Genomic DNA, 53,276 nt, shown 5'->3' with positions numbered 1-53,276 from the left:
ACGTCGTCACCGTCGACCGGGCCGGCCAGGGCATGCGCCAGCCGCGCGACGTCACGCCAGTGGGCGTCGACGAGGTGCTGGAAGGGAGGCAGCGTCACGGTCATCCAACGGTGGGGCGGCAGACCGTGTGAGCCTAGTGCGCCGGCAGACTGGCCGGCCGGGCTGTCCCTCAGGCCACGACGTGCGCCCCCGGGATGACCAGGCCCCGGACCTCGAACTCGGTGGCGACGGGCCGCGGTCCGGCGTGCTCTGGGTCCATGGCGGTCATCATCGGCACCATCAGCTCGGTGGTGAACCGGTCGTAGGCCTCCCGGGACTCCCAGACCTCGATGACGCGGAAGCCCGACTCGGTCGCGTGGCCGACGTGCATCAGCAGCCCCTCGCTGGCCCGGGGACCCTGTGCCATCAGGTGGGCGTGGATCTGGTCGTAGACCTCCACCGGCGCGGCGACGTCGAGCACGATCCCGAACGGCATGGCGGTCCTCCCTCCTCCAGCGGGAGCCGACGAGGACGGGGTCCCGACCCTCGGCGTCCCGACCGTCCCTGCCTACACCCGGCCACCCCGGGGGGCCTCATGCATCAGGCACCGGCCTGACCCCGCCCGAACACGACCCTGACATCGAGGTGACCGTGCCGGGACCGCGCGCTGGCTACAGTGCGGCTGTGCCGACCGACGCCCCCGCCCGCGGCCTGGTCGTGGTCGTCGAGGACGAGCCGGCCATCGCCGAGGTGATCCGGATGAACCTCGCCCGAGCGGGCTACGGCGTGCACCTCGAGCGGGACGGCACCGAAGGCCTCGCCGCCATCCGCCGACTGCGTCCGGCCGCGGTCATCCTCGACGTCGGCCTGCCCGGCCTGGACGGCATCGAGGTGTGCCGCCGGCTGCGCGCCGCCGAGGACTGGGTGCCGGTGCTGTTCGTCACCGCCCGCGACGACGAGGTCGACCGCATCGTGGGGCTGGAGCTCGGCGCCGACGACTACGTCACCAAGCCGTTCTCGCCGAGGGAGCTGGTCGCCCGCGTGGGCACCGTGCTGCGCCGGGCCCGGGGTCCGCTGGCCGGCCCCGCGCCGCTGTCACTGGGCCGGGTGCGCCTCGACCTCGCCGACCACCGCTGCTTCGTCGACGACACCGAGGTGGCGCTCACCGCCACCGAGTTCGACCTGCTCGCCCACCTCATGCGCCGGCCCGGCCGGGTCCTCTCACGGGAGCAGCTGATCAGCGAGGTGTGGGGCTACAGCGCCCTGGCCGGCAACCGCACCGTGGACGTCCACGTCGCCCAGGTGCGCGCCAAGCTCGGCGACGCCAGCCCGATCCGCACCGTGCGCGGAGTCGGCTACGGGGTCGAGGTGGCGGCCGGGTGAGCCGCTCCCGCGGCAGCCTGGCCCGGCAGATCTCGCTGCTGGCGGTGGCCGTCGCCGTCGTCACCGCCGTGGTCGCCGGCGCCCTGGCCGTCGGGCTCGCACGCCAGTCCAACGAGCTCGCCGCCCGCGGCGTCCTGGCCCGTCTCGCCGACGCCGCGGACACCGCCGCCGACACCGGCGTCACCGCGCAGGCCGGGCAGGTGCGCGCCCGCCGGACCCTGTCCGCGCTGCACGTCGAGTTCGCCACCGTGAGCCGGGTCGGCCGGGTGGCCGGCACCTCCCGGCTGGCCGGCGACGCGCTCACCCCCCAGGACGTCAGCCGGTTGCTGGCCGGGGGGAGCGTGTCCGCGCGACGGCTCGTGGACGGCATACCGGTGCTGCTGGAGGCGCGCAGCACTCCGGCCGGCGGCATCGCGCTGGTCCAGCCGCGCGGCGCCGCGCTCGCGGCGGGTGAGCAGGCGATCCGGCGCACCTTGCTCGCGCTGGTCGTGGCCGCGGCGGCGGGGATCGCGCTCAGCGTCCTGCTGGCCCGGCGCCTGGCCCGCCCGCTGCGCCGCACCGCCGACGCCGCGCACCAGCTCGCCGGCGGCCGCCGCGACGTCGTGGTCGCCGCCGAGGGGCCGGCCGAGGTCGCCGAGGTGGCCGACGCGGTCACCACCCTGGCCCGCGCGCTGTCGCGCTCGGAGGCGCGGCAGCGGGAGTTCCTCCTGTCCGTCTCACACGAGCTGCGCACGCCCCTCACCGCCATCACCGGGTATGCCGAGTCGCTGGCCGAGGGGGTCGTCCCACCGGAGGAGGCACCCCAGGTCGGGGCCGTGATGCTCGGGGAGTCCGAACGGCTCGGCCGGCTGGTCCACGACCTGCTGGACCTGGCCCGCCTGGGCGCCGAGCAGTTCCGGGTGGAGCTGGTGCCGGCTGACCTGACCGCGATGGCCGGTGACGCGGCCGGCGTGTGGGACGCGCGGTGCGCCGCCGCGGGGGTGCGCTTCTCTGCCGAGCTGCCCGGCGCCCCGGTGGTCGCCGTCACCGACGCCGCCCGGGTGCGACAGGTCCTCGACGGCCTGCTGGAGAACGCCCTGCGGGTCACCCCTGCGGGGGCGCCGATCGTGCTGGCGGTGCGCCCCGAGCCCGGCCCCCACGGTGGCCTGGTCGTCGCCGAGGTGCGTGACGGCGGGCCGGGCCTGGCGCCGGAGGACCTGCCGGTGGCGTTCGAGCCCTCGGCGCTCTACGACCGCTACCGCGGGGTGCGTCAGGTCGGCACCGGCCTGGGCCTGGCGATCGTGCACGGGCTGGTGACCCGGCTCGGCGGGAGCGTCGAGGCCGGCCACGCGCCCGAGGGCGGTGCCAGGTTCACCGTCCGGCTGCCCACGGCGCCCGGCACACGTTCCGGGCACGGGTGACGGCGGGACCTCTCGGCCCCGCCGCCACGGTCCGGCTCAGCTGTCGGCGCCCGCCGCAGCCTTGCCCGTGCCGCCGTCGACCACGGCGGTGGCGGTGGGCGAGCCGGTCCCCGTGCCGATGACCAGGGCCTTGTCGCCGGTGTGCACCTGGCCGATCGAGGACGCGGTGCCCTTCTGGCGGCCGGAACCGATCGGGTGCGAGCGCACGACGGTGTCCTTGCCGACCGCGTAGGTCTGGCTCACCCCGTCGAGCGCCTTGACGGTGATCGAGGTCGGCGACACGGCTGTCACGTCGCCGCGGATCGCGTGGTGCGTGACGAAGCCGGTGCCTCCCTTCGGCGCGCGGGTCACCCACTCGGCGTGCAGGGTCCGCAGCAGCGCGAGGCGCACCCGCCGCCCGTCCTTGCCTGCCGGCAGTGCGCCCGGGGCGTCCGCGGCCGACGACCCCGGTGACGCGGTGCTGCTGGCCGGGGCCGGGCCGGACTGCGAGGAGGCCAGCGCGGCGCTGCCGCCGCCGAGGATGAGGGCCGCGGCGCCGGCCACGACGACTGCCTTGGTGATCATGGGTGCTCCCGATGTCAGAGGGGTCCTGCGGTCGGGTCCCACGCTGCCGCAGCCAGGTTCGGCCCCAGGCAAGGGAATGTCAGGATCGTGTTCGGGCTCTCAGCGTCACGGGCTGCCCCCACGGCGCCAGGTGCGGCAGCATGCCGTCGCATGGACGCCACCCCGCAGCCCACAGGTCCCCTCGCCGGTCTCAAGGTCGTCGAGATGGCCGGCATCGGGCCGGCCCCGTTCGTGGCCATGGTGCTGGCCGACCTCGGCGCCGACGTCATCCGGGTGGACCGCCCCGGCGGGCCGGGCCTGCAGGTGACGGCACCGGCGTACGACGTCCTCAACCGGGGCCGCCGCAACGTCTGCCTCGACCTCAAGCGGCCCGAGGCGCGCGAGGCCGTGCTGCAGCTGGTCGACCGGGCCGACGTGCTGCTCGAGGGCTTCCGCCCCGGCGTGATGGAACGCCTCGGCCTGGGGCCGCAGGAGTGCGCCGCCCGCAACGAGCGGCTCGTCTATGCCCGGATGACCGGGTGGGGGCAGGACGGCCCGCTGGCGCAGCGCGCCGGCCACGACATCGCCTACATCGCCCTCACCGGCGCCCTGCACGCCACCGGCCGGGCCGGCGGGCCGCCCCAGGTGCCGGCCAACCTGCTCGGGGACTTCGGCGGCGGCGCGATGACCTGCCTGGTCGGGATCCTCGCCGCGCTGCACGAGCGGACCCGCAGCGGGCTGGGTCAGACCGTCGACGCCGCGATCGTCGACGGCACCGCGCTGCTCACGGCCCAGCTCCAGGGCCTGGTCGGCGCCGGGGTGTGGGAGCCCAGCCGCGGGGTGAACCTGCTCGACACCGGCGCGCCGTTCTACGACGTCTACGAGACCGCCGACGGCGAGCACATGGCGGTGGGTGCGCTGGAGCCACGGTTCTACGCCGCGCTGCTGGAGGGGCTGGGGCTCGACCCCGCGCAGGTCCCCGACCGGAACGACCCGGCGCTGTGGCCGCGCCTGCGCACCACCCTCGCGGCCGCCTTCGCCGGCCGCACCCAGGCCGAGTGGGTGGAGACGTTCGCCGACTCCGACGCCTGCGTCGCGCCGGTCGTGCCGCTGCACCGCGCCCCGCAGCATCCGCACCTTGCCGCCCGAGCGGCATACACGCAGGTGGACGGGGTGACCCAGCCCGCGCCGGCGCCGCGCTTCGGGCGCACCCCGGGGGCGGTCGGGCGGGGCCCGGCGGCGACCGGGCAGCACACCCGCGAGGCGCTGGGCGACTGGGGCGTGGCCGACGTCGACGCGCTGATCGACACGGGGGTAGCCGTGCAGGCCTGAGCCCCGGATGTCACGATGGTTTCGTGCTTCCCGAGGTCGCGCCGACCGCTGTCCGCAAACCCCTGGTCATCGCCCACCGCGGTGCCAGCAAGGCCGAACCGGAGCACACGCTCAAGGCCTACAAGCGCGCGATCGCCGAGGGGGCCGACGCGCTCGAGTGCGACGTCCGCCTGACCGCCGACTCCCACCTCGTGTGCGTGCACGACCGGCGGGTCAACCGCACCTCCAACGGCAGCGGGCTGGTCTCCACCCTGGAGCTGGCCAAGCTCGAGGGGCTGGACTGGGGCTCCTGGCACGAGCTGCACGGCACCGACGACGAGCTGCCGGACCGCGACCGCAACCGGATCCTCACCCTGCGCTCGCTGCTGCGCACCGTCCTCGAGGCCGACCGCGAAGTCGGCCTCGCCATCGAGACCAAGCACCCCACCCGGTATGCCGGGCTGGTCGAGCGGGAGCTCGCGCGGGTGCTCACCGAGATGGGGCTGCACCGGGCCCACGTGCCCGGCCGCCCGCACGTGCGGGTCATGTCGTTCTCGCAGCTGGCCTGCCAGCGGATGCGCCAGCTGTGCCCCGAGCTCGACCTCGTCTACCTCATCGAGGGCTCGGTCCCGCTGCGGTTCCGGGACGGTTCGCTGCCCAAGGGCGTCCGGATCGCGGGGCTGGACATCAAGCTGGTGCGCCGGTGGCCGCAGACCGTCGCCCGGCAGCAGCGCCGCGGGCACCAGGTCTACGTCTGGACGGTCGACACCGCCGAGGACGTGGACCTGTGCCTCGAGCTCGGCGTCGACGCGATCATCACCAACCGCCCGCACTTCGTCCTCGACCACACCCGGGACACGCACTAACCTGTGGTCAAGAGCCGGGTGGGCAGCTTCGCGAGGACGGAGACGTGATGGGGGCGGCAGGGGGCGGTACTGCTTCTGACCCGGCGACTGCAGCACGGGCGCAGGGCCAGCAGGCTCCGCTGGTGGACGACTTCGGCGGCGAGGTGGGGGTCGGTCAGACCCGCACCATCCGCGTGCCGTGGGACGCCGCGTCGGTGACCAAGGTCCGGCGGGCGGTGGTGACCGACCTGCGCGCCCGCGGTGTCGGCTCCGAGGTGGTCGACGAGGCCGAGATCGTGGTGTCCGAGCTGGTCGCCAACGCGCTGCGGCACGCCAAGCCGCTCGGCGACGGTGCGGTCCGGGTGCACTGGAAGGTCAAGGACCCGGTGGTCGAGGTCGAGGTGACCGACGGTGGGGGGCCCACCAGCCCGCGCCCGGCGCCGCCCTCGGTCTGGGGCCAGGCCGGTCGCGGCCTGAGGATCGTGCGCAGCCTCGCCCACGAGTGGGGCGTGCAGGACGAGCGCTCCGGCTGCACGGTGTGGGTCGCCCTCGGCGGTCCGTCGCGGCGCCGCACCGGCTGAGCCGCCCGCCCACTAGGGTTGGCGACCATGGGCAAGGCTTCCCGACGCAGTCGTCAGTCCGCATCCGGCCAGCGCGCCGCGACCCCGGCACCGGCACCCTTCGTGTCGCGCCCCTTCGAGGGCCTGACCGGGGAGACCGACTGGGTGGCGCTGCGCGAGATCCTGCCCGCGGCCACCGCCACGGTGCGGGTCACCGGCGAGGCGGTCCCCGAGGGGGCTGCCGGCACCGCCACGATCGCCACCGTCCTGCCGCTGGCCTGGCCGGGCCTGCACCGCACCGACGGGCAGGTGCTCGTGGCCACCCAGTCCGGCAGCAGCACCGGCGACGCCAGCCGTGACCTGGCCCAGGTGCTGCTCGCGACGCTGGCCGCCGAGCCCGGCTCCCCGGTGACCTCCACCCCGCAGGCGACCGCCGAGACCCCGCGGCTGCAGGACGTGCTCGACCCGTCCGCGCCGTTCGAGGTGACGGTGCACGAGGGCTTCGACTTCTGGGTCGAGGACGTCGCCGACCTCGACGAGGAGGGCCGCGCCAGCCTCGAGCGAGCCAACGCGGTGGCCGTCCCGACCCGGCCGCTGTCCGGTGTGACCTCGGCCTACTGGTGCCGCATCGGTGAGCGCACCCACTTGCGCTGGGTGCTGCCGCAGGACGAGGACCGCGCCACGGACGCGCTGGCCAGGCTGCACGCCGGCCACGACAGCGGCCTGGGCGAGGGCACCCGCCTGCTCGGCGCGTTCCGCGCGTGCGGCCTGCTCGTGCCCGTGTGGGACCTGGACCCGACCCGCGAGGCGGCCGACTACGAGGGCGAGGCGGGGGCCTGGCTCAAGCGCTACGACCAGGCGCTGGCGGCGACCGAGCCGCTGACCGCGGAGGAGCGCCGTGCCCGGGCCGGCCTGCTCAGCCGCCAGGTCACCCTGCGCTGAGGCCGCCGGTGACCACACCCACCCCGCAGGCGGCCCCCGTCGGGGTCGCCGCCGTCATCCCCGCCAAGGACGAGGCCGAGCGGATCGCCGCGACCATCGCGGCGGTGCGGGCGATCCCCGGTGTCGACCTCGTCGTGGTCGTCGACGACGGCAGTGCCGACGCCACCGCCGACATCGCCCGCGAGGCGGGGGCGGTCGTGGAGCGGCACCCGCGCAACCGCGGCAAGGCAGCCGCCATGACCACCGGTGCCGCGCGGGTGGCCCGGGAGGACGCCGGGACCGCACGGCCGCTGCTGTTCGTCGACGCCGACCTCGAGGGCAGCGCGGCGAACCTGGGGGTCCTCGTGCCGCCGGTCGCCCGTGGCGAGGTGGACATGACCATCGCGATCCTGCCCCCGCAGAAGCAGGCCGGCGGGGGGCACGGCTTCGTGGTCCGCCTGGCGCGCAAGGGGATCCACGACCTGACCGGCTGGCAGGCCACCCAGCCGCTGTCCGGCATGCGGTGCCTGTCCCGGAAGGCCTTCGACGCGGCCACCCCGCTGGCCCGGGGCTGGGGCGTCGAGGTCGGGCTGACCGTCGACGTCCTCGCGCGTGGGCTGCGGGTGCGCGAGGTGTCCTGCGAGCTGCACCACCGGGTCAGCGGCCGCGACTGGAGGGGGCAGCTGCACCGGGCCCGGCAGTATCGCGACGTGTGGCTCGCGCTCGCCATGCGCCGGTTGCGCCGTGCCCGCCCCTGAGCCGCAGCTGAACGCCAGCCGGGGCCAGCAGCTGCTGCTGCTCGTCTCGGGCACCGGCCTGCTGCTCGTCGGCGTCGCCGGTCCGTCCGCGGCTCGCCCCGGGCTCGGCCCGCGCGGCTGGGCGCCGGGGGAGCTGCCGCTGCACCTGACCTCGGCGACGGTCACCGCGACCCTGTGGGCGGCATACCTGCTCGGGGCCCTGGCGGTCGCGCTCGGGCTGTGGCGGCGCACCGCACCGCGGCTGGGCTGGCCGCTGGTGCTGGCACTGGGCGGCCTCGCGCTGCTCACGTCGCCGTTCGGCTCGGCCGACCACACCAACTACGCCGCCTACGGCCGGATCGCCGCCCAGGGTGGCGACCCCTACCTCGTGCCGCCGGTGACGTGGGCCGGTGGCCACGACCCGGTCACCAGCGCGGTCGAGCCGCCGTGGACGCACACGCCGAGCATCTACGGCCCCGCCGCCACCGCCCTGCAGGCCCTTGCCTCGCTCGTCGGCGGCGCCAACCTGCGCCAGACGGTCTGGGTGTGGCAGGTCCTCGTGGTGCTGTCCTGGCTGGCCGTGCGCTGGCTGCTGCTGCGGGCCGGCACCGGGCCGCGATGGCAGGGGCGGGTCGACCTGCTGTGGACGGCGAACCCGGTGGTGTTCGGGGTGGTCGTGCTCGGCGCCCACGTCGACGTCATCGCCACCGCCCTGGCCCTGGCGGCGGTGCTGCTCGCGTCCCGGCACCCCGGCCTCGCCGGGATCGTCCTCGGGCTGTCCGTGAGCACCAAGGTCACCGACGCCGTCGTGGGCCTGGCCCTGCTGTGGTCCTGGCGGGCGCTGGGTCGCGCCGAGCTGGTCCGCCGGGCGCTGCTGGCCCTCGCCGGGTTCGTGGTGGTCGCGGTGCCGCTGCACGTGTGGGCCGGACCGCACGTGTTCTCCCAGCTGGAGAAGGCGCGCCGGTCGGTGTCCTTCGCGACGCCGTGGCGCCCGGTGCTGGAGTGGCTGACCGGCCCGCTGGGCGGGGGCGCCGCCCGGACCGTCGTCACGACCGCGGCCGTCGTGGTGGTCCTCGCGATGGTGCTGCTGCTCGGCGTGCTCGCCCGCGCCGCCGGGCCGGCGCCGGGGGCCGCCGACGCACTGACCACCTCGGCGCTGCTGGCCACCCTGGTGACCGGCACGGCATACGTCCTGGGCGCGCCGTACTCGCTGCCGTGGTACGACGCCCTGACCTGGGCGACGCTGCCGGCGCTCGCCGCCAGCGCGCTCGACGGGATCCTGTTGGCGCGCCTGCTGGTGCTCGTGCTGGCCTACGTGCCGGGGCGGGTCGTGGCCATGTCGCCCGCGGTCGAGTCGTTCAGCCTCGGCGTGAGGAGGAACCTCGCCCCGTACGCCGGGATCCTCGTGTGGCTTCTCCTTGCTGGCGCCGCTGGGCGCGCGTGGCGTAGGGGGGCGGGTCGGCCTGGTCGACCGGGGCGGCCACCGGGGCCGCGGCCTCCGGGGCCGGCGTCGCCACCGCCACCGCAGCAGTCGGTGCGCCAGGGCTGACCGGGCTGCGTCGTCCGCCCCGGCGGCTGCCGCGACGGGTGCCGCGCTCGTCGTCCTCGAGCGCCTGCACGCTCACCGCGATCACCAGCGGGATGGCCAGCGTCGCCGACACGGCGGGGATCGCGGTGCCGGAGTCGTTCATGGCAAAGCCGATCACCAGCGTGATGAGCAGCGCGATCAGGCCGGGGCGCAGCAGCGGTGCCCGCTCGTAGGAGCGTTGCAGCGCCCGCGACCCCCACGAGGTCGGCCGGGCGAGGATGTAGACCATGAACACGAGCCCGACCGGGACCAGCAGGGTGAGGCTGCTGCCGGTGAGGATGCTCAAGTTCTGCTGCGCCTTGCGCACCACGATGTCGGTCGCGCCGCCGTCGATCGCGGTCTGCACGAACCGGCCCAGGTGCGAGCGGGAGTCCGGCGGGCGCAGCCAGTCCAGGAAGCCGATGACGACGAGGAACAGCGCCGTGCCGCCGACGATCATGGCGGCCTTGCGCCACGTCAGCTTGATGCCCAGGACCGCGAGGATGAGGTAGGCCAGCCCCGGCAGCAGCGCCGGCGGTCCGCCGAAGTCGCTGCCCCAGGAGGGCGACCCGTCGACCACGACGCCGAACAGCCCGACCACGCCGACGCCGATGGCGGCCACCACCGGGCTGTGGTTGCGGCTCAGCCGGTCGGCGACCGCGACGGCCAGCAGCAGCGTGGCCGTGGCGAAGAGCGCGAACGTCACGTTGCCCATGCCGTAGAACCGGCCACCGACGACCGGCTGGAGCCCCATGAGGGAGGACAGCTGCAGCCGGGAGCCGGTCATGACGTCGGCGGCCAGCACGGCCATGGTGACCACCGAGATGACCACGAGGGGGCCGAACAGCGAGCGGCGCCACGGCCCGTTCATCGCCAAGGCCGAGATGATCGCCACGAACACCCCCACCGAGGCGACCACCGCCACCATCGGCCAGGGGAAGCGCCACCACGGGAAGAGGTTGGCCAGGAACGTCGAGACGGGCACGGTCGCCGCGATGAGGGCCACCCGGCGCACCACCCGCAGCAGCTGCAGGCGCGTCTGCTCCGAGCCCCACCGCCGCCGCCACACCACGGCGACGAACAGGTAGATCGCCAGCTGGGAGTAGACCAGCCCGGTGAAGAACGGCGGCACCAGCGAGTGCACCTCGTGGGAGGCCAGGTCGTAGTCGACGAAGGCCTGGAGGCGCTCGTGCGCGGAGTCCTCGGAGTTGTTCTCCGCCGGCTCGTTGCGCAGCGCCGTGCCGCCCAGGGTGCCCGGGACGGGGGCGCCGATGTGGCTGAGCACGGTGGGCGCGATGTCGGCGAGCTGGACCAGGCCCGGCTGCCGGGTGGAGGAGGAGTACAGCGTGCCCGCGCCGAAGTGCGGCCCCTTGGCAGCCAGCAGCCGCAGCCGCTCCGTCTGGCCGGCGTCGGCGAGGCTGACCAGCATGAGGTCGGCGCCGGCCGGCGCCTGCTGGACGACCTGCTGGATCCGGTTGTCGATCTGGTGGGCCTGCGCGACGCGGCTGTCCCGGGGGACCGGCTGCTCGGCCGGGTCGACGTCCGCGGGGTCGCGCACGACGCCGACGTCGACGAGGGTCAGGGGGCAGGCGACCAGGGCGCTGGTGAGCTGGCCCCCGAAGGGGCTGTAGTGGGCCACGGTGCCGTTGGACCGTGCCGCGCCGAGTGCGGCGCCGGGGCCGATCGCCTGCACGCAGCTGCCGCCGCTGGCCGCCTGGTCACCGAGCAGGCCGAGGTGGGCGTCGAAGTTCTTGTCGGCCGCTGCCTTGAGCCAGGTGTCCCAGTGCGGCACCTTCCCGTCCGCGCCCGGTCCCTGGTCGACCGTCCGGCACGGCGGCTTGCTGTTGTTGCCCTGGTCGACGTCCCCGGCCCGCTCGCCGGCGCCGAGGGTCAGCCAGCCGTCCACCGGGCAGGTGTTGGTGTGCACCGAGCGCACGGTGAGGGAGGCGGCGCCACCGTCGCGCAGGAACGACCACATCGCCGGGGTGTCCTTCTGTGACACGTCGCTCCACGTCAGGCCGCCGGTGCCGATCACGATGATCGGGCCGGTCGCCGAGCTCTGTGCGGGTGAGCTCGACGTGGCCGGTGCCTCGGCGGAGGCGCTGGCCGGGGACCCCGACGCGATGAACCGACCGGCGAGTGCGCCGAGCACCATCAGGACCGCGAGCACGGCGATGAGGGGACGTCGGGTCACGAGGACAGGCTACGGCCCCTCGCCGGCGCGGGTCCCGGGCAGTCGCGCCCCGCGCAGGTGGACCCGCCACAATGGCGCGGTGACCGTTCAGCGCCCCGCCCCCCGCTCGTCCGCGACCGGGCGGATGTGGCTGCTCGCAGTCCTGGTCATCATCGTCGGCTCCAGCCCGGTGTGGCTGCGCTACCTGGTGTTCTGGCCGCTGGACCAGTGGCAGGTCGACGTCGAGGTCTACCGCGAGGCCGGCGTGTCCATCCTGACCGGCCGTCCCATCTACGAGGCGATGACCGAGTCGCCGCAGCTGCTGCCGTTCACCTACCCGCCGTTCGCGGCGCTGTGGGCGCTCCCGCTGGCGCTCATCCCGTTCGGGGCGGTGGGCTGGCTGTGGACCGCGCTGCAGCTCGCGGCCACCACCGCGATCGTCTGGTATGCCGGGTGGCGGCTGATCCATCGGGCCGGCGCCCGCGCGCCGCTGGTCCTCGCACTGCTTGTCGTGCCGATGACCTGGCTGCACCCGGTCGCGGACGGCATCCGCTTCGGCCAGGTCAACGCGTTCATGGTGCTGGCTTGCCTGATGGACCTGCGCCGGCCCCGCCCCGGCCTGCTGCGCCGCATCCCGCCGGGGGTCCTCGTCGGCCTCGCCATGTCGATCAAGCTCACGCCCGGCGTCTTCGTCGTGCACTACCTGGTCAACAAGCGCTGGCGGGAGGCCGCGTGGGCGGTCGGCACCGCGGTGGGCGTCACGGTCGGCACGTGGCTGCTGATGCCGGAGGCGTCGTTCGCCTTCTGGGGCGGCGCCCTGCAGGACCCCAGCCGGCTCGGGCCCAACTCGGGCACGTCCAACCAGTCGCTGCGCGGGTTCCTGCTGCGGGTCGGCCCGCAGGGCCTGACCGGCACCGTGATCTGGCTGGTGTGCGTCGCCGTGGTCGGCGTCATCGGCTTCGCCCTGGCCCGGCGGGCCTACCGGCAGCACGACTCCATCGCCGAGGTCGCGGTCGTCGGGCTGATGGCCGTGCTCCTGTCGCCGGTGGCATGGATCCACCACCTGCACTGGGTGGTCGTCGTCATCTTCGCCATCCTCGGCGCGGACCCGCTGCGCGACCGGCGCCGGCTGGTGGCGGCGGCGGTGGTCACGGCGTGGTTCCTGTGCCGGATGCCCTGGTGGGGGATCACCTGGCTCAACGACCGGGTGGGGCCGGTGTTCTTCGGCCGGCTGCTGCAGAACGCCGACACCGCCGGCGCCCTCATCGCGCTGGCGATGCTGGCGTGGACGTTGCAGACCCGCGACGACCACGACCCCGGCATCTCTTCCGAGGCCGGTGTGCTCACTTCAGACCGCTCCGACGCCCCCGTGGGGGCCCCGGCGGCGGCCCTGGGTGAGCAGAGCCGCCTGGGCTGAGCAAGGACTCAGGCGAGGAGGTCCACGCCGGCGACCTGCAGGGCGGTCAGCCCGAACATCAGCAGGCACAGCCCGGCACCGACCCGGTGCAGGGTGCCGAGCCGGATCCGCTTGAGCAGGGTCCGGCCGAGCACGGCGCCGAGTGCGGACACCGTGGCCAGGGCCAGGAAGGCGCCGATACCGACGGGCACCGGGGCGTTGTAGCGCACCACGAGGCCGGCAGTCAGCAGCTGGCTCAGGTCGCCCCACTCGGCGACGAACAGCACGAGGAAGCTGGCGCCCACCGCGCGCCAGCCGTGCACGCCGGCGCGGGCCTTCGCGGCGAACTCGTGCTCGGTCTCGGCCTCCTCCGCCTCGGCGTGGGCGGCCCCGCGCCACAGGATGACCGCGCCCACGAGGAACAGCAGGCCGGCCACGACCTCCACCGGTGTGCGGGGCAGGTGCGCGAGCAGGCCACCCAGGGTGCAGGCGACGACGGTCTGCACGAGGAACGCCGCGGTGACGCCGACCCAGACCGCCAGCGGCTTGTATCGCGTCGCCAGCACGAGCGTGGCGATGAACGTCTTGTCCGGGAGCTCGATCGGGAAGATCAGCACGAAGGCGGTGGCGGCGATGGCAAGGGCACTCATGGTGCTCCAGACCCTAATCGGTCGTCGCTCCGTGGGACGTCCGGGCACGCACGCCGGGTGGGCAATACGCTGCCGGGCGTGAGCATGCGATACGGCTACTTCGGCCCCGCCGGGACGTTCACCGAGATGGCCCTGCTGCGCCTGCCCGGCGTCGAGGACGTCGAGCGGGTGCCGATCGCCTCGGTCGAGTCGGCGCTGGAGGCGGTGCGCGACGGGTCGGTCGACGCGGCGGTCGTGCCGATCGAGAACTCCGTCGAGGGCGGGGTCAGCGCCACGCTCGACGCGCTGTCCTCCGGGGCCGACCTGGTCGTGGTCCACGAGGTGCTCGTGCCGATCACCTTCGTCCTGGCCGCCCGTGCGGGCACCACGCTGGCGGACATCCGCGGCGTCGGCAGCCACCCCCACGCCTGGGCCCAGGTCCGCCACTGGATGGGCGCCCACCTGCCGGAGGCGACCTACGTGCCCTGCCTGTCCACCGCGGCAGCCGCGGCCGGGCTGGCGGGTGACGACACGGCATACGAGGCGGCGGTGTGTGCGCCGGTCGCGGCGCAGGCGCACGGGCTGCAGGTGCTAGCCGAGGACATCGGCGACAACCGCAGCGCGGTGACCCGGTTCGTGCTGGTTGCCCGTCCCGGCCGGCTGCCGGAGCCGACCGGGGCGGACAAGACGTCGGTGGTGCTGTTCCAGGCCGACGACCACCCCGGTGGCCTGCTCGAGCTGCTCGAGCAGTTCGCCGCCCGGGGGATCAACCTGACGCGGCTGGAGTCCCGCCCCACCGGCGACGCCCTGGGCCGCTACTGCTTCTCCATCGACTTCGAGGGCCACGTCAACGACGAGCGCGTCGGCGAGACGCTCATGGGCCTGCGCCGGGTGTGTGCCGACGTGCGCTTCCTCGGGTCCTACCCGCGTGCGGACGGCGCGGTCGTGGAGGTCCGCCCGGGCACCCGCGACACGGACTTCACCGCGGCGCGCGCCTGGCTGCAGGGCCTGCGCAACGCCTGAGGCTCACGCGGACAGGTGGGCGCGCAGGCCGCGTTCGCCGCCGCGCATCATCGCGGCGTGGTTGGCCCGCAGCACCGGTCGCAGCAGGAAGGACACCCGGCTCAGCACCGGGGCGTGCAGCTCCACCTCCTGCCGGTATGCCGCGTGCGTGCCTCCCGGCCCGGGACGCAGCTCCCAGCTGGACCAGCCGTGCAGGTGGCCGCGGACCGCGGCACGCAGCCGCAGGGCCGACTCGTCCTCCACCTCGCGGCGCAGGTGCAGGTGCAGCGTCCACGGCAGCACGCTGCGGATCTGCACGTCACCGGACTCGTCGTCCAGCCGGGTGATCCGCCGGACCTGCGGCCACCACCGGTCGTAACGCTCGATGTCTGCGAGCACGGCGTAGACCCGCTCGGGCTCGGCGGGCAGCCGCCACGTCGTCGCGAAGCGGTAGACCGGTGGGGCCACGGGGCTCAGACCGGCGCGGTGCGGCCGCCGTCGGCCTCGCGGATGCACCAGCGGGCGAGCAGGGCGCAGACGATGCCGTTGGCGAAGCCGACGAGCACGTCGGTCACGTGGTGCATGCCGCGGTAGAGGCGGGCATAGGCCACGAGGAGCGGGATGAGCGCGAAGACCGTGACGAGGGTGTTGCGCAGCCAGACCCGCTCGATCCGCGAGGCGAAGAAGATCAGGGACAGGTAGAGCGCGGTCGAGGCGCCCACGTGGCCGCTGGGGTAGCTCGAGGTCGGCGGGGCGGGGTCGAGGTGCGGCACGGTCGGGCGGTCACGGCCGACGACCAGCGTGGCGCCGACGAACGTCGAGGCCTGGAGTGCGATCGCGATCGCCGGGATGATCGCCAGCCACCAGCGCCGGGTCAGCGCCAGCAGCACGATGCAGGCGACGACGCAGACCCCGATGACGATCTCGGTGTTGCCGATGTGCGACCAGACCGCGGTGACCGAGTTCATCGTGGCCGTGCGGCCCTTGGCGAGCGCCTCGCTGACCGAGTTCTCGTTGTCCTCGATCGACTTCAGCGGACCGGCCAGCAGCAGCCCGATGCCGCAGATCGCGGCCCAGACCAGGATGCCCGGCAGGACGACGCGCAGCAGCAGGCTCTTGGCCACGGCCCCGGCGCCGGGGCGCTCCCGTTCGGTGGGCGGGGACCAGCGGGTGAGGACGGTCATGGGGAGGACCTTTCGATCGAGGGGGCGGCCTCGCGGGCAACCTGGCGCGGACGGCGGTACCCGGCCCACGACGCGGCGACGAGGGCCAGCGCAAGGATGACACCACCGACGACGTCGGAAGGAAAGTGGACGCCGAGGAAGACGCGGTCCAGGCAGGTCACGACGACCACCAGCGACCCGACCGCCGCCAGGGCCGCCTTCACGGCGCGGTGCGCCAGCGGCCACACCGCGACGGTGACGACGGTCAGGGCCAGCGCCGCGTTGAACGCGTGCCCCGAGGGAAAGCTGTATCCCGGGGAGTGCGACACGGGGTCGCTCACCACCGGGCGGGCCCGCTGCACGACCAGCTTGACGAGGAAGCCCAGGAACCAGCCGACGAGCATGGTCGCGGCGGCCCAGAGCGCCCTGGAGCGCAGGCCGCGCGCCCAGACCCAGGCGCACGTGGCGAACGCGACGAGGTAGACCCAGACCGGCTGCATGACCGCCTGCACCACGAGGAGGGCCCGGAGCAGGGCCGGGTGGGCCCGGGTGACGTCGGTGGCGGCGCTGATCGCGGCGTCGTCGACGTGGATGAGGGGCTGGAACCGCTCGCGCACCAGGACGGCGATCACGACGACCGGCACGAGCGCGAGGACCCCGACCAGCAGCCCCCGCCCGACCCGGCGCAGCACCTCAGACCCGGACGACGAGGGCGCCGGGCTCCACGCGGATGCCCAGCGCGAGGGCCTTGCCGATGGTGTCGCCGTCGAGCTGGACCTCCTCGGGGCGGTCGCTGCGGATGGACAGCTCCCGGCCGCGCAGGTGGTCGACCCGCTCGTGGCCCTTGCGGGTCTTGGCCAGCACCCGGGCGGCGACGGCCAGCCAGCCGAAGATGCCCTTGGGGGAGAGGGTGACCGCGTCGAGCCAACCGTCGTCGACCTCGGCCTTGGGCATCAGCACCAGGCCGCCGGTGAGCTTGCCGCAGTTGCCGACCACGACGGTGCGCACCCGACGGGAGATCTCCGGCTCGTCGTCGACCTTGAGGCGGACCTTGAACTGGGCGCCGCGCAAGTTGCGCACGCCGGCGACGCCGTAGGCCAGCCAGCCCACCCGCGCCTTGAGCGCCTCGGGGGCGCCGGCCATGATCGCCGCGTCGAAGCCGAGCCCGGCCATGACGAGGAAGACGTGCTCGGCCGGGCGCTCGTGCTCCCCGGATGCGTCGACCCGGATCCGGCCGACGTCGACCCGCTTGTTCTGCCCGGTCAGGGCCACCTTCAGCGCCTCGGACACGTCGTCGACGGGCAGGTCGAGGTTGCGGGCGAGCAGGTTGCCGGTGCCGCCGGGCAGCAGGCCCAGTGGGGTCTCGGTGCCGACCAGCACGCTGGCCACGGCGCGGACCGTGCCGTCGCCGCCGAGCGGGCAGACGACGGTGACGCCCTCCTCGAGCGCCTGCCGGGTCTGGCCCTCGCCGGTGTCCCCGGCCGTCGTCTCGATGAACAGCGGCTCGGCCCACCCGGCGTCGGCGCAGCCCTTGGCGATCTGGCGCCGGACCGCCGACTGGTCGTCGAACTTCGTGGGGTTGATGATGATCGCGGCGCGACGGGGCTTGTCCTCGGCCACGGCAGCTCCTTCCGGTCGGAAGTGCTGCCGGTGGGGGCGACGCCGGGCGAACCGGCGGGTCGCCTGCAACGCCTGGTCCACCCGCGCACGGGCGCCGCGGCTCGAGGCAGCCGTGACGGCCCCCGCGAGCAGCAGGACGAGGAGGATGGCCACCACGGCGATCCACCCGGCGTTGTCTTTCAGCACAGCGCGGACGTTACCCGAAAGTAGGCTGCGCCCCATGGCCCGTCCCACGGCACCGACCCCGCCGCCACCCGACGACAAGGACTGGACCTGGGTGCTGCGCGAGCCGTGCCCGGACTGCGGGTTCGACGCCGCCCACGTGGCCGGGACCCAGGTGCCCGACATCGTGCGGGACAGCGCAGCCCGGTGGGCCGCGGTGCTGGCCCGCCCGGACGCCCGGCTGCGCCCGGAGCCGCACGTGTGGTCGCCGCTGGAGTACGCCTGTCACGTGCGCGACGTGTGCCGGGTCTTCGCCGAACGGGTCCACCTCATGCTCGCCACGGACCACCCTCACTTCGCCAACTGGGACCAGGACGCCACCGCGCTGGCCGAGCGCTACTGGGAGCAGGACCCCGCCGCGGTGTCCGCCGAGCTCACCGGCGCCGCGGAGCTGGCCGCCGCCCGGTTCGACGAGGTCACCGAGGAGGAGTGGGACCGGACCGGCCTGCGCAGCAACGGTTCCGCCTTCACCGTCGAGACGCTGGGGCAGTACTTCGTCCACGACCTGGTGCACCACGGCCACGACGTGGGCGCGTGAGCCGGCCACGCGGCATACCCCTGCAGTTGGCAAACGGTTCGGAGTCGCGCAACGTGCGCCGATAGGCTCGGGCCCGTGATCGACATCCGACTTCTGCGTGAGGACCCTGAGGCGGTGCGCGCCTCGCAGCGCGCACGTGGCGAGGACGAGGGGATCGTCGACGCGATCCTGTCCGCCGACGAGCGCCGCCGGTCGTCCCTGACCGAGTTCGAGCAGCTGCGCGCGGAGCAGAAGTCCTTCGGCAAGAAGGTCGCCGCCGCCAAGGGCGAGGAGAAGGCCGCCCTGGTCGCCGAGGCGAAGAAGACCTCCGACCGGGTCAAGGAGCTGCAGGCCGCCGCCGACGAGGCCGAGGCCGAGCTCAACGCGCTCGTGCGCCGGGTGCCCAACGTCGTCATCGAGGGCATCCCCAGCGGCGGCGAGGACGACTACACCGTGCTGGAGACCCACGGCACGGCACGGGACTTCGCTGCCGAGGGCTTCGAGCCGCGGGATCACCTCGAGCTCGCCGAGGGCCTGGGCGCCCTCGACATGGAGCGCGGCGCCAAGGTCGGGGGGTCGCGCTTCTACTTCCTCACCGGGGTCGGCGCCCGCCTCGAGCTGGCGCTGCTCAACATGGCGGTCGCGCAGGCGGTCGAGCACGGGTTCACCCCGATGATCACGCCCACCCTGGTCAAGAACGACGTCATGGCCGGCGCCGGCTTCCTCGACGCCCACGCCGACGAGGTCTACCGCCTCGAGGCCGACGACCTCTACCTCACCGGCACCTCCGAGGTCGCCCTCGCCGGCTACCACGCCGACGAGATCCTGGACCTGTCCGGCGGCCCGAAGCGGTATGCCGGGTGGTCCACCTGCTACCGGAGGGAAGCCGGGTCCTACGGCAAGGACACCCGCGGCATCATCCGGGTGCACCAGTTCCAGAAGGTCGAGATGTTCAGCTACTGCCGGCCCGAGGACGCCGAGGCCGAGCACCAGCGGCTGCTGGACTTCGAGCGCGAGATGCTCGCCAAGATCGAGGTGCCCTACCGGATCATCGACACCGCCGCCGGTGACCTCGGCGGCCCCGCGGCGCGCAAGTTCGACTGCGAGGCGTGGGTGCCGACGCAGGGGCGCTACCGGGAGCTGACCTCCACGAGCAACTGCACGACGTACCAGGCCCGACGGCTCAACGTGCGCGAGCGCTCGGAGTCGGGTGCGACCCGCATCGTGGCCACGCTCAACGGCACCCTGGCCACGACCCGCTGGCTGGTGGCGATCCTGGAGAACCACCAGCAGCCCGACGGCTCGGTCGTCGTGCCGCGGGCGCTTCGGCCGTTCCTCGGGCTCGACATCCTGACCCCCCAGGGCTGAGGCGGGGCATGGCCGAGCGCCTGGTCGCCCTCGACCTCGACGGCACCACCGTCAACCACGCCGGGGAGCTCTCGCCCGTCGTGCGGGACGCGGTGCGCGCCGTCGCCGACGCCGGGGTGCACGTCGTCATCGCGACCGGCCGCTCGACGGTGGCCGCGATGCCGGTGATCGACGCGCTCGGCCTGTCCCACGGGTTCGCCGTCTGCTCCAACGGTGCGGTGACCCTCGAGCTGGACCCGTCCGAGAACGGCGGCTATCGCTTCCTCGACGTCGTCACCTTCGACCCGGCGCCGGCGCTGAACCTGCTGCGCGAGCGCATCCCCGACGCCGCGGTCGCGGTCGAGGAGCTGGGCGTCGGCTTCAAGCTGAGCAAGCCGTTCCCGGACGGCGAGCTCGTCGGGCAGCTGCGCGTCGTGGAGTGGGAGGAGCTGGTCTCCGCGCCCGCCACCCGTGTCACGCTGCGCAGCCCGGAGGCCACGGCCGAGGAGTTCATGCGCCTGGTCGGCGAGGCCGGACTGCACGAGGTGTCCTACGCCGTGGGCTGGACCGCGTGGCTGGACATCAACCCCGAGGGCGTGACCAAGGGCTCGGCGCTGGAGCAGGTGCGCCGCCACCTGTCGGTCGAGCCGGCCCACACGGTGGCGGTCGGCGACCAGCGCAACGACCTGGAGATGCTGCACTGGGCCGCCCGGGGCGTGGCGATGGGCAACGCCCCCGACGAGGTCAAGGCGGCGGCCGACGAGGTCACCGGCCACGTCGACGACGACGGCCTCGTGCCGGTCCTGCGCTCGCTGCTCGACTGACGGGCCTGGGCTCAGAGGCGGGACAGCGACTCGCGCAGGCCCTGCTCCGCGTCGTCGCCGAGTCTCTTCAGCGCGCCCATGAACAACGGCAGGAGGAGCTTCACCGCGCCCTGGAACTCGAAGTCGGCGGTGTAGAGCACGTCGCTGCCCGAGCCGTTGGGGCTGACCTCGATCGTGTCCGTGGCGGTGACCGTCTTGTTCTGGCCGCGCAGCTGCACCCGGCGGCCGGGGTCGACGTCCAGGACGGTGTAGGTCAGCTCGGTCTCGCGGCCGATGAACTTCGAGGTGTTGAGGTAGACGGTGCCGACCCCGCCGTCGCCGCTGGTGCGCACGCAACGCACCGTGCCCGGGTCCCACTCCTCGGTGGTCGTGAAGTCCGACAGGTAGGCGAAGACCTTCTCCGGTGAGGCGTCCACCGTCACGCTGCGCTGCAGTCTCATGCCCCCATCCTCACCCCGGTCCGGGCCGTCGGCATGCCGGTTCGGTTCCGGACCAGTCCGTGCGGCTGCCAGATCCGTGCGCGGGGGCGGTGCGCGCGCGTACGGTCGTGTCCCGTGAGGGTCGCGCTGATGGTCACCTGCCTGGGCGACGCGCTCTTCCCCGACGTGGGCCGGGCGACGGTCACGCTGCTGCGCCGCCTCGGGGTCGAGGTCGAGGTCCCCACGGGACAGACCTGCTGCGCCCAGCCGATGGTCAACACCGGCTACCTCGAGGAGGCGGTGCCGGTGGTGCGCACCTTCGTCGAGGCGTTCGCCGGGTATGACGCGGTGGTCGCGCCGTCGGGGTCGTGCGCCGGGTCGGTGCGCCACCAGCACGCGCTCGTGGCCCGGCGGGCTGGCGACCCGGCGCTGGCGGAGGCGGTCGCGCGGACCGCGCCGCGGGTGCACGAGCTGAGCGGGTTCCTCACCGACGTGCTCGGCGTCGAGGACGTCGGCGCCACCTTCGCGCACCGGGTGACCTACCACCCGACCTGCCACTCGTTGCGGCTGCTCGACGTCGGCGACCGGCCCACCCGGCTGCTGCGCGCGGTGCGCGGCCTGGAGCTGCTCGAGCTGCCCCACGCGCAGGAGTGCTGCGGCTTCGGCGGCACGTTCGCGGTGAAGAACGCCGACACCTCGGTCGCGATCGGGCAGGACAAGGCCCGGCACGTGCTGGACACCGGCGCCGAGGTGCTCGTCGCCAGCGACAGCTCCTGCCTCATGCACGTCGGCGGGATCCTGTCGCGCCAGCACGCCGGCGTGCGGGTCATGCACCTGGCCGAGGTCCTGGCCGCCACGGGGTCGCCGTGAGTGCCACGTTCGTCGGGATGCCGGCCTTCCCGAAGGCGGCCCGGGAGGCCCTCGGCAACGCCCAGCTGCGGGCCAACCTCGCCCACGCCACCGGCACCATCCGCGCCAAGCGGGCCGCGGTGGTCGCCGAGGTCGAGGACTGGGAGGAGCTGCGGCTCGCCGGCGCCGCCATCAAGGACGCGACCCTGCTCCGCCTGGACGAGCACCTGCTGCGGCTCGAGGCGGCCCTGCAGGCCCGGGGAGCCCGGGTGCACTGGGCCCGCGACGCGGCGGAGGCGTGCGCCGTCGTGGCGGAAGTGGCGCGGGCCCACGGCGTCGACGAGGTGGTCAAGGTCAAGTCCATGGCCACTCAGGAGATCGGGCTCAACGAGGCGCTCGCCGCCGAGGGCATCGCGGCGTGGGAGACCGACCTCGCCGAGCTCATCGTGCAGCTCGGCGACGACCTGCCCAGCCACATCCTCGTGCCGGCGATCCACCGCAACCGGGCCGAGATCCGCGACATCTTCGCCCGCGCCATGGCGGCGGCGGGACGCCCCGCGCCCGAGGACCTGACCGACGACCCGGCCCGGCTGGCCGAGGCCGCCCGGCTGCACCTGCGGGAGAAGTTCCTGCGCGCCCGGGTCGCCGTCTCCGGGGCGAACTTCGCCGTCGCCGACACCGGCACCCTCGTGGTCGTCGAGTCCGAGGGCAACGGCCGGATGTGCCTGACCCTGCCGGAGGTGCTGGTCAGCGTCGTCGGCATCGAGAAGGTCGTGCCGACCTGGTCCGACCTCGAGGTCTTCCTGCAGCTGCTGCCGCGTTCGAGCACCGGCGAGCGGATGAACCCCTACACCTCCACCTGGACCGGGGTGACCCCCGGCGACGGCCCGCAGGAGGTGCACGTGGTGCTCCTCGACAACGGCCGCACCCGGGCGCTCGCCGACGAGGTGGGCCGCCAGGCGCTGCGCTGCATCCGCTGCTCGGCCTGCCTCAACGTGTGCCCGGTCTACGAGCGCACCGGCGGGCACGCCTACGGCTCGGTCTACCCCGGCCCGATCGGCGCCATCCTCAACCCGCTGCTGCACGGGGTCGGCCACGACGCCCAGACCGACTCGCTGCCCTACGCCTCGACGCTGTGCGGCGCCTGCTTCGAGGTGTGCCCGGTGCGGATCGACATCCCCGAGGTGCTGGTGCACCTGCGCTCGCAGGTCGTGGACGCGCACCGCGGCGGCCTGCCCCGGCCGGAGGCGGTGGCGATGCGGGGTGCGGCGTGGGCCTTCGCCCGGCCCCGGCGTTGGGCCCTGCTCGAGCGGGCCGGTGGGCTCGTCGGCCGGATGGCGCACCGCCTCGGCGTGCGCCGTCTGCCCTGGCCGGCCTCGGCGTGGACGCGCGCCCGCGACCTGCCACCGGTCCCGCGCCGGCCGTTCCGGTCCTGGTGGCGTCGCGAGGGGAGCCGGACGTGAGCGCGCGCGAGGAGGTGCTCGCGCGGGTGCGCCACGCGCTGGGAGGCGCTGCGCGCGATCCGCAGGTGCCCCGGGCGTATGCGCGGGAGCGCACCCTCGCGGACCCCGTCGGGTTGTTCTGCGAGCGGGTGGCGGACTACCGCGCCCGGGTGACCCGGTGCGGCGCGGGCGAGGTGGCGGCGGCCGTGGAGGCGGCGCTGCGCGGCACCGAGCGGGCGGTGGTGCCCCGGGACGTCCCGGAGGACTGGGCGCGGCGGGTGTGGCAGCGGGTGCAGGACCCGGGCACGGCCGCGGGTCTGGACCGGGTGGACGCGGTGCTGACCACGGCCACCGTCGGCATCGCGGTGACCGGGACGGTGGTGCTCGACCACGGTCCCGGCCAGGGGCGACGGGCGCTGACGCTGGTGCCGGACCGGCACGTGTGCGTGCTGCGCGCGGACCACGTGGTCGCCGACGTGCCCGCGGCGGTGGCGCTGCTCGACCCGCTGCGCCCGCAGACGTGGGTCAGCGGGCCGAGCGCCACCAGCGACATCGAGCTCAGCCGCGTCGAGGGCGTCCACGGCCCCCGCACCCTGCACGTCATCGTCGTCGGCTGAGGGTCCCTGCGGGCCGGTCAGCCCTCCAGGGCGGCGTCGAGGGTGATCTCCGTGCCGGTCAGCGCCTTGCTCACCGGGCAGGTGGCCTTGGCCTCCTCGGCCGCCGCGGCGAAGCCGTCCGCGTCCAGGCCCTCGACCTCACCGCGCACGGTGAGCTTGATGCCGGTGATCCGCAGGCCGCCGGCCGGGTCCGGCTGCACCGTGACGTCCGCCGTCACGTCCAGGCTCTGCGGGGTGCCGCCCGCCTTGGCAAGCAGGGCCGAGAACTGCATGGCGTAGCAGGAGGAGTGCGCGGCGGCGATGAGCTCCTCGGGGCTGGTGACGCCGTCAGCGGTGTCGGCGATGCGTCGCGGGAAGGACACGTCAAAGGTGCCGACCCCGGAGCTGGAGAGCTCGACCTGGCCTGAGCCGTCCTGCAGGCCGCCGTTCCAGGCGGTGCGTGCGGTGCGCGTGGGCATCTGTTGCCTCCTCGGTCCCGGCGCGGCCGCCGGTGACAGCCGCTTCGACACGTTTCACGATAGGTGCAGGCAGGCGGGCCCGCCTGACATGCTGTGCCACGTCATGACGGACCTGATCATCACCTCGGCGGCCAACGCGCGCCTGAAGTCCCTCACCGCCCTGCGCCGCCGCCGGACCCGCGAGGAGACCGGCACGACCCTCATCGAGGGCTACGAGGAGCTCAGCCTCGCCCTCGACGCGGGGGTCCTGCCGCGGACCATCTACTACTGCCCCGAGCTCATGCTGGAGCCCGTGGTGCAGCAGGACGTCGTGCGCCGGGTGGGCGCCCAGGGCGTCGAGACCGTCCAGCTGGGCCGGGTGGCCTTCGAGAAGGTCGCCTACCGCGAGGGGCCGGACGGCTTCCTCGCCGTGGTCGACTCGGTGGTGCGCTCCTGCGCCGACCTGACCGTCGGACCGGCGCCGCTGGCGCTGCTGTGCCAGGGCGTGGAGAAGCCGGGCAACCTCGGCGCCATGCTGCGCACCGCGGACGCCGCCGGGGTGGAGGCGGTCATCGCGGCCGACCCGGTCACCGACTGGGGCAACCCCAACCTGGTGCGGGCCAGCAAGGGCACCGTGTTCTCGGTGCCGGTGGCCAGCGACTCGACCGAGGCGACGCTGGCATGGTTGCGGGACAACGGGATTGCGCTCGTGGCGACCACGCCCGACACCGACCTGGACTACACCGACGTCGACTACACCGGTCCGGTCGCGATCTCCGTCGGCGCCGAGAAGTACGGCCTGACCGGCGAGGTCCTGGCCGCTGCCGACTACAAGGTGCGCATCCCGATGGTGGGCCGGGCCAACTCGCTCAACGTCGCGACGTCGGCCGCGATCGTGCTCTACGAGGCGGTCCGCCAGCGGCGTGCCGCCGGTGGGACCGAGGTCCCGGGTTTGTGACCCCGGTCATGACCACCTGTCGGGCTGTGTCACGATGACTGCCATGCGAGTTGACCACGTCTCCTATGCCGCTGAGCACGACGGCCTGAAGGCGACCGCGCAGAGGCTGTCGGCGCAGATTGGCGTCGAGCCGGTCGACGGGGGGATCCACCCGCGGTTCGGCACCCGCAACATCATCTTCCCGCTGGCCCACGACCGCTACGTCGAGGTCGTCGAGGTGCTCGACCACCCCGCGTCCGACAAGGCCGCCTTCGGGCAGGCCGTCCGGGCCCGCTCCGAGGCCGGCGGCGGCTGGCTCGGCTGGGTGGTCAACGTCGACGACCTCTCCGAGGCCGAGCAGCGCCTGGGCCGCGAGGCGGTCGACGGCTACCGCCACCGTCCCGACGGGGTGGAGCTGAAGTGGCGCCAGCTGGGCATCAAGGGGCTCATGTCCGACCCGCAGCTGCCCTACTACATCCACTGGGAGGACCCCGCGGTCCACCCGTCCGTGGGCGCCAGCACGGCCGTGACGATCAGCAAGCTGCAGATCGCCGGCGACCCGGACCGGCTGCGCGACTGGCTGGGCCTGCCCCCGGAGTACACCTCCTCGGTGATCGACTTCGACTTCGTCGCCCCGCACGGCACCCCCGGGCTGCTGTCGGTCACCTTCGACACCCCCAAAGGCCAGGTCACCGTCTGACCGCTCTCCCACCACGCGCAGGAGGCCGCGACCTGTTGGCGGGTCGCGGCCTCCTCGCGTGTCCGGGCTCAGTGCCGGCGGAACGTCTTCAGCCGCAGGCTGTTGGTCACGACGATCACGCTGGACAGGGCCATCGCGGCGCCGGCGACCATCGGGTTGAGCAGGCCCAGCGCGGCGAGCGGGATCGCGGCCACGTTGTAGCCGAAAGCCCAGGCGAGGTTCTGCTTGATGACCCGCAGGGTCCGGCGCGAGAGCGCGACCGCGTCGGCGACCGCGGCGACGTCGGGCCGCATCAGCACGATGTCGGCGGACTCGATCGCCACGTCGGTGCCGCTGCCCATCGCGATGCCGAGGTCGGCCTGGGCCAGCGCGGCCGCGTCGTTGACGCCGTCGCCGACCATGGCCACCACGTGGCCCTGCCGCTGAAGCCGGTGCACCGCGGCGTGCTTGTCCTCGGGCAGGACGTCGCTGAGCACGTGCGCCGGGTCGACGCCGACGGCCTGGGCGACGACCCGGGCGGTCTGCTCGTTGTCCCCGGTCAGCAGGTATGCCGTGAGCCCCAGCTCGCCGAGGTCGCGCACCGCGTCCGCGGAGGAGTCCCGCACCTCGTCGGCCACGGTCAGCGCGGCCCGGGCGGTGCCGCCCCAGCCCACCCAGACGGTCGTGCCCGGCGCGGTCACCTGGGCGATCTCCTCGGGCACCTGCTCGAACATCTCGGCCTTGCCGACGGTGATCAGCGTGTCCTTGATGAACGCCCGCGCGCCGGAGCCGGCCAGCGCCTCGAAGCCGGTGACCGCGGGCACGTCCAGGCCACGGTCGCGCGCGGCGGTGACGATCGCCCGGGCCACCGGGTGCTCGCTGCCGGCCTCCACCGCGGCGGCGGTGCGCAGCGCGGCGGTCACTGACAGCCGCCCCGCGGCGCGCACGTGGGTCAGCTTCGGGGCGCCGACGGTGAGCGTGCCGGTCTTGTCCAGCACCACCGTGTCGACCTGGCGGGTGCTCTCGAGCACCTCCAGGCCCTTGATGAGCACCCCGAGCTGGGCGCCGCGGCCGGTGCCGGCCAGCAGCGCGGTCGGCGTGGCCAGGCCCAACGCGCACGGGCAGGCGATGATGAGGACGGCGACGGCGGCGCTGAGCGCGCTGGTCACCGGCTGCCCGGCGAGCAGCCACCCGGCGAAGGTCAGCACGGACAGGACGAGCACGGTGGGGACGAAGACCGCCGAGACCCGGTCGGCCAGCCGCTGGACCGGCGCCTTGCCCTGCTGGGCCCGCTCGACCAGCCGGGTCATCGCGGCCAGCGTGGTCTCCGCGCCGACGCGGCGCGCCTCCACCACGAGCCGGCCGCTGGTGTTGATCGTCCCGCCGGTGACCGCCTCGCCCGGGCCGGTGTCGACCGGCATCGACTCCCCGGTCACCAGGCTGCGGTCGACCGCGCTGGTGCCGTCGACGACGACGCCGTCGGTGGCGATCTTCTCCCCGGGCCGGACGAAGAAGTGGTCGCCGACCGCCAGCTCCGAGACCGGGATGCGCACCTCGGTGGTGACCCGGCTGGCCGGGTCGATCCGCTGCACCGCGACGTCCTTGGCGCCGAGCTCCATCAGGGCCTGCAGCGCCGAGCGCCCCGACGCGCGGGCGCGGGACTCGGCCCAGCGCCCGGCGAGCAGGAACGTCGTCACGACCGCGGCCACCTCGAAGTACAGGTGCATGGTGTTGCCGGTGAGCACGGCGACCAGGGACCAGCCGTAGGCGGCGAGCACGCCGAGGGAGACCAGGGTGTCCATCGTCGAGGAGCCGTGCCGGGCGTTGACCGCCGCGGCGCGGTGGAACGGCCAGGCCGCCCAGGCCACGATCGGTGTCGCGAGGACCAGCTCCAGCCACGGCCACAGCGGTGACTCCGGCAGCGGCATCATGCCCAGCACCACCACCGGTATCGCGAGGGCCAGGGAGACCAGGGTCCGCACCTTCAGCTGCCGCTCGTCGAGGACGTCGTGGCCGTCGTGCTCGTGGCCGGCCGGCACCTCGGGCTCCAGGACCCGCGCGGTGTAGCCGGTCTGCTCGACCGTGGCGACGAGGTCCTCGGGGGTGAGGGGCACGGCATACCGCACGTGCGCGCGCTCGGTGGCGAGGTTGACGCTGGCCTCCACGCCCTCGAGCTTGTTGAGCTTGCGCTCGATACGCGCCGAGCAGGAGGCACAGGTCATGCCCCCGATGGCCAGGTCGACCTCGTGGCGGGTGTCGTGGGAGGTGCTCATGTCGCGACCGCGTATCCCGCCTCCGCGACGGCGGCGCGCACGGCGGCCGGGTCCAGGGCGGCGTCACTGGTGATGGTCACCGGCGAGGCGGCGCCGGCGCGCAGGTCGACCGCCACGTCGGTCACGCCGGGCACGGCGGACAGCTCACCGGTGACTGCCTGGGCGCAGTGCCCGCAGGTCATCCCGGTGACGGTGATGGTGGTGGTCTGGCTCATGGGTGGCTCCTCAGCTGCGGACGAGTCGGGCGATGGCAGCGGAGGCCTCGGCGACCTTGGTCGCGGCGGCCTCGTCGGACTCCCGTGCGGCGTCGACGACGCAGTGCCCGACGTGGTCCTCGAGCAGGCCGAGGCTGACCGCCTGCAGCGCCTTGGTGATGGCGCTGACCTGGGTCAGGACGTCGATGCAGTAGGTGTCGTTCTCGACCATCTTGTGGACCCCGCGGACCTGCCCCTCGATGCGGCGCAGCCGCTTGAGGTAGTCGTCCTTGGTGCCGGTGTAGCCCGCCATGGCGCCTCCTGTGCCGGTGTGTCGCCTGGTCCAACGATATACCCCCAAGGGGTATTCCGGGCGTGCGCACCGTCGCCGAGGTCGTGCAGGAGTGGTCGCGCTCGGCCGTGGTCACCGAGCGTGAGGTCGTCGTCGTGGCCGGTCGGCACGACCCCCGCGCCCACGGCGTGCGCAGCCTGCCGACCCGCAACGGCATCCCGCACGGGCACCAGCCGCCCGAGCGCGTGGCGGAGCCGCTCGTCGTCACCGCCGTGCTGGGCATCGTGCTGTATGCCGTGCCGGCCGCCCGCTTCCTGGCGCTGTGGCGCGCACGGCGCGCGGTGATGCTCCTGGCCATGGCGGCGGCGTTCGTGCTCCTCGCCGAGGCGCTGATCGCCGTGGTCTACCCGCCGAGCTGGCACCTGAGCTGGTGGGACCGGCACGCTCTGATGCTCCTGGCCTTCGCCCTGGTCGCCTGGGGCGCGCGGGCGCAGTGGCACGAGGGAGCGGTACGCCGACCTCTACCTGGACCAGCCCCGGTCCGGCACGCGGGAGATGAGCCGGTCGAGGCGTGGGTGCTGCTTGGCCCGGAGGACTACTCGCCGAGGTAGTCGACCAGCTGCGGGGCCAGACCGACGTAGGTCGCCGGGGTCAGCTCGAGGAAGCGCTTCTCCACGTCGGCAGGCAGGCCCAGGCCGCGGACGAACTCGCGCAGGTCCTCCCCGGTGATCCGGCGGCCGCGGGTGAGCTCCTTGAGCCGCTCGTAGGGGTTCTCCATGCCGGCCACGCCCTGGGCCGCGAGGGCCCGCATCGCCGACTGGACCGGCTCGCCGAGCACTTCCCAGTTGGCGTCGAGGTCGGCGGCCATCGCCTCCGGCACGGCGTCGAGGCCGGCCAGGCCACGGGTCACGTTGTCGATCGCGAGCAGGCTGTGGCCCAGGGCGGTGCCGATGTTGCGCTGCATGCTGGAGTCGGTCAGGTCGCGCTGCAGGCGGGACTGCACCAGCGTGGAGCCGAGCACGTCGAGCAGGGCGTTGGAGACCTCCAGGTTGGCCTCGGCGTTCTCGAACCGGATCGGGTTGACCTTGTGCGGCATCGTGCTCGAGCCGACCGTGCCCTGGCCGCGGACCTGGGCGAAGTAGCCCATGGAGATGTAGGTCCACACGTCGGTGCACAGGTTGTGCAGCACCCGGTTGAAGCGCGCGATGTCGGCGTAGAGCTCGGCCTGCCAGTCGTGGCTCTCGATCTGGGTGGTGAGCGGGTTCCACGTCAGGCCCAGGCCCTCGACGAACGCCCGGCTGATGGCCGGCCAGTCCGCCTCGGGCACCGCGGCGAGGTGCGCGCCATACGTGCCGGTGGCGCCGTTGAGCTTGCCGAGGAACTCGGCCCGGCCGATCCGGGCGAGCTGTCGGCGCAGTCGGTGCGCCAGCACGGCCAGCTCCTTGCCCATCGTCGTGGGTGTCGCGGGCTGGCCGTGCGTGTGCGCCAGCAGCGGGACGTCGCGCAGGTCGCGGGCCATCGCGGCGACGGCGTCGACCAGCGCGGTCGCGCGGGGCAGCCACACGTTGGTGACCGCGCCCTTGACCATGAGCGCGTAGGACAGGTTGTTGATGTCCTCGCTGGTGCAGGCGAAGTGGACCAGCTCGGACAGGCTCGCCACGTCGGAGTCGGCGGCCTCGGTCAGCCGGCGCTTGAGGTAGTACTCGACCGCCTTGACGTCGTGGACCGTCTCGCGCTCGATCTCGGCGAGCTCGGCCACGTCGGCCGGGCCGAAGCCGTCGACCACCGCGCGCAGCCGGGCCTGCTCGGCCTCGCTCAGGGCGCGCACGCCCGGCACGACGCCGTGGCTGGTCAGGTGGATCAGCCACTCGACCTCGACGCGGACGCGCTCGCGGTTGAGCGCCGCCTCCGAGAGGTGGTCGACCAGTGGGGCGACGGTGCCGCGGTAGCGGCCGTCGAGGGCGCCGAGGGCGATGGGCGGGGTCGCGTCAGCAAGCGAGGCCATGGTGGCCATCATCCCAGACGGCCCGAGCCGCCCGGGACGACGGCCACCCCCAGCTCAGGACCTCGAGGCGTCGGGCACCGGCACCGGCTTGACCAGCGCGAACATCTCGCCCTGGGCGCCCTGCACCACGGACATGCGGCCGTAGGGGGTGTCCCACGGCGCCATGGCGATGCGCCCGCCGAGCTCCTCGACCCGCTGCGCGGAGGCGTCGACGTCCTCGACCGCGAAGTAGTTCATCCAGTGCGCAGGCACCTCTGCCGGCGTCTGGTCGGGCAGCTGGCCCACGCCGGCGACGTTGTCCTGCTCGCCGTTGCGCACCACGGCGTAGTGGAAGCCGCCCTCACCGATCTCGGTGTAGGTCCAGCCGAAGAGCGCGGCGTAGAAGTCCTTGGCCGCCGCGTAGTCGCGGCTCATCGCCTCGTGCCAGGCCATGCTGCCGGGGTCGCCGACGAGGCCGGAGCCGAGGTGGTTGCTGCCCTGCCACAGGCCGAAGTGGGCGCCGGTCGGGTCGATGCCGAAGGCGAACCGGCCGACGTCGAGCACGTCCATCGGCTCGACGGTGATCGTGGCGCCCGCCTCCCGGGCCCTGGCCGTCGTCGCGTCGACGTCGTCGACGGCGAGGTAGAGCGACCAGGCCGCAACCGGCACGCCCTCGGGCTTGGGGGCGATGCCGGCGACGGGGCGGCCCTGCAGCAGCGCCATGGTGTAGCCGCCGGCCTCAGGCGGCCCGTCGAAGGTCTCCCAGCCGAACAGCGCGCCGTAGAACTCGCGCGCCGCGGGGACGTCGTCGACCATCAGGTCGACCCAGTTGGGGGTGCCGTTGGGGTAGCGGCCCTCGTGCACGGGCATGGTCAGCTCCTGGGTTCGGGCGCGGGTATGCCGCGTCGGTGGCGAGGGGTCCCCCTCACCACCCAGCCAAGCACCGGGGGCCGACAGCCGCCAGCGACACGGCATACCGGCGTCGACGTCCCGGCCGGGGAGCAACCGCGGGCCTAGCCTGCGGGCGTGGACCACACGTTCCCGCCGGCCAGGGGGCTGGTGCAGGAGGTCGCGGCGCTGTGCGCCGCGGCCGACCTGGGCGAGCACACCGCCACCGCGGTGCAGCGCGTCGAGGCGCACGACCCGGTGCTGCAGGCGTTCGTGCGGGAGCCGGACCGGTGCGGCCGCGTCCTCGCCGAGGCCGGGCGGCTGTCCCGACGATGGTCGCGCGGGCCGGGGCGGCCGTCGCTGTTCGGCGCCACCGTAGGGGTCAAGGACGTCGTGCGGGTCGACGGGCTGGCGACGACCGCCGGGTCGACCCTGCCGCCGCAGGTCCTCGCCGGGCCCGAGGCGACCGTGGTGCGCCGGCTGTGGGAGGCGGGCGCGCTGGTCCTGGGCAAGACCGTGACGGCCGAGTTCGCCCACGCCGCACCGGGACCCACCCGCAACCCCCGGGCGCTCGGGCACACCCCAGGCGGCTCGAGCAGCGGGTCGGCGGCGGCGGTGGCGGCCGGGCTGGTCACCCTGGGGGTGGGCACGCAGACGGTGGGCTCGACGATCCGCCCGGCGGCCTACTGCGGCGTCACCGGTTACCGCCCCACGCACGGGCGCATCCCGGTCGACGGGGTGATCGCCAACGCGCCGAGCTTTGACGTCGTGGGGCTCCTGGCACGCCGGGTTGAGGACGTGGCGCTGGCGGCGACGGTGGTCGTGGACGGGTGGACGCCTGCGGTGGTGCCGGGTCGGCCGCTGGTGGTCGGGGTGCCCGAGGGGCCCTACCTCGACCTGGTGTCGGAGGAGGGGCGTGCCGGGTACGAGGCGGCGCTGGAGCGGCTGCGCGACGCGGGCGTCGAGGTGCGACGGGTGCCGGCGGTAGGCGACCTCGAGGCGCTCGCCCAGCGACAGGTCGACGTGGGGCGCTACGAGATCGCCCGGACGCACGCGACGTGGTTCGCCGCGCACGCCGGGCGCTACCGGCCCGAGACCGTCGCCGCGATCCGCCAGGGCCAGACGGTCACCCGCCAGGAGTACGACGAGGCGCTCGCCGGGTGCGCGGTGCACCGCGCCGGGCTCGTGGCGCGGATGGACGCCGAGGGGCTCGACCTGTGGGTGGCGCCGTCGGCGGTCGGCCCCGCGCCGGAGGGTCTGGCGGACACCGGCAGCTCGGTGATGAGCCTGCCGTGGAGCCAGGCCGGCCTGCCGGCGGTCGGGCTCCCCGCGGGGTGCGCGCCGGGCGGTCTCCCGCTGGGGCTGCAGTGCGTGGCGCGCCCCGGGGCTGACGAGCAGCTGCTCGCCTGGGCCGAGGCCGTGCTCGAGCCGGCCCTGCTCAGCCGGCCGGCGCGGGGAGGATGTTGATCACCCTCGAGAGCACCACGACGATGACGGCCAGGGCGATGAGGGACTGCAGGGCCATCAGCGTCTTGGCCCGGCCGGTGAGCGGGGAGGTGTCGGCCGGGCTGAACGAGATCAGGTTGGTGAACGCCACGTAGAGGTAGTCCCCGAAGTGGGGGATCCAGTCCGGCCCGCCGAGCTCCCGGTCGAGGGTCTGGGGGAACTGGAAGTCCGGGCGCTGCACCGGGCCCCGGGCGCGCGTCCACGGGCCACCGCCGTCGACCTGCCAGTAGAGCAGGGCGAACGTGAACATGTTGGTCGACAGGGCCAGGGCGCCCGCGACGAGGAGCCGGTTCGCCGTCAGCGCCGCGCCGTCCACGGGGTGGCCGTCGAGCACCAGGGAGACCAGGCGCCCGGCGCCGACCGTGTTGGCGCCGACCAGCACGCCGAAGAGGGTCAGCACCAACGGGCGGGCCCCGCGGGGCACCGGTCCCGGTCGAGCGGCGATGACGACCATCACGGCCACGGCGGCGAGCTCGATGAGGGGCACCAGGGGGACCGGGCCCACCCGGAACCGGGCCGGGACCAGGACCTGCGGCAGGATCGCCGCGACCATCGCCAGGATCGGCCACGTGTAGGTCTCCGGAGCTCGCGCGGTGGGCGCGTCGGGGTTGTCGGCAGCCACGGCCCCATGGTCGGCCCCGGCTCCGGTGTCCGACACCCCCAAAGGTGTCAGGCCGTGACGACGCCCGCGTCGAGGTCGCGCAGGTACTCCGCGTTGCCGCGCAGCGCCGCCTCGTAGCGCTTCACGTCGGCGGCGTCGATGTGGTCGGCGGCCACCTCGAGCAGCTCGCCCACGGCGGCGTCGCTGCGCCCGGCGGCGTGCAGGCTCAGCGCCCGGAACAGGCGCAGCGAGGCGAACCCGGGGAACTGCTCGACGGCGCGCGTGAACACGGTGACGGACTCGTCGTACCGCTCGAGGTTGCGCAGGGTGCTGCCGTACTGCAGCAGGCACTTGCGCAGCGTGTCGCCGGAGAGCCCGGCGTCCATGGCCTGCTCGGCGTAGTAGGCCACCGCCTCGTCCTCGCGGCCGGCCGTGTCGTAGGACCCGCCGACCTCGTAGAGGACGTGGGCGTTGCCCGGGTGGCGGGTCAGCAGCTCCTCGAAGTACGCGATCGTCGGGGCCATGTCGTCGCGGTCCCGGGCGGCGAAGCCCCGCTCGATCTCGGCGGCCAGCTCCGGTGTCAGCTCCTGCTCGGTCATGGGCGCATGTCTACCGGGTCGAACGACTGGTGCACCAACGGTTTGAGGGTCAGGGGGCGATGCCCTCGGGCAGAGGGGCCCGCTCCTCCTCCGGCGGGGCAACCTGCTGCCGGGCGGTCTCGGCGAGCGCGATGCCGACGAGCACGACGACCGACCCGAGCACCTGCACCGGGGCCAGTGCCTCGCCGAGCAGCACCCAGGCGACGATGCCCGCGCCGACCGGCTCCAGCATCCCGACCAGCCCGGTCCGGGCCGCGCCCAGGTGAGTCACGGCATACAGCACGAGCAGGAACGGCACCACCGTCCCGAGCAGGATGACCCAGAGGACCAGGACCCACAGCGGCGCGGACCCGGGCACCGCGCCCGGCAGCTCGACCGCCTGCCTCATCCGGCCGAACGGGAAGGTCCACCAGGGCTGCACCACAGCCCAGAGCACCGCCGAGAAGCCGAAGCTGAAGCCCATCAGGGAGATGGGGTCGCGCTGGCGCTGGCCGGCCTCGCCCATGAGGTAGTACGTCGCCAGCGCCGCGCCGGCGCCCACTGCCGAGACCAGGCCGAGCGGGTCGAGGACCATGCCCTTCCAGAACTGCGCAACCAGGGCCAGCCCGCCCAGCGCGCAGGCGAGGCCGAGCCAGAGCCGGGAGCGCACCGGCTGGCGCTGCACGAACCGCACCCACAGCGCGACCATCAGCGGTGCCGTGTACTCGAACAGCAGCGCGACCCCGACCGGGAGCCGTTGCAGCGCCACGAAGTACAGCCACTGCACCATCGCGATGCCGGTGACGCCGTAGGCGACGAGGAAGCCCAGCTCGCGCCAACCCACCCGCAGCGCCCGGGGCCGGGTCGCGGCGGTGATCCCGAGCAGCACCAGCGCGGTGCCGGCGCTGCGGACCGAGACCAGCTCCAGCGAGGACAGCCCGTGCTGGAGCACGACCTTGCTCACCGTGCCGTTGACGGAGAACAGCACCGCCGCGACGACCGCGACCACCAGGCCGGTCGACGCGCGGGGCTCCCGCGTCATCTGCGGGTCGCGGCGAGCTCGGCCGCCACGTGCGCGACCACCCCGTGGCAGGCCCCGCGGACCTCAGCCAGGCAGCGCTGGAAGTCGGTCTCCCCGCCGTGCCACGGGTCGTCGACCTCCAGGGTCCCGGCCGCGACCGCCGCCTTGTCGAACTCGCGCATCAGCCGGACCTTGTCCTGGTCGGCCACGGTCGGCGCCCACCGCTTCAGCTGCCGGACGTGACCGAGGTCGGCTGCCAGCACGAGGTCGAGCTCATCGAACCGCTCGGGGAGGAACTCGTGCGCGACGTGCGCGGACCCGTCATACCCGTGCTCGTCCAGGGTGCGCACGGTGCGCGGGTCGGCGCCCTCGCCCTCGTGCCAGCCGCCGGTGCCGGCCGAGGTGACCCCGACCAGGGCATCCAGCCCGGCCTCCTCCAGCAGCGACCGCAGGATGACCTCGCCCATCGGCGAGCGGCAGATGTTGCCGGAGCAGACGAAGCAGACGCGGTATGCCGGGGTGCGGGTCATGCGGTCATTCAACCCGAAGCCACGCCGGTGCCTCGGCCCGGAACCGCTCCGGCTCCCAGCGGCCGGCGCCCTCGGGCACCCAGCCCAGCAGCGGGGCGCCGGTGACGCTGGGCAGGTCGTCCAGGTTGCAGCGCATGGCCAGGTCGGGGTGCTCGGGCCAGGAGCCGATGACGAAGCCGAGGCAGTCCAGCCCGCGGTGGCGCAGCGCCTCGGCGGTCAGGGCGCTGTGGTTGAGCGTGCCCAGCCCGGCGGTCGCGACGACGAGGAAGCCCACGCGCGCGCCCCGGGCCTCCAGGGCGGTGCCCAGGTCGGCGATGGTGGCGCCGTCGGCGTCCATGCGCACCAGCAGGCCGCCGGCGCCCTCGACGAGGACGACGTCGGCGCTGCCGTCCCGGACGAGGTGCATGACGGAGTCGGCATGCTCGGCCACCGTGGGGATCCCCACGCCGGCGACCCGGGCGGCCGCGTCGGGCGCCAGCGGGTCGGGCAGCCGCACCAGCTCGCGGGTGCGCACGTCGCCGGCCAGGGCGGCGACCTCGTCGACGTCGCCTGGCTCGCCGGGCTGCAGCCCGGTCTGGGTGGCCTTGACGACGGTGACCCGCAGTCCCCGGTGGAGGAGGCTGGCGGCCAGCGCCGCGGTGACGACGGTCTTGCCGATCTCGGTGCCGGTGCCGGTGACGACGATGACGGGGGGCAGGTCAGGCACGGCCGGTCACCTCCCGCAGCACCTTGGCGGCCAGGGCCAGCTCGTCGCGGGTGTGATGCGCGTGCGCGGTCAGCCGCAGCCGGCTCGTGCCGTCCGGTGTCGACGGGGGACGGAAGCACCCGATCCGTATGCCGTGCCCCGCGGCCTCCTCGACCGCCGCCAGGGCTTCGTGGGGCCCGGGCATCGGCACCGACAGCACAGCCCCGGCGGGGGCGTCGACGCCGCAGGCCCCGGCCAGGGTGGCCGCGTTGGCGCGCACACGCGCAGGAAGCTCGGGGTCGTGCCGCAGGGCCCGCAGGGCGCCGAGGGCGGCGCCGGCGGCGGCAGGCGCGAGGCCGGTGTCGTAGATGAAGGTGCGGGCGGTGTTGGCCAGGTGCTCGCGCACCGCGGCGTGGCCGAGGACCGCCCCGCCCTGCGCCGCCAGCGACTTGGACAGCGTCGCGGTCAGCACCACGTGGTCCAGCCCCGTCAGCCCGAGTGCAGCGGCCAGGCCCTCACCGCGCTCGCCGACGACGCCGAGGCCGTGCGCCTCGTCGACCAGCAGCACGGCGTCGTGGCGGCCGGCCAGGTCGGCCAGCTCCGCCAGCGGCGCGGCGTCACCGAGGACGCTGTAGACCGACTCGACCACCACCACGGCCCTGCGCTGGGTGCGTTCGCGCAGCAGCCGCTCGACGTCGGCGAGGTCGTTGTGCGCGGCGACGGCGACCTGCGCCCGGGAGAGCCGGGCGGCGTCGATGAGCGAGGCGTGGACGTGGGCGTCGGAGACGATGAGGGTGTCGGCGTCGGTCAGGGCCGTCACGGCGCCGAGGTTGGCGGCGTAGCCGGTGGAGAACACCAGGGCAGCGGCGCTGCCGGTGAGGTCGGCCAGCTCGCGCTCGAGCCGCTCGTGCAGGTCCAGCGAGCCGGTCACCAGGCGGGAGGCGCCGGCGCCGCCGCCGTACTGCCGGGCCGCGGCGACCGCGCTGGCGATGACGTCGGGGCGGTGCAGCAGCCCGAGGTAGTCGTTGCCGGCCAGGTCGAGCAGGCCGCCCTGGCTCGCCGGGGTGTGGGGCACCAGGTGCCGGGTCAGGCCCAGGCGCTCCCGCTCGGCGGCGCGGGCCGCCAGGTCATCGAGGAACCAGCTCACCCGCCAAGGGTGCCCCACGCTGACCACACCACCGCCGACGGGGTCGCCCCCTGCACGCCTCCTCCCTCGGCGGGAAGAGAGCGGTCAGGCGCTGTGGACCTCGGCGACGGCGCCGACGAGGGCCGAGCAGATCGTGGCGAGGTCCTCGGCGGTGCTGACGTAGGGCGGCATCGTGTAGACGAGGTCGCGGAAGGGGCGCACCCACACCCCGCGCTCGATCGCGGCCGCGGCGACCTCGGCGGTGCGCACCGGCTCGTCGAGCTGGATGACGCCGACCCCGCCGAGCACCCGGACGTCCCGGACGTGCGGCAGGTCGGCGGCCGGCTTGAGCCCGCGAGCCAGCCCCTCCTCCAGCCGCGCCACCTGGGTGGGCCAGTCGTTGGCCTGGAGCAGGTCCAGGTTGGCCAGGGCCACCGCGCACGCCAGCGGGTTGGCCATGAACGTGGGTCCGTGCATCAGCGCGCCGGACGCGCCGCCGCTGACGCCCCGCGCCACCTCGGAGGTGCACAGCACCGCGGCGAGGGTGAGGTAGCCGCCGGTCAGCGCCTTGCCGACGGTCATCACGTCGGGCACCACGCCGCAGCGCTCGGCCGCCCACAGCGTGCCGGTGCGCCCGAAGCCGGTCGCGATCTCGTCGAAGATGACCAGCGCGCCGTGCTCGCGGGCCAGGCTCGCGAGCACCTGCACGGCATACGGGCTGTAGACGTGCATGCCGCCGGCGCCCTGCAGCAGCGGCTCGACGACGACGGCGGCGATGTCGTCGGCGAACTCGGCATACAGCGCGCGGGTGGCGCGCTCCCACTCGACCATCGCCGGGTCGTCGGGGCCGACGTCGAGGCCGGCCGGCGGGCGCGGGGCGAAGACCTGCTCGGGCAGCACCCCGGTGAACAGCGTGTGCATGCCGCCGACCGGGTCGGTGACGCTCATCGGCGCGAAGGTGTCGCCGTGGTAGCCGCCGAGGATGGTGAACATCTTGCGGCGCGGGCGCCCGGCGTTGACGTGGAACTGCCACGCCATCTTCAGCGCGACCTCGACCGAGACCGAGCCGGAGTCGGCGAAGAACACGTGCTGGAGCGGCGACTCGGCGGCGCCCTCGGGCCGGGGGGCCAGGTCGATGAGCCGCCGGCCCAGCTCGACCGCCGGCTCGTGGGTCAGCCCGCCGAACATCACGTGGCTCATCCGGGAGAGCTGTCGGTGAGCCGCGGCGTCGAGCTGCGGCACGGCATACCCGTGGACCGCGCACCACCACGAGGACATGGCGTCCACGACCTCGCGGCGCTCCCCGGAGGGCAGGCGCAGCCGCAGCCGCACGCCGCTGGCCGACTCGACCAGGTGGGGGGTCGAGGGCGTCAGCGCCGAGGAGTACGGGTGCCACAGGTGGTCGCGGTCGAACGCGAGCAGGTCGTCGAGGTCGCTCATCGCCACCGATTGTCCTGTATGCCGTGCGGCTGGCTTCCCGGGCACCGGCACCCGAGACTGGGGTTGTCGATTCCGGCGCGGCCCGTTCGTCGAGGTCATGTCCGAGCACACCGACTGGCGGAGGAGAACCGCGATGGCTCAGTACCTGGTCCTGATCTACGAGAACGAGTCCGGCTACGACAACCCCGACCCCAGCGTCTGGCAGCAGGCGATGGAGGCACACAACCGCTTCGCCGAGCAGGTGGTCGAGCTCGGCGGGCAGATCCTGGGCGGCAACGCGCTGCAGCCGACCGCCACCGCCACCTCGATCCGCGGCGACGTGGTCACCGACGGCCCGTTCACGGAGACCAAGGAGGCGCTCGGCGGCTTCTACCTCATCGAGGCCAAGGACCTCGACCACGCCCTGCAGATCAGCAGGCTGTGCCCGGCGCCGTTCGGCGGGGTCGAGGTGCGCCCGGTCATGGAGTTCCCGGAGCAGGGCTGATCGCTTGGCAGCGCAGCGTGAGCTGGTCCGCGAGGCGCTCGCGGAGGCGCACCGGCGCGAGTGGGCCCACGTGCTCACCGCGACGGTGCGCCTCACCCGCGACCTCGACCTGGCCGAGGAGTGTTCCCAGGAGGCGTTCCTCACCGCCGTCGAGGCCTGGGAGCGCGACGGGGTGCCGCGCAACCCGGGCGCCTGGCTGACCACCACGGCCAAGCGCAAGGCGCTCGACGCGCTGCGCCGGGCCTCGACGCTGCGCACGAAGCTGCCCCTGCTGGTCGAGCCCGAGATGACCGACGACGGGCCGGGCGACCGGCCGGACGGCGGCGTCATCGCCGACGACCGGCTCCGGCTGGTGTTCACGTGCTGCCACCCGGCGCTGGCCCGGGAGGCGCAGGTCGCCCTCACCCTGCGGCTGGTCTGCGGGCTGACCACCCCGGAGATCGCCCACGCCTTCCTGGTCAGCGAGCCGACGATGGCGGCGCGGGTCACCCGGGCGAAGAAGAAGATCACCGCCGCCCGCATCCCCTACCGGGTGCCGGAGACCCACGAGCTGCCCGAGCGGCTCGACGCGGTGCTGACCGTGGTGCACCTGGTCTTCACCACCGGGCACACCGCCCCCTCCGGCGACACTCTCGTGCGGCCCGACCTCGTCGCCCGCGCCCTCGACCTGGCCCGGGTGCTGCTGGAGCTCATGCCCGACGAGCGGGAGGTCCGCGGACTGCTCGCGCTGCTGCTGCTCACCGATGCCCGCCGGGCCACCCGTGTCGACGGGTCCGGCGAGCTGGTCCTGCTGGAGGACCAGGACCGCAGCCGCTGGGACCGCCAGCAGGTGGCCGACGGGCGGGTCCTCGTCGTGGACGCCCTGCGCGGCGGCCGGCCGGGCCGGTTCGCCCTCCAGGCGGCGATCGCCGCGGTGCACGCCGAGGCGCCGAGCTGGGCCGACACCGACTGGCGGCAGGTGGTCGGCCTCTACGACCTGCTGCTGCAGGCCTGGCCCTCCCCGGTCGTCGCCCTCAACCGGGCCGCGGCGGTGGCGATGCGCGACGGGCCGGCCGCGGGCCTGGTCGCCCTCGACGCCCTCGACGCCGGTGCGTTGGCCGGCTACCGCTACCTGCCGGCCACCCGGGCCGACCTGCTGCGCCGGCTGGGCCGGGCAGGGGAGGCGACCACGGCATACCGGCAGGCCCTGGACCTGACCGACAACGCGGCCGAGCGGGCGTTCCTGCAGCGGCGGCTCGCCGAGGTCGGCGGCTGGCCGGCAACCGGGTGAAGACGTCACCACACCCGGGTGTGGTGACGTCTTCACCCGGGACTCGTCCACCTGAGGGAACCGCCCCGGTGACAGCGTGGCGATGCTGGCGCCATGGTCGTGCGACGACGGCACGCGGTGGCGTTCGGCGGGGCGGTCGGCCTGGTCGCGGTGTGCGCGCTCGGGGGCTACCTCGGTGGCTGGGCGTGGACCGGCTTCCGGGGCAACACCCTCTGGGACTGGCTGCACCTGCTGGTGCTGCCGGTCGTGCTGGCCCTGCTGCCCCTGTGGCTGCGGACCCACACCCGCCTGGAGCTGGTGTGGGTCCTGGCCCTCGGCCTGGCCGGGCTGGTGTTCGTCGTGCTCGTGCTCGGCGGCTACGTCCTCGGCTGGGCGTGGACCGGCTTCCGGGGCAACACCCTGTGGGACTGGCTCGAGCTGCTCGTCGTGCCGTTCGTGCTGCCCGTGGTGCTGCTGCAGCTCAGCCGCGAGGAGGAGCGGCTCACCGACCCCAGGTCGACGTCTCGCTGACCCCGTGCTCGACGCAGGTGGCGCTCCAGCCGCCCGGCGTGACCTGCACCTTCATCCGTCGCCGGCACGCCACGCAGTAGCGCGGCGGCTCCAGCTCCAGCGCCCGGGCGCACGCGTCGTGGTCGCCCTCGGCCGCTGCCTCACCGCAGCGGCCGCACCAGACGGGGGCACCCGTCATACCGGTCGTCGTCATGGGCGTCAGAGGGTCGCGTTGAGCGCCTTGATCGGCATCTTGAGGTCGTCCAGCAGGGCCAGGTCGTCCTTGGGGTCGCGGCCCAGGGTGGTCAGGTAGTTGCCGACGATGACCGCGTTGATGCCGCCGAGCAGGCCGTTCTTGGTGCCCAGGTCGCCCAGGGTCAGCTCGCGGCCACCGGCGTAGCGCAGGATCGTGCGCGGCAGGGCCAGGCGGAACGCCGCGATGGTGCGCAGCGCGTCGTTGGCCTCCATGACCGGCAGGTCGCCGAACGGCGTGCCGGGGCGCGGGTTGAGGAAGTTCAGCGGCACCTCGTGCGGCTCGAGCTCCCCGAGCTGGGCCGCGAGCTCGGCCCGCTGCTCGACGGTCTCGCCCATGCCGACCAGGCCACCGCAGCACAGCTCCATGCCGGAGTCCTTGATCATCTGGCAGGTCTCCCAGCGCTCCTCCCACGTGTGGGTGGTGACGACCTGGGGGAAGTAGGACCTGCCGGCCTCGAGGTTGTGGTTGTAGCGGTGCACGCCCATGTCGCGCAGGTCGTCGACCTGCTCCTGGGTGAGCATGCCCAGGCTGGCGGCGACCTGGATGTCGACCTCGGCGTGGATCGCCTTGACGCCCTCACGCATCTGGCTCATGAGGCGCTCGTCCGGCCCGCGCACCGCGGCGACGATGCAGAACTCGGACGCGCCGGTCTCGCGGGTCTGCCTGGCGGCCTTGACCAGCTCGGGGATGTTGAGCCACACCGAGCGCACCGGGGACGTGAACTGCCCGGACTGGCTGCAGAAGTGGCAGTCCTCGGGGCAGCCGCCGGTCTTGAGCGAGACGATGCCCTCGACCTCGACGTCGGGGCCGTTGTACTTCATCCGGACCTCGTGGGCGAGCGCCAGCAGTTCCTCGAGCTGCTCGTCCGGGGTGTTCAGCACGGCCAGGACCTGCTCGTAGCGCAGCGCCTCGCCCCGCTCGAGCACCTGCTCGCGCGCGACGGCCAGAATGTCAGTCTCAACGGCAGTCATGGTCACCGATTGTGGACCACCCCCGCGGTAAGCCGTGCCGCAGGTCCGCTGGATGGCCTCCCGAGGGCGGGTGGTCGGGAGGAGAGGCGCTGGTGACGGAGGTCGACTTCACCCGCGGGGCACCGGTGCCGACGGACCTCGACGTGGCCTGGGTGCACGGGTCGCGGCGCGGTCACACGGACCCGCCGATCCAGGTGCACCGGGCCGACCCGCACACGGTGGTGCTGCGCCAGAGCAAGGACGTGCACTACGAGGGGCCGTTCCTGTTCCTGCTGTTCGGCAACGAGCGTGCCGTGCTGTTCGACACCGGGGCGACGGCCGACCCGGCGCGGTTCCCGCTGGCCGACACCGTCGAGGAGCTCGTGGTCGAGTGGCTGCGCGAGCACCCGCGCGAGTCCTACGAGCTGGTGGTCGCGCACACGCACGCGCATGGCGACCACGTCGCCGGCGACGTCCAGTTCGCCGGGCGGCCTGACGTCACCGTGGTCGGGACCGGCCTGGCCGCCGTGCAGGACTTCTTCGGGTTCACCGACTGGCCGGCGCAGGTCGTGACGCTGGACCTCGGGGGCCGGGTGCTGGAGATGACCGGCATCCCCGGCCACCACCCGGCCTCCGTGGCGGTCCACGACCCGTGGACCGGGTGGCTGCTCACCGGGGACACGGTCTACCCCGGCCGGCTCTACGTGGAGGACGTGCCGGCGTTCCTCGACAGCCTGGACCGGTTGGTGGCGCTTGCGAGGTCCCGCCGGGTGACCGCCGTGCTGGGCTGCCACGTCGAGATGACCACGACACCGGGGCGGGACTACCCGCTCGGGGCGACCTGGCAGCCGGACGAGGCGCCGCTGCCCATGACGGTGGCCCAGCTCGTGGCGGTGCGGGACGCGGCCAGGTCGGTCGCGGACCGGCCCGGGGCGCACGCCTTCGACGACGTCGTCATCTGGCACGGGCCGTGCCGGGGCGCCGCGCTGCGGCACCGGGCCCGGCTCGCGGCATACCGGCTGCGCACCTGGCGGGCGACCGGCTGACTTTGCGCAGGTTGAAGTCGCCGGACCGCCCGTCACGGGGTCTGGCAGCGACCCTTTCCTGCGCAACGGCCGTGCGGATCACTCCGGCTCGGCGGTGGCCCCCGCGTAGAAGTCCTCGTCGTCCGGCAGGCTCTGGCTCTGCTCGATCACGTCCGCCTCGTTGGCCTCGACCGTCGGCAGGGCGGTCAGCGGGCGGTCGGTGTCCGCCTCGGCCTCCTCGTCCTCGGACTCCGGGGTCCAGGGCTCCTGCTGCTCGGCGGCGTCGGGCTCGGGGACCTGCTGCTCGACGTTGTCCTCGGGAGAGGGGCTCACGGTGACTCCTTCCGCGGGGTCGGTGTCCGACCCATCGTGCGCCTCCCGGCTTGCGGGCGCCACCCGCCCAACGTCCCGCCGGGGGTCAGGCGAAGGCCAGGGCGACCAGGGCGACCGGCACCGCGATGACGGCCGCGGCGAAGGCGTACATCAACGCCGACAGCCACCGGGCGGGCCGCTCCGCGGCGGCCAGCAGCTCCATCCGGGGCAGCGCCGTCCCTCCGCCCGCGGCCATCGCGGCCTCGGGGTGGCGGCCCTGCGCGAGCGTGACGAGGGCGCGCGCCACCGGGGTGACGCCGGCGACGCGCACGGCCGCCCGGTCGGCGAGCACCTCCACGAGCAGCCGCACCTCGGCCAGCGCGGCCTCGGAGCGCAACCACGGCGGGACCGCCCGGTGCAGCACCGTGAAGAACTCCAGCACCAGGTCGTGCCGGGCGCGCAGGTGGGCCCGCTCGTGGGCGAGCACGGCCGCCAGCTGGTCCGGCGGCAGAGACTCCAGCGCTCCCCGCGTGAGCACGACCCGGCGCCGCAGGCCGGGCAGGCAGTATGCCGTCGGCGTCGGGTGCGCCAGCACCCTCACCGTGCCGTCGCGGTGAGTGACCTGGGGGGCGTCGACGTCGTCGGGCAGCCCGAGCAGGTCGACCAGCTCGCGGTGCTCGCGCCGCACGGCCCGCAGCCGGGTGCCGACGCGGTGCCCGGACCACAGCAGCCGCAGCAGCATCCCGGCGGAGAGCGCCAGGGCGAGCCCGCCGACGACGGCGCGGCCGGAGCCATGACCGGCGGTGGCGGGAATGACGGCGGGGCCGGCGGCGAGCGCGGCCAGGACAGCGGCGAGGGACACGCACTGCCAGACGACCAGCGCGGGGCGGGGCGAGCGGCGGAAGCCGGTGCGCCGGGACATGACCCGGGGCGCCGCGCCGGCGAGCACGAGGGCGACCAGCACCAGGGCCGCGACGACCAGCACGGTCAGGCGGGCGGTGCGTCGCGGCGGGCCTCGAGCGCGGCGAGGGCGGCTCGCAGGTCGGCGATCTCGTCGGCGGAGGCCTCGTCGAGGAAGTGCACCATCGCGGCGCGGCGGTCGTCGGCGGCCAGGCCACCCAGTGCGTCACGCAGGGTGCGGGCGGTCAGCTGCTCGCGGGAGCCCACCGGGGCGTAGCGCCACGCGCGGCCGTCGCGCTCGCGCTCGACCACGCCCTTGCGGGTGAGCCGGTCCAGCACGGTCATCAGGGTCGTGTAGGCCAGGTCGCGTTCGGCGCCGACCACGTCGTGGACCTCGCGCACCGTCGCGGGCCCGTCGCCGTTCCCGGTCCGGGTCCACAGGTGCTCCATGACGGCCCGCTCGAGCTCGCCGAGCCGCGGGGTGGGGTCAGTGGCCATGCTCAGGAACCTACCTCCGCCCGATGGGTGGTCCCGCCGAGGTCGACCACCCGGTCGAAGCCGTCCAGGCTGTCCAGGCGGTGGCTGACCATGACCACGGTCCGCCCGCGGGAGGCGTCGAGCAGGTCTGAGACCACGGCCTCGGCGGTCGGGTGGTCCAGGTGGGCGACCGGCTCGTCCAGCAGCAGCACAGGCCGGCCGGAGAGCAGGGCCCGCGCGATGCCGAGGCGGGCGCGCTCGCCGCCGGAGACGCCACGCCCGCCGGCGCCGAGCACGGTGTCGAGGCCTTCCGGCAGGCCGGCGAGCCAGTGCCCCAGCCCGGCGTCGAGCAGGGCCACGCCGATCTCGTCGTCACCGCAGCCGGGGCGGGCCAGGCGCAGGTTCTCCCGCAGGCTGCTGGCGAAGACGTGCGGGGTGTCGTCGACCACGGCGAACAGGGCGCGGGTCTGCTCCAGGTCCAGGCCGCGCACGTCGTCCCCGTCCAGCTCGTAGCGGCCGGACCGGGGGTCGAGCGCCCGGGCGAGCACCGCCAGCAGCGTGGACTTGCCGGACCCGTTGGGGCCGACGACGGCGACGTGCTCCCCGGGCTCGAGGTCGAGGTCGAGGGGGCCGAGCTGCGGGCGGTCCCCGGCCCAGGCCGCGGTCAGCCGCCGCAGCCGCAGGCCCGGCACCGCGCCGTCGGCGGTGGGCACCGGCCAGTCGCCGCTGTCCCGCACCGCCGGCTCCTGTTCGAGCAGGGCCTGGAGCCGCTCGGCGGCGGCCAGGGACCGGGCGCGGGCGCTCATTGCGTCGGGCAGCACCGCGAGGGCGTCGCCGACCGCGAGCGGGGTCACCACCAACAGCGCCGCGACCGGCCCGGCCAGGTCCGCGCGGGCGGCGAGCACGGCAGAGGCGACGGTCGCGCCGGCGGTGAGCAGCAGCAGGCTCCCGACACCGACCGAGCGCACCCGGCCCTGCCGGGTGGTGGCCCGGACCAGGTCCTCGTGGGCCGCGGCCAGCCACCGGTTCGCCTGCTCGGTGCCGCCCACCGCCTGCAGCTCCAGGGCGTTGCCGGAGACGAGGGCGGAGACCCGGGCGACCTCGGCGCGGGCCCGCAGCGACACGGCATACGTGCGGCGCTCGGCGCGCCACAGGCCGGCGGCGAGCAGCCCCGCCAGCCCCACCTGGGTGGCCACGACGGCCCCGGCGTCCGGCAGCACGAGCACGGTGAGGGCCGCGGCGACGCTCGCGGCGAGCAGGGCCGAGAGCACCGGCACGGTGACCCGGACCTGGGCGTCGACCTCGTCGTCGAGGTCGCGCACGGCCCCGGTCAGCACCTCGGAGCGGCCGCGCCGGCCGAGCCGGGCCGGGGTCAGCGGGACCAGGCGGCGGTAGGTGCGGGTCCGGCGTTCGGCGAGGTCGCCGAGGGCGGCGTCGTGCGAGCGCAGCCGCTCCAGGTAGCGGAAGGCGGGGCGGGCGATGCCGAAGGCGCGGACCGCGACGATCGCCGTGAGCAGGGTGAGGATGACCGGGCGGGCGCTGGCCGAGACGATGAGCCACCCCGAGGTGGCGGTCAGGGCGATGCCGGACGCGGTCGCGGCCGCGCCGATGAGCCCGGCGGGCAGGATCGGGGGCGTGGACCGGGTCATCGCGTCACGGTCCACGGGGCCGGCGACAGCGCGACGTGGGCGTCGGCGTGCTCGAGCAGCTCGGGCCGGTGGGTCACGGCCACCACGACGCGCTCCTCGGCCAGGTCGCGGATCGCCTGGTGCGCGGTGGCCGCGGCGTCCGGGTCCAGGTGGGCGGTGGGCTCGTCGAGCAGCACCAGCGGGGCGCTGCTCAGGAGCACCCGGGCCAGGCCGAGCCGGGCGCGCTGCCCCGCGGACAGGCCGAACCCGTCGTCGCCGATGCGGGCGCCGAGGCCGTCGGGCAGGCCGGCGACGAGGCCGTCGAGGCCGACCTCGCGCAGCGCCTCCCACAGCTGCTGGTCGCCGGTGCCGTAGCGGGCGCCGAGCAGCAGGTTGTCCCGGATCGTGCCGGCAGACAGGAACGGCTGCTGGGTGAGCAGGTGCGCCCGGGGCACCTCGACGTGGCCGGCGGTGGGGGTCCGCAGCCCGGCCAGCAGCTCCAGCAGGGTCGACTTGCCGCAGCCGGACGGCCCCGTCACCACGGTCAGCCCGGGCCGGGCGTCGAGGTCCACCGCGGTGAGGGTGTCGGTGCTCGCGCCGGGGTGGCGGTAGGCCAGGCCAGTGGCCCGGGCCTGCGGCGCGGCGCCCTGGGCCGGGGCCCGGGACGTCCGCTCGAGCTCGGTGAAAGCCTCCTCCAGGGCGGCAGCGCCGTCGGCGGCGGAGTGGAACTCGGCCCCGACGCGGCGGATCGGCCAGTACGCCTCGGGCGCCAGCAGGATCGCGGTCAGCGCCGGCCCGAGCGGCATGTCGCCACCCGCCAGGCGCAGGCCCACGGTCACCGCGACCAGCGCCACGGAGATGGTCGCCAGCAGCTCCAGTGCGGCGGAGCTGAGGAAGGCCAGCCGCAGGGTCTGCATCGTGGCCCGGCGGTGCCGCTGGCTGACCGCCTCGATCGAGTCGGCCTGGGTGCGGCCCCGGCCGTAGGCGACGAGGGTCGGCAGGCCGCGGACCACGTCGAGGAAGTGACCGGACAGGGTGGCGAGGGCCCGCCACCGGGCGGCGGTCGCATCGGCCGTGGTGCGTCCGATCAGCGCCGCGAACAGCGGCAGCAGGGGGACGGTCAGCAGCACCACGAGCGCGCTGGGCCAGTCGACGAAGGCCAGGGTGAGGATGGCCATGGCCGGCACGACAGCGGCGTGGATCAGGGAGGGCAGGAAGCGCGCCACATAGGGCTCGACCGAGGTGGCGCCGTCGGTGGCCAGGGTCAGGGCCCGGGAGCTCTCGGGCCGGTCCTCGGCCGGACGGCCGAGCCAGGTGGCCAGCAGGCGCTCGCGCAGCGCCGTCGAGACCCGCGAGCCGGCACGGGTGGCGGTGGCCTCCATCCCGGCGGCGAGCAGGCCGCGCACCGTGAACAGCGCCGCGACCGCGAGGGCCGGCCCGGTCAGCGACCGCCCGTCGACCACCGCGACCACGAGCGCGGACACCGCGAACGCCGTCGCCACAGTCGCCGCACCCTGGACCACGCCGAGGCTGCCGAGCGCCGCCACGGCACGGCGGGCGCTCGGCAGCAGGCGCAGCAGACGCGGATCGAACGGGCGCATCAGCGACTCGGTGCGGGCGCGGTCGGCGGGACCGGGCTGTTGCCCGGGGCCTGCGGGGCGGACGGCGCCGGGGCCGCGCCGCTGGCCGCGGGGATGTGCCGGGTGCCGATCCGCCGGCGGAAGACCCAGTAGGTCCACGCCTGGTAGGCCAGCACCAGCGGGGTGAACACCGCCGCGACGATCGTCATGATCTTCAACGTGTATGCCGTGCTGGACGCGTTGGTCACGGTCAGCGAGAACGCGGGGTTGGTCGAGCTCGGCATGACGTCGGGGTAGAGCGCGAGGAACAGCGAGGCCACTGCCGCGCCGATCGCGACGAACGTGCCGACGAACGCCCAGCCCTCTCGGTCGCGCCAGGAGGCGAACAGGCCCGCCAGCAGCGCCACCGCGGCGGCACCGGCGGCGACCCAGGAGGCGGCCGATCCGGTCTGCGCGTTGAGGGTCACCAGCAGCGCGACCGCCAGCGCGGCGGCCACCAGGCCCACCCGTAGCGACAGCTCCCGGGCCTGGCGCCGGATGTCCCCCTCGGTCTTGAGCGCCACGAAGATCGCGCCGTGGGTGAGGAACAGGGCCACCGTGGTCAGCCCGCCGAGCAGCCCGACCGGGTTGAGCAGGGTGAAGAGGTTGCCGGTGTACTCCTTGGCCGCGTTGATCGGCACGCCCCGCACGATGTTGGTCAGCGCCACGCCCCACAGCAGGGCCGGGACGACTGAGCCGACGACGATGGCCGCGTCCCACCGGCGGCGCCACACGGGGTCGTCGACCTTGCCGCGGTAGTCGAAGCCGAGCGCCCGGACGATCAGCGCGACGAGGATGAGCAGCAGCGGCAGGTAGAACCCGCTGAACAGCGTGGCGTACCAGTGCGGGAACGCCGCGAACGTCGCCCCGCCGGCAGTCAGCAGCCACACCTCGTTGCCGTCCCAGACCGGGCCGATCGTGTTGAGCAGCACGCGCTTGCGGGTCTCGCCGTCCTCGCCGCGGCCCAGCACCGGCATGAGCATGCCGACGCCGAAGTCGAAGCCCTCGAGGACGAAGTAGCCGGTCCACAGCACCCCGATGAGGATGAACCAGACGGTGGTGAGCTCCATGGTCTCTTCCTGCTCTCTCGTGCGGTCGCTCAGTAGGCGAAGACGAGGGGGGCGTCCTCGTCCCGCTCGGACGGTGGCACCGGCGCCTCGACCGGCTCGGCACCCCTGGCGATGTAGCGCAGCAGCAGCTTCAGCTCGACCACCGCGAGGCCGCCGTAGAGCAGGGTGAACGCGATCAGCGAGGTCCAGACCTCACCGGCCGACACGCTGGGGGACACGCCGTGGGCGGTGGTCATGACGCCGAACACGATCCACGGCTGGCGGCCCATCTCGGTGAAGATCCAGCCGAAGCTGTTGGCGAACAACGGCATCAGCGGCACGGCATACACGGCCCACCGCCAGCGGCGGTCGACCGGCAGGCGCCCGCGGCGGGTGGACCACAGCACGGCCAGCGCGATGAGGGTGGCCAGGATGCCCAGGCCGATCATCAGCCGGAACGACCAGTAGGTCACCGGGATCACCGGGGTGTAGCCGCTCTGGCTGAACGTCAGCGCGCTGCTGTTGGCCCCGTAGGTCTGCTGGTAGCTCGAGCGCAGCTCGTTGATGCCCTGGACCCGGCCGTCGAAGTGGCCGGTGGCCAGGAAGCTGAGCAGCCCGGGCACGGTGACGGCGAACTTCTCCTGGGTGCCGTCGAGCGAGCCGACGGTGAACAGCGAGAACGGCGCGTTGTGCGAGGAGGTGGTGTAGAGCGCCTCGGCTGCGGCCATCTTCATCGGCTGGACCTCGGTCATGACCTTGCCCTGCAGGTCTCCGGAGACCATGATGCCGATCGCCGCGACGAGGGTGACCCAGGCGCCGGCGCGGGTGGCCGTACGGTACATCGGGCGCTCGCCGCCGGGGGTGCGCCGGCGCAGCACGTGCCACAGCCCGACGGCCATGACGAACGCGCCGCCGACCATGTACGACGCGATGATGGTGTGCGGGAAGGTCACCAGCTGCACCTTGTTGGTGAGCACCGCCATGAAGTCGGTCAGCTCGGCGCGGTGGGTGGCCGGGTTGAGCCGGTAGCCCACCGGGTGCTGCATCCACGAGTTGGCGGCGAGGATGAAGTAGGCGGACAGCAGCGTGCCGATGTGCACCAGCCCGATGCTCGCGGCGTGCAGCTTGCGGGGGAGCTTGTCCCAGCCGAAGATCCACAGCCCCAGGAAGGTCGACTCGAGGAAGAACGCCAGCAGCGCCTCCATCGCCAGCGGGGCACCGAAGATGTCGCCGACGAAGCGCGAGTAGTCGCTCCAGTTCATCCCGAACTGGAACTCCTGGACGATGCCGGTGACCACGCCCATCGCGAAGTTGATCGTGAAGAGCTTGCCGAAGAACTTCGTCAGCCGCAGGTACTCGTCCTTGCCGGTGCGCAGCCACGCGACCTGCATGCCGAAGACGACGGCGGACAGGCCGATCGTCACCGGCACGAAGAAGAAGTGGTAGACGGTCGTGATGGCGAACTGCCATCTGGCGATGTCGACGGTTCCCAAGACTGCTCCCGCGATCGGTGGAGTACTACCGGGCGTAGTAGATACTACGACGCGTAGTAGATCCCCGTCGCAGCCTCCACGACAACCGTGTCCGACATCACTGGCGGCGTCGCTGGACCAAGGTCCTCAGGGGGCCGGGACCACCGTCACCGGTTCGCAGGCCCTCCCGCGCACCGTGAGGTTCGAGGGTGTGTGGGGGGTATGCCGGGCGCCCGGCTCGCGTCGTCGTCGCGCCGTCGGACCGTGGCTGGCGGTGGGGTTGCCGTTCGCGGTGGTAGCCGCGCTCAACCTGGCGGGGGTGACCTTCAGCCCGGCCTGGCGCCACGGCTACGACCTGGCCATCTACCGCGAGTCGGTCCACGCCTGGTGGGCGACGGGGTCACCGTACGGCTGGGCCACGCAGCGGGGGCTCGGCTTCACCTACCCGCCCGTGGCGCTGCTCGCCTTCGTGCCGTGGGCGCTGCTGAACCAGTCCGCGGCGTGGGTGCTCTGCGTGCTGCTCATCGCAGTGGCCGGGACGGCCTTCTGCCGGTGGTGGTCCCGGCTCGTCGCGCCGGGTGCCTCCCTCGCGACGCTGTCCCTGGGGGCGGCCGTCCTCGCGGTGACCGACCCGGTCAACGACGCGATGGCCCTCGGCCAGGTGAGCCCGTTCATCGGGGCGGCTGCCGTCGCCGCGGTCGCCGCGGTCCCGTCCCGCGCCGGTGCGTGGGCAGGGGTCGGCGCGGCGGTGAAGATCACCCCGCTGGCCGACCTCGCCGCCTTCTGGTTCCGGCCGGACCGGTTGCGCCGCACGGCATACGCACTGGGGGCGGCCCTGGTGCTGACCCTGTTCGGGGTGCTGCTGGCCCCGGCCGCCTCCTGGGCCTACTGGACCTCGGCGCTGTGGGACACCCGACGGGTCGGCCGCACCGGCTCCGCGTCCAACACCTCGCTGCCGGGGCTGTTCGCCCACGCCGGTCTGGCCGACCGGCCTGCGCTGCTCGCGGGGGTGGGGCTGACGGCGCTGCTGGCCGTGGGGTGGTGGGCGCTCGCGCTGCGCCGGCACAGCCTCGACCGGCTCGACCTGGCGCTCGCCGCCGGCGTCCTCACGCTGCTGGCGACGCCGGTGTCCTGGTCGCACCACGGCCTCGCGGTCTGCCTGGGGTGGGCGACCCTGGCCCTGCGGGGCCGCCGGCTGCTCGCCCTCGCCGGGGCGGTGCTGTGGACGCTGCCCGTGTTCGAGCTGGCTGGCCGGCTCGACGGGCCCCTGCAGCTCGCGGTGCAGTCGGTGCGCCCGCTGAGTGCGGTGCTGCTGCTCTGGCTGCTGGCCGGTGCCCGGTCGCGGGTCGGGGACGACGCGGCCGCCCCCGACCCGCGAGCGTCCGTGGCTCAGGCGTCGGGGTAGCCCTTGGGGTTCTGCTGCTGCCAGCGCCACGTGTCGGCGCACATGTCGTCGATGCTGCGCTCGGCCCGCCAGCCGAGCTCGGCGTTGGCGCGCGAGGGGTCGGCGTAGGACACCGCGATGTCGCCGGCGCGGCGGGCGACCACCTCGTAGGGCAGCTCGCGGCCGACCGCGCGCTCGAAGGCGTGCAGCATCTCGAGCACGCTCGTGCCCGTGCCGGTGCCGAGGTTCCACGTGCTGACGGGCTCGTCGGTGCTGGCCAGCTTGTTCAGCGCGGCGACGTGGCCGGCGGCGAGGTCCTCGACGTGGATGTAGTCGCGCAGCCCGGTGCCGTCAGGGGTGTCGTAGTCGTCGCCGTAGACCTGCAGCTTCTCCCGGCGACCAACGGCGACCTGGGCGATGAACGGCACGAGGTTGTTGGGGATGCCCTGCGGGTCCTCGCCGATGGTGCCCGACTCGTGCGCACCGACGGGGTTGAAGTAGCGCAGCAGCGCGATCCGCCAGCCCTCCTCGGCCGCGGCGACGTCGCGCAGGATCTGCTCGATCATCACCTTGGTCCAGCCGTAGGGGTTGGTGGCCGAGGTCGGGCGGTCCTCGGTGGCGGCCTCCTGGTCGGTGCCGTAGACCGTGGCCGACGAGCTGAAGACCAGCTTGTCCACGCCGTGGCGCCTCATCGCGCGCACCAGGGAGAACGTGGAGCCGAGGTTGTTCTCGTAGTACTCCAGCGGCTTCTCCACGCTCTCGCCCACAGCCTTGAGCCCCGCGAAGTGGATCACCGCGTCGATCTGCTCGTGGGCGAAGAGGTGCTCGGTCTTGTCGTGGTCACGCAGGTCGAAGGCGTGCACCGGCAGGTGCCGTCCGGTGATGGCCTCGAGCCGGTTCACCACCGCCGGCTTGGAGTTGGCGAAGTTGTCGACGACGAGGACGTCGTGACCCGCGGCGATGAGCTGGACGACTGTGTGGGAGCCGATGTAGCCGGCTCCTCCGCTGACGAGTACGCGCATGCGGCCAAAGTATGCCGTGGGGCCCGGTGCCGGGGCGCCGTCCCCGTCCGTGGCTACCGCGGTCGCTCGTCGACGATCCGCCGCGCCTTGCCCACCGACCGCTCGATGCCGCCGGGGTCGAGGATGTGCACGCGGGCGCTGGTGCCGATCCGGCTCTTGATGTGGTGCTGCACCTCGCGGGCGACGGCCTCGCGGTCCAGGTCGCCGGCGTCGGGGGCGGCCTCGACGTTGACGGTCAGCTCGTCGAGCCGGCCGGGCCGGGTGAGCACGCACTGGAAGTACGGCGACAGCCCCGGGACCGA

The 53,276-nt window shown here is 74.2% G+C and carries 56 protein-coding genes and 2 pseudogenes; 25 read left to right on the top strand and 33 right to left on the bottom strand.

Translation table 11 applies throughout. The features are described 5' to 3' along the window. Nucleotides 1–169 precede the first annotated feature (169 nt). On the bottom strand, nt 170–475 hold the full coding sequence (locus tag ACXVGS_RS07350) for a hypothetical protein (RefSeq protein WP_458533586.1): 306 nt from the start codon (nt 473–475) through the stop codon (nt 170–172). Nucleotides 476–663: 188 nt separating this feature from the next. On the opposite strand from ACXVGS_RS07350, the gene ACXVGS_RS07345 reads away from it, so the two are divergent. Further along, nucleotides 664–1,362, top strand: a complete 699-nt coding sequence (locus ACXVGS_RS07345; protein WP_458528430.1) for a response regulator transcription factor — start codon at nt 664–666, stop codon at nt 1,360–1,362. Further along, nucleotides 1,359–2,762, top strand: coding sequence for a sensor histidine kinase (locus ACXVGS_RS07340; RefSeq protein ID WP_458528431.1), 1,404 nt, complete (start codon nt 1,359–1,361; stop codon nt 2,760–2,762). Before ACXVGS_RS07345 ends, ACXVGS_RS07340 begins: the two co-directional genes overlap by 4 nt. A gap of 36 nt (nt 2,763–2,798) precedes the next feature. On the opposite strand, the gene ACXVGS_RS07335 is transcribed toward ACXVGS_RS07340, so the two are convergent. Further along, nucleotides 2,799–3,326 carry a hypothetical protein gene (locus ACXVGS_RS07335; RefSeq protein ID WP_458528432.1) on the bottom strand — a complete coding sequence of 176 codons (528 nt, stop codon included), beginning with the start codon at nt 3,324–3,326 and terminating at the stop codon, nt 2,799–2,801. 150 nt (nt 3,327–3,476) lie between these two features. On the opposite strand from ACXVGS_RS07335, the gene ACXVGS_RS07330 reads away from it, so the two are divergent. The 6 genes and pseudogenes from ACXVGS_RS07330 to ACXVGS_RS07305 form a co-directional block, all read left to right on the top strand. After that, on the top strand, nt 3,477–4,637 hold the full coding sequence (locus tag ACXVGS_RS07330; protein ID WP_458531766.1) for a CaiB/BaiF CoA transferase family protein: 1,161 nt from the start codon (nt 3,477–3,479) through the stop codon (nt 4,635–4,637). Between the two features lie 23 nt (nt 4,638–4,660). Then, a complete protein-coding gene (locus ACXVGS_RS07325; protein WP_141790126.1) occupies nt 4,661–5,482 on the top strand; it encodes a glycerophosphodiester phosphodiesterase family protein in 822 nt (273 codons plus the stop codon). Nucleotides 5,483–5,604: 122 nt separating this feature from the next. Next, nucleotides 5,605–6,042, top strand: a complete 438-nt coding sequence (locus ACXVGS_RS07320; protein WP_246092587.1) for an ATP-binding protein — start codon at nt 5,605–5,607, stop codon at nt 6,040–6,042. A 27-nt stretch (nt 6,043–6,069) separates the two neighbouring features. Continuing rightward, nucleotides 6,070–6,963: a DUF5926 family protein gene (locus ACXVGS_RS07315; RefSeq protein ID WP_458528434.1), complete on the top strand. Its 894-nt coding sequence runs from the start codon at nt 6,070–6,072 to the stop codon at nt 6,961–6,963. Between the two features lie 8 nt (nt 6,964–6,971). Then, nucleotides 6,972–7,700: a glycosyltransferase family 2 protein gene (locus ACXVGS_RS07310; RefSeq protein WP_458528435.1), complete on the top strand. Its 729-nt coding sequence runs from the start codon at nt 6,972–6,974 to the stop codon at nt 7,698–7,700. Beyond that, a pseudogene (locus ACXVGS_RS07305) lies at nt 7,687–8,844 on the top strand (glycosyltransferase 87 family protein); the annotation flags it as partial. The gene ACXVGS_RS07310 and the pseudogene ACXVGS_RS07305, both read left to right, overlap by 14 nt. 193 nt (nt 8,845–9,037) lie before the next feature. Here ACXVGS_RS07305 and ACXVGS_RS07300 read toward each other — a convergent pair. After that, nucleotides 9,038–11,440 (bottom strand): hypothetical protein, encoded by a 2,403-nt coding sequence (locus ACXVGS_RS07300; RefSeq protein WP_458536789.1) that lies wholly within the window; start codon nt 11,438–11,440, stop codon nt 9,038–9,040. 79 nt (nt 11,441–11,519) lie between these two features. Between ACXVGS_RS07300 and ACXVGS_RS07295 the strand changes: the two genes are divergently transcribed. Next, nucleotides 11,520–12,836, top strand: a complete 1,317-nt coding sequence (locus ACXVGS_RS07295; protein ID WP_458531763.1) for a glycosyltransferase 87 family protein — start codon at nt 11,520–11,522, stop codon at nt 12,834–12,836. Between the two features lie 8 nt (nt 12,837–12,844). Here the strand turns inward: ACXVGS_RS07295 and ACXVGS_RS07290 are convergent, their stop codons facing one another. Then, entirely contained in the window at nt 12,845–13,465 is a 621-nt protein-coding gene (locus ACXVGS_RS07290) for a TMEM165/GDT1 family protein (protein ID WP_458528438.1), read from the bottom strand. Between the two features lie 84 nt (nt 13,466–13,549). Between ACXVGS_RS07290 and pheA the strand changes: the two genes are divergently transcribed. After that, nucleotides 13,550–14,467, top strand: a complete 918-nt coding sequence (gene pheA, locus ACXVGS_RS07285; RefSeq protein ID WP_458528466.1) for a prephenate dehydratase — start codon at nt 13,550–13,552, stop codon at nt 14,465–14,467. A gap of 3 nt (nt 14,468–14,470) precedes the next feature. On the opposite strand, the gene ACXVGS_RS07280 is transcribed toward pheA, so the two are convergent. From ACXVGS_RS07280 to ACXVGS_RS07265, 4 genes are read right to left on the bottom strand one after another with little or no spacing between them, the layout of a single operon-like run. Further along, on the bottom strand, nt 14,471–14,914 hold the full coding sequence (locus ACXVGS_RS07280) for an SRPBCC family protein (protein ID WP_458528439.1): 444 nt from the start codon (nt 14,912–14,914) through the stop codon (nt 14,471–14,473). Between the two features lie 5 nt (nt 14,915–14,919). Further along, nucleotides 14,920–15,630 (bottom strand): phosphatase PAP2 family protein, encoded by a 711-nt coding sequence (locus ACXVGS_RS07275; RefSeq protein WP_458528440.1) that lies wholly within the window; start codon nt 15,628–15,630, stop codon nt 14,920–14,922. Continuing rightward, nucleotides 15,627–16,301 carry a phosphatase PAP2 family protein gene (locus ACXVGS_RS07270; protein ID WP_458528441.1) on the bottom strand — a complete coding sequence of 225 codons (675 nt, stop codon included), beginning with the start codon at nt 16,299–16,301 and terminating at the stop codon, nt 15,627–15,629. Before ACXVGS_RS07270 ends, ACXVGS_RS07275 begins: the two co-directional genes overlap by 4 nt. 1 nt (nt 16,302) lies before the next feature. Next, nucleotides 16,303–17,415, bottom strand: a complete 1,113-nt coding sequence (locus tag ACXVGS_RS07265; protein ID WP_458528442.1) for a diacylglycerol/lipid kinase family protein — start codon at nt 17,413–17,415, stop codon at nt 16,303–16,305. 34 nt (nt 17,416–17,449) lie between these two features. Here ACXVGS_RS07265 and ACXVGS_RS07260 point away from each other — a divergent pair, with 34 nt between their 5' ends. The 3 genes from ACXVGS_RS07260 to ACXVGS_RS07250 all read left to right on the top strand — a co-directional run bounded on the left by ACXVGS_RS07260 (nt 17,450) and on the right by ACXVGS_RS07250 (nt 20,139). Next, nucleotides 17,450–17,989 carry a DinB family protein gene (locus ACXVGS_RS07260; RefSeq protein ID WP_458528443.1) on the top strand — a complete coding sequence of 180 codons (540 nt, stop codon included), beginning with the start codon at nt 17,450–17,452 and terminating at the stop codon, nt 17,987–17,989. Nucleotides 17,990–18,064: 75 nt separating this feature from the next. After that, on the top strand, nt 18,065–19,336 hold the full coding sequence (gene serS / locus ACXVGS_RS07255; protein ID WP_458528444.1) for a serine--tRNA ligase: 1,272 nt from the start codon (nt 18,065–18,067) through the stop codon (nt 19,334–19,336). Between the two features lie 8 nt (nt 19,337–19,344). Then, nucleotides 19,345–20,139, top strand: a complete 795-nt coding sequence (locus tag ACXVGS_RS07250) for an HAD family hydrolase (protein WP_458528445.1) — start codon at nt 19,345–19,347, stop codon at nt 20,137–20,139. 11 nt (nt 20,140–20,150) lie between these two features. Here ACXVGS_RS07250 and ACXVGS_RS07245 read toward each other — a convergent pair whose 3' ends face one another. Then, nucleotides 20,151–20,579 (bottom strand): SRPBCC family protein, encoded by a 429-nt coding sequence (locus ACXVGS_RS07245; RefSeq protein WP_458536788.1) that lies wholly within the window; start codon nt 20,577–20,579, stop codon nt 20,151–20,153. A gap of 129 nt (nt 20,580–20,708) precedes the next feature. Between ACXVGS_RS07245 and ACXVGS_RS07240 the strand changes: the two genes are divergently transcribed. The 3 genes from ACXVGS_RS07240 to ACXVGS_RS07230 are packed head-to-tail and all read left to right on the top strand — an operon-like array spanning nt 20,709 to nt 23,466. After that, nucleotides 20,709–21,428, top strand: a complete 720-nt coding sequence (locus ACXVGS_RS07240; RefSeq protein ID WP_458528467.1) for a (Fe-S)-binding protein — start codon at nt 20,709–20,711, stop codon at nt 21,426–21,428. Nucleotides 21,429–21,445: 17 nt separating this feature from the next. Then, nucleotides 21,446–22,870 (top strand): lactate utilization protein B, encoded by a 1,425-nt coding sequence (locus tag ACXVGS_RS07235; RefSeq protein WP_458536790.1) that lies wholly within the window; start codon nt 21,446–21,448, stop codon nt 22,868–22,870. After that, the gene (locus ACXVGS_RS07230) at nt 22,867–23,466 is read left to right on the top strand and encodes a LutC/YkgG family protein (protein ID WP_458536787.1); all 600 of its coding nucleotides are present in this window, start codon (nt 22,867–22,869) and stop codon (nt 23,464–23,466) included. Before ACXVGS_RS07235 ends, ACXVGS_RS07230 begins: the two co-directional genes overlap by 4 nt. Before the next feature lie 17 nt (nt 23,467–23,483). Here ACXVGS_RS07230 and ACXVGS_RS07225 read toward each other — a convergent pair whose 3' ends face one another. Next, nucleotides 23,484–23,924, bottom strand: coding sequence for an OsmC family peroxiredoxin (locus ACXVGS_RS07225; protein WP_458528448.1), 441 nt, complete (start codon nt 23,922–23,924; stop codon nt 23,484–23,486). Nucleotides 23,925–24,027: 103 nt separating this feature from the next. Here ACXVGS_RS07225 and ACXVGS_RS07220 point away from each other — a divergent pair, with 103 nt between their 5' ends. Together ACXVGS_RS07220 and ACXVGS_RS07215 are read left to right on the top strand one after the other, a co-directional pair. Further along, on the top strand, nt 24,028–24,861 hold the full coding sequence (locus ACXVGS_RS07220) for a TrmH family RNA methyltransferase (RefSeq protein ID WP_458528449.1): 834 nt from the start codon (nt 24,028–24,030) through the stop codon (nt 24,859–24,861). Nucleotides 24,862–24,904: 43 nt separating this feature from the next. After that, nucleotides 24,905–25,540: a VOC family protein gene (locus ACXVGS_RS07215; RefSeq protein ID WP_458528450.1), complete on the top strand. Its 636-nt coding sequence runs from the start codon at nt 24,905–24,907 to the stop codon at nt 25,538–25,540. 68 nt (nt 25,541–25,608) lie between these two features. On the opposite strand, the gene ACXVGS_RS07210 is transcribed toward ACXVGS_RS07215, so the two are convergent. From ACXVGS_RS07210 to ACXVGS_RS07200, 3 genes are read right to left on the bottom strand one after another with little or no spacing between them, the layout of a single operon-like run. Next, complete coding sequence (locus tag ACXVGS_RS07210) at nt 25,609–27,792, bottom strand: heavy metal translocating P-type ATPase (RefSeq protein WP_458536786.1); 2,184 nt, start codon at nt 27,790–27,792, stop codon at nt 25,609–25,611. Beyond that, complete coding sequence (locus ACXVGS_RS07205; RefSeq protein WP_458528452.1) at nt 27,789–28,007, bottom strand: heavy-metal-associated domain-containing protein; 219 nt, start codon at nt 28,005–28,007, stop codon at nt 27,789–27,791. Before ACXVGS_RS07205 ends, ACXVGS_RS07210 begins: the two co-directional genes overlap by 4 nt. Nucleotides 28,008–28,017: 10 nt before the next feature. After that, on the bottom strand, nt 28,018–28,299 hold the full coding sequence (locus tag ACXVGS_RS07200; protein WP_141790146.1) for a metal-sensitive transcriptional regulator: 282 nt from the start codon (nt 28,297–28,299) through the stop codon (nt 28,018–28,020). A 62-nt stretch (nt 28,300–28,361) separates the two neighbouring features. Between ACXVGS_RS07200 and ACXVGS_RS07195 the strand changes: the two genes are divergently transcribed. Beyond that, nucleotides 28,362–28,889: a hypothetical protein gene (locus ACXVGS_RS07195; RefSeq protein ID WP_458528453.1), complete on the top strand. Its 528-nt coding sequence runs from the start codon at nt 28,362–28,364 to the stop codon at nt 28,887–28,889. Here ACXVGS_RS07195 and purB read toward each other — a convergent pair. Together purB and ACXVGS_RS07185 are read right to left on the bottom strand one after the other, a co-directional pair. Continuing rightward, entirely contained in the window at nt 28,874–30,283 is a 1,410-nt protein-coding gene (purB, locus tag ACXVGS_RS07190) for an adenylosuccinate lyase (protein WP_458534245.1), read from the bottom strand. The two genes, ACXVGS_RS07195 and purB, sit on opposite strands and share 16 nt — an antisense overlap. A 54-nt stretch (nt 30,284–30,337) precedes the next feature. Beyond that, the gene (locus ACXVGS_RS07185; RefSeq protein ID WP_458532414.1) at nt 30,338–31,132 is read right to left on the bottom strand and encodes a VOC family protein; all 795 of its coding nucleotides are present in this window, start codon (nt 31,130–31,132) and stop codon (nt 30,338–30,340) included. A 156-nt stretch (nt 31,133–31,288) separates the two neighbouring features. On the opposite strand from ACXVGS_RS07185, the gene ACXVGS_RS07180 reads away from it, so the two are divergent. Beyond that, nucleotides 31,289–32,617 (top strand): amidase, encoded by a 1,329-nt coding sequence (locus ACXVGS_RS07180; RefSeq protein WP_458536785.1) that lies wholly within the window; start codon nt 31,289–31,291, stop codon nt 32,615–32,617. Here the strand turns inward: ACXVGS_RS07180 and ACXVGS_RS07175 are convergent. The 7 genes from ACXVGS_RS07175 to ACXVGS_RS07145 all read right to left on the bottom strand — a co-directional run bounded on the left by ACXVGS_RS07175 (nt 32,589) and on the right by ACXVGS_RS07145 (nt 38,637). Next, nucleotides 32,589–33,278, bottom strand: coding sequence for a hypothetical protein (locus ACXVGS_RS07175; RefSeq protein ID WP_458528457.1), 690 nt, complete (start codon nt 33,276–33,278; stop codon nt 32,589–32,591). The genes ACXVGS_RS07180 and ACXVGS_RS07175 overlap by 29 nt on opposite strands. Nucleotides 33,279–33,325: 47 nt before the next feature. Beyond that, nucleotides 33,326–33,856, bottom strand: coding sequence for a tetratricopeptide repeat protein (locus tag ACXVGS_RS07170; RefSeq protein ID WP_458536784.1), 531 nt, complete (start codon nt 33,854–33,856; stop codon nt 33,326–33,328). Between the two features lie 49 nt (nt 33,857–33,905). Continuing rightward, complete coding sequence (locus tag ACXVGS_RS07165; RefSeq protein WP_458528459.1) at nt 33,906–34,877, bottom strand: EamA family transporter; 972 nt, start codon at nt 34,875–34,877, stop codon at nt 33,906–33,908. Beyond that, nucleotides 34,874–35,386 carry a low molecular weight protein-tyrosine-phosphatase gene (locus ACXVGS_RS07160; RefSeq protein ID WP_458536783.1) on the bottom strand — a complete coding sequence of 171 codons (513 nt, stop codon included), beginning with the start codon at nt 35,384–35,386 and terminating at the stop codon, nt 34,874–34,876. The genes ACXVGS_RS07165 and ACXVGS_RS07160 overlap by 4 nt, the downstream gene beginning before the upstream one ends. Nucleotides 35,387–35,390: 4 nt before the next feature. Beyond that, a complete protein-coding gene (bioD, locus tag ACXVGS_RS07155; RefSeq protein WP_458528461.1) occupies nt 35,391–36,092 on the bottom strand; it encodes a dethiobiotin synthase in 702 nt (233 codons plus the stop codon). Then, on the bottom strand, nt 36,085–37,218 hold the full coding sequence (locus ACXVGS_RS07150) for an 8-amino-7-oxononanoate synthase (RefSeq protein ID WP_458528462.1): 1,134 nt from the start codon (nt 37,216–37,218) through the stop codon (nt 36,085–36,087). The genes bioD and ACXVGS_RS07150 overlap by 8 nt, the downstream gene beginning before the upstream one ends. An 84-nt stretch (nt 37,219–37,302) precedes the next feature. After that, entirely contained in the window at nt 37,303–38,637 is a 1,335-nt protein-coding gene (locus ACXVGS_RS07145) for an adenosylmethionine--8-amino-7-oxononanoate transaminase (RefSeq protein WP_458536782.1), read from the bottom strand. A 133-nt stretch (nt 38,638–38,770) separates the two neighbouring features. Between ACXVGS_RS07145 and ACXVGS_RS07140 the strand changes: the two genes are divergently transcribed. From ACXVGS_RS07140 to ACXVGS_RS07130, 3 genes are all read left to right on the top strand, one after another. Beyond that, complete coding sequence (locus tag ACXVGS_RS07140; RefSeq protein ID WP_458528464.1) at nt 38,771–39,121, top strand: YciI family protein; 351 nt, start codon at nt 38,771–38,773, stop codon at nt 39,119–39,121. Between the two features lie 4 nt (nt 39,122–39,125). Then, the gene (locus ACXVGS_RS07135) at nt 39,126–40,391 is read left to right on the top strand and encodes an RNA polymerase sigma factor (protein WP_458536781.1); all 1,266 of its coding nucleotides are present in this window, start codon (nt 39,126–39,128) and stop codon (nt 40,389–40,391) included. Between the two features lie 93 nt (nt 40,392–40,484). Then, a complete protein-coding gene (locus ACXVGS_RS07130) occupies nt 40,485–40,901 on the top strand; it encodes a hypothetical protein (RefSeq protein WP_458530772.1) in 417 nt (138 codons plus the stop codon). On the opposite strand, the gene bsaP is transcribed toward ACXVGS_RS07130, so the two are convergent. Together bsaP and bioB are read right to left on the bottom strand one after the other, a co-directional pair. Beyond that, nucleotides 40,873–41,094 (bottom strand): biotin synthase auxiliary protein BsaP, encoded by a 222-nt coding sequence (gene bsaP / locus ACXVGS_RS07125; RefSeq protein ID WP_458536780.1) that lies wholly within the window; start codon nt 41,092–41,094, stop codon nt 40,873–40,875. The two genes, ACXVGS_RS07130 and bsaP, sit on opposite strands and share 29 nt — an antisense overlap. 5 nt (nt 41,095–41,099) lie before the next feature. After that, entirely contained in the window at nt 41,100–42,107 is a 1,008-nt protein-coding gene (gene bioB / locus ACXVGS_RS07120) for a biotin synthase BioB (protein WP_458534691.1), read from the bottom strand. A gap of 92 nt (nt 42,108–42,199) precedes the next feature. Here bioB and ACXVGS_RS07115 point away from each other — a divergent pair, with 92 nt between their 5' ends. Next, nucleotides 42,200–43,132, top strand: a complete 933-nt coding sequence (locus ACXVGS_RS07115; protein ID WP_458534692.1) for an MBL fold metallo-hydrolase — start codon at nt 42,200–42,202, stop codon at nt 43,130–43,132. A 78-nt stretch (nt 43,133–43,210) separates the two neighbouring features. Here ACXVGS_RS07115 and ACXVGS_RS07110 read toward each other — a convergent pair whose 3' ends face one another. From ACXVGS_RS07110 to ACXVGS_RS07080, 7 genes are all read right to left on the bottom strand, one after another. Next, nucleotides 43,211–43,444, bottom strand: a complete 234-nt coding sequence (locus ACXVGS_RS07110; protein WP_458530769.1) for a hypothetical protein — start codon at nt 43,442–43,444, stop codon at nt 43,211–43,213. An 85-nt stretch (nt 43,445–43,529) separates the two neighbouring features. Beyond that, complete coding sequence (locus ACXVGS_RS07105; RefSeq protein ID WP_458530768.1) at nt 43,530–44,408, bottom strand: M56 family metallopeptidase; 879 nt, start codon at nt 44,406–44,408, stop codon at nt 43,530–43,532. Between the two features lie 2 nt (nt 44,409–44,410). Beyond that, nucleotides 44,411–44,821, bottom strand: a complete 411-nt coding sequence (locus ACXVGS_RS07100; protein ID WP_331114833.1) for a BlaI/MecI/CopY family transcriptional regulator — start codon at nt 44,819–44,821, stop codon at nt 44,411–44,413. A gap of 2 nt (nt 44,822–44,823) precedes the next feature. Then, nucleotides 44,824–46,449: a thiol reductant ABC exporter subunit CydC gene (gene cydC, locus ACXVGS_RS07095; RefSeq protein ID WP_458536779.1), complete on the bottom strand. Its 1,626-nt coding sequence runs from the start codon at nt 46,447–46,449 to the stop codon at nt 44,824–44,826. Continuing rightward, nucleotides 46,446–48,029 carry a thiol reductant ABC exporter subunit CydD gene (cydD, locus tag ACXVGS_RS07090; protein ID WP_458530766.1) on the bottom strand — a complete coding sequence of 528 codons (1,584 nt, stop codon included), beginning with the start codon at nt 48,027–48,029 and terminating at the stop codon, nt 46,446–46,448. Before cydD ends, cydC begins: the two co-directional genes overlap by 4 nt. Beyond that, nucleotides 48,029–49,117: a cytochrome d ubiquinol oxidase subunit II gene (cydB, locus tag ACXVGS_RS07085; RefSeq protein ID WP_458534023.1), complete on the bottom strand. Its 1,089-nt coding sequence runs from the start codon at nt 49,115–49,117 to the stop codon at nt 48,029–48,031. Before cydB ends, cydD begins: the two co-directional genes overlap by 1 nt. 29 nt (nt 49,118–49,146) lie before the next feature. Continuing rightward, nucleotides 49,147–50,589 (bottom strand): cytochrome ubiquinol oxidase subunit I, encoded by a 1,443-nt coding sequence (locus ACXVGS_RS07080; protein ID WP_458534022.1) that lies wholly within the window; start codon nt 50,587–50,589, stop codon nt 49,147–49,149. 253 nt (nt 50,590–50,842) lie between these two features. Between ACXVGS_RS07080 and ACXVGS_RS07075 the strand changes: the two genes are divergently transcribed. After that, the gene (locus ACXVGS_RS07075) at nt 50,843–51,973 is read left to right on the top strand and encodes a glycosyltransferase family 87 protein (protein ID WP_458536778.1); all 1,131 of its coding nucleotides are present in this window, start codon (nt 50,843–50,845) and stop codon (nt 51,971–51,973) included. On the opposite strand, the gene galE is transcribed toward ACXVGS_RS07075, so the two are convergent. Together galE and ACXVGS_RS07065 are read right to left on the bottom strand one after the other, a co-directional pair. Further along, nucleotides 51,958–52,974 (bottom strand): UDP-glucose 4-epimerase GalE, encoded by a 1,017-nt coding sequence (gene galE / locus ACXVGS_RS07070; RefSeq protein WP_458530762.1) that lies wholly within the window; start codon nt 52,972–52,974, stop codon nt 51,958–51,960. The two genes, ACXVGS_RS07075 and galE, sit on opposite strands and share 16 nt — an antisense overlap. 53 nt (nt 52,975–53,027) lie before the next feature. After that, nucleotides 53,028–53,276 (bottom strand): annotated as a pseudogene (locus ACXVGS_RS07065) (phenylacetate--CoA ligase); the annotation flags it as partial.

It is taken from the genome of Oryzihumus sp., from assembly GCF_054325275.1.
Note: the sequence above shows the minus strand (reverse complement) of the source record. Positions and strands in the feature narration are given on the sequence as shown.

What these genes read in the sequence shown, in the direction of transcription:
- ACXVGS_RS07275 (WP_458528440.1), bottom strand. Translation starts at nt 15,630, where the DNA reads ATGACCGTCCTCACCCGCTGGTCCCCGCCCACCGAACGGGAGCGCCCC.
- ACXVGS_RS07145 (WP_458536782.1), bottom strand. Translation starts at nt 38,637, where the DNA reads ATGAGCGACCTCGACGACCTGCTCGCGTTCGACCGCGACCACCTGTGG.
- ACXVGS_RS07100 (WP_331114833.1), bottom strand. Translation starts at nt 44,821, where the DNA reads ATGGCCACTGACCCCACCCCGCGGCTCGGCGAGCTCGAGCGGGCCGTC.
- ACXVGS_RS07185 (WP_458532414.1), bottom strand. Translation starts at nt 31,132, where the DNA reads ATGCCCGTGCACGAGGGCCGCTACCCCAACGGCACCCCCAACTGGGTC.
- ACXVGS_RS07330 (WP_458531766.1), top strand. Translation starts at nt 3,477, where the DNA reads ATGGACGCCACCCCGCAGCCCACAGGTCCCCTCGCCGGTCTCAAGGTC.
- ACXVGS_RS07200 (WP_141790146.1), bottom strand. Translation starts at nt 28,299, where the DNA reads ATGGCGGGCTACACCGGCACCAAGGACGACTACCTCAAGCGGCTGCGC.
- ACXVGS_RS07210 (WP_458536786.1), bottom strand. Translation starts at nt 27,792, where the DNA reads ATGAGCACCTCCCACGACACCCGCCACGAGGTCGACCTGGCCATCGGG.
- ACXVGS_RS07170 (WP_458536784.1), bottom strand. Translation starts at nt 33,856, where the DNA reads ATGACCGAGCAGGAGCTGACACCGGAGCTGGCCGCCGAGATCGAGCGG.
- ACXVGS_RS07245 (WP_458536788.1), bottom strand. Translation starts at nt 20,579, where the DNA reads ATGAGACTGCAGCGCAGCGTGACGGTGGACGCCTCACCGGAGAAGGTC.
- ACXVGS_RS07165 (WP_458528459.1), bottom strand. Translation starts at nt 34,877, where the DNA reads ATGACGCGGGAGCCCCGCGCGTCGACCGGCCTGGTGGTCGCGGTCGTC.
- ACXVGS_RS07350 (WP_458533586.1), bottom strand. Translation starts at nt 475, where the DNA reads ATGCCGTTCGGGATCGTGCTCGACGTCGCCGCGCCGGTGGAGGTCTAC.
- ACXVGS_RS07140 (WP_458528464.1), top strand. Translation starts at nt 38,771, where the DNA reads ATGGCTCAGTACCTGGTCCTGATCTACGAGAACGAGTCCGGCTACGAC.
- purB (WP_458534245.1), bottom strand. Translation starts at nt 30,283, where the DNA reads ATGGCCTCGCTTGCTGACGCGACCCCGCCCATCGCCCTCGGCGCCCTC.
- bioB (WP_458534691.1), bottom strand. Translation starts at nt 42,107, where the DNA reads ATGACTGCCGTTGAGACTGACATTCTGGCCGTCGCGCGCGAGCAGGTG.
- ACXVGS_RS07205 (WP_458528452.1), bottom strand. Translation starts at nt 28,007, where the DNA reads ATGAGCCAGACCACCACCATCACCGTCACCGGGATGACCTGCGGGCAC.
- bsaP (WP_458536780.1), bottom strand. Translation starts at nt 41,094, where the DNA reads ATGACGACGACCGGTATGACGGGTGCCCCCGTCTGGTGCGGCCGCTGC.
- ACXVGS_RS07290 (WP_458528438.1), bottom strand. Translation starts at nt 13,465, where the DNA reads ATGAGTGCCCTTGCCATCGCCGCCACCGCCTTCGTGCTGATCTTCCCG.
- ACXVGS_RS07250 (WP_458528445.1), top strand. Translation starts at nt 19,345, where the DNA reads ATGGCCGAGCGCCTGGTCGCCCTCGACCTCGACGGCACCACCGTCAAC.
- ACXVGS_RS07260 (WP_458528443.1), top strand. Translation starts at nt 17,450, where the DNA reads ATGGCCCGTCCCACGGCACCGACCCCGCCGCCACCCGACGACAAGGAC.
- ACXVGS_RS07160 (WP_458536783.1), bottom strand. Translation starts at nt 35,386, where the DNA reads ATGACCCGCACCCCGGCATACCGCGTCTGCTTCGTCTGCTCCGGCAAC.
- ACXVGS_RS07335 (WP_458528432.1), bottom strand. Translation starts at nt 3,326, where the DNA reads ATGATCACCAAGGCAGTCGTCGTGGCCGGCGCCGCGGCCCTCATCCTC.
- cydB (WP_458534023.1), bottom strand. Translation starts at nt 49,117, where the DNA reads ATGGAGCTCACCACCGTCTGGTTCATCCTCATCGGGGTGCTGTGGACC.
- galE (WP_458530762.1), bottom strand. Translation starts at nt 52,974, where the DNA reads ATGCGCGTACTCGTCAGCGGAGGAGCCGGCTACATCGGCTCCCACACA.
- ACXVGS_RS07220 (WP_458528449.1), top strand. Translation starts at nt 24,028, where the DNA reads ATGACGGACCTGATCATCACCTCGGCGGCCAACGCGCGCCTGAAGTCC.
- pheA (WP_458528466.1), top strand. Translation starts at nt 13,550, where the DNA reads ATGCGATACGGCTACTTCGGCCCCGCCGGGACGTTCACCGAGATGGCC.
- ACXVGS_RS07235 (WP_458536790.1), top strand. Translation starts at nt 21,446, where the DNA reads ATGCCGGCCTTCCCGAAGGCGGCCCGGGAGGCCCTCGGCAACGCCCAG.
- cydD (WP_458530766.1), bottom strand. Translation starts at nt 48,029, where the DNA reads ATGCGCCCGTTCGATCCGCGTCTGCTGCGCCTGCTGCCGAGCGCCCGC.
- ACXVGS_RS07315 (WP_458528434.1), top strand. Translation starts at nt 6,070, where the DNA reads ATGGGCAAGGCTTCCCGACGCAGTCGTCAGTCCGCATCCGGCCAGCGC.
- ACXVGS_RS07130 (WP_458530772.1), top strand. Translation starts at nt 40,485, where the DNA reads ATGGTCGTGCGACGACGGCACGCGGTGGCGTTCGGCGGGGCGGTCGGC.
- ACXVGS_RS07240 (WP_458528467.1), top strand. Translation starts at nt 20,709, where the DNA reads ATGGTCACCTGCCTGGGCGACGCGCTCTTCCCCGACGTGGGCCGGGCG.
- ACXVGS_RS07225 (WP_458528448.1), bottom strand. Translation starts at nt 23,924, where the DNA reads ATGCCCACGCGCACCGCACGCACCGCCTGGAACGGCGGCCTGCAGGAC.
- cydC (WP_458536779.1), bottom strand. Translation starts at nt 46,449, where the DNA reads ATGACCCGGTCCACGCCCCCGATCCTGCCCGCCGGGCTCATCGGCGCG.
- ACXVGS_RS07215 (WP_458528450.1), top strand. Translation starts at nt 24,905, where the DNA reads ATGCGAGTTGACCACGTCTCCTATGCCGCTGAGCACGACGGCCTGAAG.